At 67.5% G+C, this 55844-nt stretch carries 57 protein-coding genes (1 of these 57 running past the window's edge); 30 read left to right on the forward strand and 27 right to left on the reverse strand.

From position 1 onward, the window contains the following. Positions 1–7: 7 nt before the first annotated feature. The 5 genes from ACV229_RS22095 to ACV229_RS22115 form a co-directional block, all read right to left on the reverse strand. Positions 8–1162 (reverse strand): glycosyltransferase family 87 protein, encoded by a 1155-nt coding sequence (locus ACV229_RS22095; RefSeq protein ID WP_448085234.1) that lies wholly within the window; start codon positions 1160–1162, stop codon positions 8–10. A 236-nt stretch (positions 1163–1398) separates the two neighbouring features. After that, positions 1399–1806, reverse strand: coding sequence for a GtrA family protein (locus ACV229_RS22100; protein WP_448085235.1), 408 nt, complete (start codon positions 1804–1806; stop codon positions 1399–1401). Positions 1807–1826: 20 nt separating this feature from the next. Then, on the reverse strand, positions 1827–2891 hold the full coding sequence (locus tag ACV229_RS22105) for a glycosyltransferase family 2 protein (protein ID WP_448085236.1): 1065 nt from the start codon (positions 2889–2891) through the stop codon (positions 1827–1829). A gap of 24 nt (positions 2892–2915) precedes the next feature. Next, complete coding sequence (locus tag ACV229_RS22110) at positions 2916–4295, reverse strand: glycosyltransferase family 87 protein (protein WP_448085237.1); 1380 nt, start codon at positions 4293–4295, stop codon at positions 2916–2918. 2 nt (positions 4296–4297) lie between these two features. Further along, positions 4298–5533, reverse strand: a complete 1236-nt coding sequence (locus ACV229_RS22115) for a glycosyltransferase family 87 protein (protein ID WP_448085238.1) — start codon at positions 5531–5533, stop codon at positions 4298–4300. A gap of 1046 nt (positions 5534–6579) precedes the next feature. On the opposite strand from ACV229_RS22115, the gene ACV229_RS22120 reads away from it, so the two are divergent. The 15 genes from ACV229_RS22120 (at position 6580) to ACV229_RS22190 (ending at position 19842) form a co-directional block, all read left to right on the forward strand. Continuing rightward, entirely contained in the window at positions 6580–6753 is a 174-nt protein-coding gene (locus ACV229_RS22120; protein WP_448085239.1) for a Flp family type IVb pilin, read from the forward strand. Between the two features lie 217 nt (positions 6754–6970). Further along, positions 6971–7141, forward strand: a complete 171-nt coding sequence (locus ACV229_RS22125; RefSeq protein WP_448085240.1) for a Flp family type IVb pilin — start codon at positions 6971–6973, stop codon at positions 7139–7141. 135 nt (positions 7142–7276) lie between these two features. Then, positions 7277–7462 (forward strand): Flp family type IVb pilin, encoded by a 186-nt coding sequence (locus ACV229_RS22130; protein ID WP_448085241.1) that lies wholly within the window; start codon positions 7277–7279, stop codon positions 7460–7462. 28 nt (positions 7463–7490) lie between these two features. Beyond that, positions 7491–8030, forward strand: a complete 540-nt coding sequence (locus ACV229_RS22135; protein WP_448085242.1) for an A24 family peptidase — start codon at positions 7491–7493, stop codon at positions 8028–8030. Positions 8031–8070: 40 nt separating this feature from the next. Beyond that, positions 8071–9471 (forward strand): ATP-binding protein, encoded by a 1401-nt coding sequence (locus tag ACV229_RS22140; protein ID WP_448085243.1) that lies wholly within the window; start codon positions 8071–8073, stop codon positions 9469–9471. Positions 9472–9506: 35 nt separating this feature from the next. Then, a complete protein-coding gene (cpaB, locus tag ACV229_RS22145; protein WP_448085244.1) occupies positions 9507–10349 on the forward strand; it encodes a Flp pilus assembly protein CpaB in 843 nt (280 codons plus the stop codon). A 101-nt stretch (positions 10350–10450) separates the two neighbouring features. Then, entirely contained in the window at positions 10451–12550 is a 2100-nt protein-coding gene (locus ACV229_RS22150; RefSeq protein ID WP_448085245.1) for a type II and III secretion system protein family protein, read from the forward strand. 19 nt (positions 12551–12569) lie between these two features. Next, positions 12570–12869 (forward strand): hypothetical protein, encoded by a 300-nt coding sequence (locus ACV229_RS22155; protein WP_448085246.1) that lies wholly within the window; start codon positions 12570–12572, stop codon positions 12867–12869. Positions 12870–12901: 32 nt separating this feature from the next. Beyond that, the gene (locus tag ACV229_RS22160; protein WP_448085247.1) at positions 12902–14179 is read left to right on the forward strand and encodes a pilus assembly protein TadG-related protein; all 1278 of its coding nucleotides are present in this window, start codon (positions 12902–12904) and stop codon (positions 14177–14179) included. A gap of 13 nt (positions 14180–14192) precedes the next feature. Further along, the gene (locus tag ACV229_RS22165) at positions 14193–14726 is read left to right on the forward strand and encodes a TadE/TadG family type IV pilus assembly protein (RefSeq protein ID WP_448085248.1); all 534 of its coding nucleotides are present in this window, start codon (positions 14193–14195) and stop codon (positions 14724–14726) included. Further along, positions 14723–15184, forward strand: a complete 462-nt coding sequence (locus tag ACV229_RS22170) for a TadE/TadG family type IV pilus assembly protein (protein ID WP_448085249.1) — start codon at positions 14723–14725, stop codon at positions 15182–15184. The genes ACV229_RS22165 and ACV229_RS22170 overlap by 4 nt, the downstream gene beginning before the upstream one ends. A 22-nt stretch (positions 15185–15206) precedes the next feature. Continuing rightward, positions 15207–16415, forward strand: a complete 1209-nt coding sequence (locus ACV229_RS22175; RefSeq protein WP_448085250.1) for an AAA family ATPase — start codon at positions 15207–15209, stop codon at positions 16413–16415. Between the two features lie 20 nt (positions 16416–16435). Beyond that, on the forward strand, positions 16436–17800 hold the full coding sequence (locus ACV229_RS22180; RefSeq protein ID WP_448085251.1) for a CpaF family protein: 1365 nt from the start codon (positions 16436–16438) through the stop codon (positions 17798–17800). A gap of 48 nt (positions 17801–17848) precedes the next feature. After that, complete coding sequence (locus ACV229_RS22185; protein WP_448085252.1) at positions 17849–18826, forward strand: type II secretion system F family protein; 978 nt, start codon at positions 17849–17851, stop codon at positions 18824–18826. A gap of 44 nt (positions 18827–18870) precedes the next feature. Next, a complete protein-coding gene (locus ACV229_RS22190; protein WP_448085253.1) occupies positions 18871–19842 on the forward strand; it encodes a type II secretion system F family protein in 972 nt (323 codons plus the stop codon). A 143-nt stretch (positions 19843–19985) separates the two neighbouring features. Here the strand turns inward: ACV229_RS22190 and ACV229_RS22195 are convergent, their stop codons facing one another. Further along, complete coding sequence (locus ACV229_RS22195; RefSeq protein ID WP_448085254.1) at positions 19986–20768, reverse strand: ABC transporter substrate-binding protein; 783 nt, start codon at positions 20766–20768, stop codon at positions 19986–19988. A 243-nt stretch (positions 20769–21011) separates the two neighbouring features. Between ACV229_RS22195 and ACV229_RS22200 the strand changes: the two genes are divergently transcribed. After that, positions 21012–21431 (forward strand): MbcA/ParS/Xre antitoxin family protein, encoded by a 420-nt coding sequence (locus tag ACV229_RS22200; RefSeq protein WP_448085255.1) that lies wholly within the window; start codon positions 21012–21014, stop codon positions 21429–21431. A gap of 17 nt (positions 21432–21448) precedes the next feature. After that, complete coding sequence (locus ACV229_RS22205; RefSeq protein ID WP_448085256.1) at positions 21449–22129, forward strand: RES family NAD+ phosphorylase; 681 nt, start codon at positions 21449–21451, stop codon at positions 22127–22129. Positions 22130–22231: 102 nt separating this feature from the next. On the opposite strand, the gene ACV229_RS22210 is transcribed toward ACV229_RS22205, so the two are convergent. Then, complete coding sequence (locus ACV229_RS22210; RefSeq protein WP_448085257.1) at positions 22232–22963, reverse strand: metallophosphoesterase; 732 nt, start codon at positions 22961–22963, stop codon at positions 22232–22234. Positions 22964–23085: 122 nt separating this feature from the next. Here ACV229_RS22210 and ACV229_RS22215 point away from each other — a divergent pair, with 122 nt between their 5' ends. Beyond that, the gene (locus tag ACV229_RS22215; RefSeq protein ID WP_448085258.1) at positions 23086–23739 is read left to right on the forward strand and encodes a DUF1345 domain-containing protein; all 654 of its coding nucleotides are present in this window, start codon (positions 23086–23088) and stop codon (positions 23737–23739) included. Positions 23740–23763: 24 nt separating this feature from the next. Here the strand turns inward: ACV229_RS22215 and ACV229_RS22220 are convergent, their stop codons facing one another. Further along, complete coding sequence (locus tag ACV229_RS22220) at positions 23764–24432, reverse strand: glutathione S-transferase (protein WP_448085259.1); 669 nt, start codon at positions 24430–24432, stop codon at positions 23764–23766. A gap of 155 nt (positions 24433–24587) precedes the next feature. After that, entirely contained in the window at positions 24588–25295 is a 708-nt protein-coding gene (locus ACV229_RS22225) for a methyltransferase (RefSeq protein WP_448085260.1), read from the reverse strand. Positions 25296–25610: 315 nt separating this feature from the next. Here ACV229_RS22225 and ACV229_RS22230 point away from each other — a divergent pair, with 315 nt between their 5' ends. Then, a complete protein-coding gene (locus ACV229_RS22230; RefSeq protein ID WP_448085261.1) occupies positions 25611–27227 on the forward strand; it encodes a DUF3459 domain-containing protein in 1617 nt (538 codons plus the stop codon). Between the two features lie 42 nt (positions 27228–27269). Here the strand turns inward: ACV229_RS22230 and ACV229_RS22235 are convergent, their stop codons facing one another. The 5 genes from ACV229_RS22235 to ACV229_RS22255 all read right to left on the reverse strand — a co-directional run bounded on the left by ACV229_RS22235 (position 27270) and on the right by ACV229_RS22255 (position 32032). Continuing rightward, positions 27270–27857 (reverse strand): thiamine phosphate synthase, encoded by a 588-nt coding sequence (locus ACV229_RS22235; RefSeq protein ID WP_448085262.1) that lies wholly within the window; start codon positions 27855–27857, stop codon positions 27270–27272. 40 nt (positions 27858–27897) lie between these two features. Beyond that, entirely contained in the window at positions 27898–29241 is a 1344-nt protein-coding gene (locus tag ACV229_RS22240) for a hemolysin family protein (RefSeq protein WP_448085263.1), read from the reverse strand. Positions 29242–29317: 76 nt separating this feature from the next. Further along, complete coding sequence (locus tag ACV229_RS22245) at positions 29318–30106, reverse strand: sensor histidine kinase (RefSeq protein WP_448085264.1); 789 nt, start codon at positions 30104–30106, stop codon at positions 29318–29320. 81 nt (positions 30107–30187) lie between these two features. Then, complete coding sequence (locus ACV229_RS22250) at positions 30188–31111, reverse strand: DMT family transporter (protein WP_448085265.1); 924 nt, start codon at positions 31109–31111, stop codon at positions 30188–30190. 63 nt (positions 31112–31174) lie between these two features. Beyond that, positions 31175–32032, reverse strand: a complete 858-nt coding sequence (locus tag ACV229_RS22255; protein ID WP_448085266.1) for a LysR family transcriptional regulator — start codon at positions 32030–32032, stop codon at positions 31175–31177. A gap of 109 nt (positions 32033–32141) precedes the next feature. On the opposite strand from ACV229_RS22255, the gene ACV229_RS22260 reads away from it, so the two are divergent. From ACV229_RS22260 to ACV229_RS22270, 3 genes are all read left to right on the forward strand, one after another. Further along, the gene (locus ACV229_RS22260) at positions 32142–32525 is read left to right on the forward strand and encodes a tautomerase family protein (RefSeq protein WP_448085267.1); all 384 of its coding nucleotides are present in this window, start codon (positions 32142–32144) and stop codon (positions 32523–32525) included. Positions 32526–32652: 127 nt separating this feature from the next. Then, entirely contained in the window at positions 32653–34332 is a 1680-nt protein-coding gene (locus ACV229_RS22265) for a CHAD domain-containing protein (RefSeq protein WP_448085268.1), read from the forward strand. A gap of 65 nt (positions 34333–34397) precedes the next feature. Further along, positions 34398–35243, forward strand: coding sequence for a TOBE domain-containing protein (locus ACV229_RS22270; RefSeq protein WP_448085269.1), 846 nt, complete (start codon positions 34398–34400; stop codon positions 35241–35243). 46 nt (positions 35244–35289) lie between these two features. Here the strand turns inward: ACV229_RS22270 and ACV229_RS22275 are convergent, their stop codons facing one another. From ACV229_RS22275 to ACV229_RS22290, 4 genes are all read right to left on the reverse strand, one after another. Next, complete coding sequence (locus ACV229_RS22275) at positions 35290–35991, reverse strand: sulfate/molybdate ABC transporter ATP-binding protein (protein WP_448085270.1); 702 nt, start codon at positions 35989–35991, stop codon at positions 35290–35292. A gap of 66 nt (positions 35992–36057) precedes the next feature. Then, complete coding sequence (modB, locus tag ACV229_RS22280) at positions 36058–36732, reverse strand: molybdate ABC transporter permease subunit (protein WP_448085271.1); 675 nt, start codon at positions 36730–36732, stop codon at positions 36058–36060. A 10-nt stretch (positions 36733–36742) separates the two neighbouring features. After that, on the reverse strand, positions 36743–37543 hold the full coding sequence (gene modA / locus ACV229_RS22285) for a molybdate ABC transporter substrate-binding protein (protein ID WP_448085272.1): 801 nt from the start codon (positions 37541–37543) through the stop codon (positions 36743–36745). A 157-nt stretch (positions 37544–37700) separates the two neighbouring features. After that, positions 37701–38399, reverse strand: coding sequence for a phosphatase PAP2 family protein (locus tag ACV229_RS22290; RefSeq protein WP_448085298.1), 699 nt, complete (start codon positions 38397–38399; stop codon positions 37701–37703). Positions 38400–38646: 247 nt separating this feature from the next. Between ACV229_RS22290 and ACV229_RS22295 the strand changes: the two genes are divergently transcribed. Together ACV229_RS22295 and ACV229_RS22300 are read left to right on the forward strand one after the other, a co-directional pair. After that, positions 38647–39771, forward strand: coding sequence for an extracellular catalytic domain type 1 short-chain-length polyhydroxyalkanoate depolymerase (locus tag ACV229_RS22295; protein ID WP_448085273.1), 1125 nt, complete (start codon positions 38647–38649; stop codon positions 39769–39771). An 82-nt stretch (positions 39772–39853) separates the two neighbouring features. Beyond that, the gene (locus ACV229_RS22300; protein ID WP_448085274.1) at positions 39854–40027 is read left to right on the forward strand and encodes a DUF3563 family protein; all 174 of its coding nucleotides are present in this window, start codon (positions 39854–39856) and stop codon (positions 40025–40027) included. A gap of 120 nt (positions 40028–40147) precedes the next feature. On the opposite strand, the gene ACV229_RS22305 is transcribed toward ACV229_RS22300, so the two are convergent. The 5 genes from ACV229_RS22305 to ACV229_RS22325 all read right to left on the reverse strand — a co-directional run bounded on the left by ACV229_RS22305 (position 40148) and on the right by ACV229_RS22325 (position 43638). Continuing rightward, complete coding sequence (locus ACV229_RS22305; RefSeq protein WP_448085275.1) at positions 40148–40567, reverse strand: organic hydroperoxide resistance protein; 420 nt, start codon at positions 40565–40567, stop codon at positions 40148–40150. A gap of 143 nt (positions 40568–40710) precedes the next feature. Then, complete coding sequence (locus ACV229_RS22310; RefSeq protein WP_448085276.1) at positions 40711–41163, reverse strand: MarR family winged helix-turn-helix transcriptional regulator; 453 nt, start codon at positions 41161–41163, stop codon at positions 40711–40713. 165 nt (positions 41164–41328) lie between these two features. Then, positions 41329–42141: a BPSS1780 family membrane protein gene (locus ACV229_RS22315; RefSeq protein WP_448085277.1), complete on the reverse strand. Its 813-nt coding sequence runs from the start codon at positions 42139–42141 to the stop codon at positions 41329–41331. Beyond that, complete coding sequence (locus ACV229_RS22320; RefSeq protein ID WP_448085278.1) at positions 42132–43130, reverse strand: homoserine kinase; 999 nt, start codon at positions 43128–43130, stop codon at positions 42132–42134. Before ACV229_RS22320 ends, ACV229_RS22315 begins: the two co-directional genes overlap by 10 nt. A gap of 112 nt (positions 43131–43242) precedes the next feature. Continuing rightward, complete coding sequence (locus ACV229_RS22325) at positions 43243–43638, reverse strand: hypothetical protein (protein WP_448085279.1); 396 nt, start codon at positions 43636–43638, stop codon at positions 43243–43245. Positions 43639–43779: 141 nt separating this feature from the next. Between ACV229_RS22325 and ACV229_RS22330 the strand changes: the two genes are divergently transcribed. Beyond that, positions 43780–45306, forward strand: coding sequence for an AMP nucleosidase (locus tag ACV229_RS22330; RefSeq protein ID WP_448085280.1), 1527 nt, complete (start codon positions 43780–43782; stop codon positions 45304–45306). A gap of 110 nt (positions 45307–45416) precedes the next feature. Here ACV229_RS22330 and ACV229_RS22335 read toward each other — a convergent pair whose 3' ends face one another. Both ACV229_RS22335 and ACV229_RS22340 read right to left on the reverse strand, forming a co-directional pair. Next, the gene (locus tag ACV229_RS22335) at positions 45417–45707 is read right to left on the reverse strand and encodes a hypothetical protein (RefSeq protein ID WP_448085281.1); all 291 of its coding nucleotides are present in this window, start codon (positions 45705–45707) and stop codon (positions 45417–45419) included. 412 nt (positions 45708–46119) lie between these two features. Continuing rightward, positions 46120–46872, reverse strand: coding sequence for an LOG family protein (locus ACV229_RS22340; RefSeq protein ID WP_448085282.1), 753 nt, complete (start codon positions 46870–46872; stop codon positions 46120–46122). 1 nt (position 46873) lies between these two features. Here ACV229_RS22340 and polA point away from each other — a divergent pair, with 1 nt between their 5' ends. The 3 genes from polA (at position 46874) to ACV229_RS22355 (ending at position 52644) form a co-directional block, all read left to right on the forward strand. Next, positions 46874–49627: a DNA polymerase I gene (polA, locus tag ACV229_RS22345; protein ID WP_448085283.1), complete on the forward strand. Its 2754-nt coding sequence runs from the start codon at positions 46874–46876 to the stop codon at positions 49625–49627. A gap of 293 nt (positions 49628–49920) precedes the next feature. Next, positions 49921–51279, forward strand: a complete 1359-nt coding sequence (locus tag ACV229_RS22350; protein ID WP_448085284.1) for an NAD(P)/FAD-dependent oxidoreductase — start codon at positions 49921–49923, stop codon at positions 51277–51279. 489 nt (positions 51280–51768) lie between these two features. Continuing rightward, entirely contained in the window at positions 51769–52644 is an 876-nt protein-coding gene (locus ACV229_RS22355) for a dienelactone hydrolase family protein (RefSeq protein WP_448085285.1), read from the forward strand. A gap of 61 nt (positions 52645–52705) precedes the next feature. On the opposite strand, the gene ACV229_RS22360 is transcribed toward ACV229_RS22355, so the two are convergent. Together ACV229_RS22360 and ACV229_RS22365 are read right to left on the reverse strand one after the other, a co-directional pair. Then, positions 52706–53575 (reverse strand): sulfurtransferase, encoded by an 870-nt coding sequence (locus ACV229_RS22360; protein ID WP_448085286.1) that lies wholly within the window; start codon positions 53573–53575, stop codon positions 52706–52708. Between the two features lie 112 nt (positions 53576–53687). Then, positions 53688–54794: an aromatic ring-hydroxylating oxygenase subunit alpha gene (locus tag ACV229_RS22365; protein ID WP_448085287.1), complete on the reverse strand. Its 1107-nt coding sequence runs from the start codon at positions 54792–54794 to the stop codon at positions 53688–53690. A 270-nt stretch (positions 54795–55064) separates the two neighbouring features. Between ACV229_RS22365 and ACV229_RS22370 the strand changes: the two genes are divergently transcribed. Beyond that, complete coding sequence (locus tag ACV229_RS22370) at positions 55065–55358, forward strand: exodeoxyribonuclease VII small subunit (RefSeq protein ID WP_448078553.1); 294 nt, start codon at positions 55065–55067, stop codon at positions 55356–55358. Then, positions 55355–55844 carry the 5' portion of a polyprenyl synthetase family protein gene (locus ACV229_RS22375; protein ID WP_448085288.1) on the forward strand. The gene runs 395 nt beyond the window's last position, so the window shows 490 of its 885 coding nt (coding positions 1–490); the start codon lies at positions 55355–55357; its stop codon lies off the right edge, out of view. The genes ACV229_RS22370 and ACV229_RS22375 overlap by 4 nt, the downstream gene beginning before the upstream one ends.

The following is a 55844-nucleotide window of genomic DNA, read 5'->3' on the forward strand; positions in this document are numbered from 1 at the left end:
GCCAACGTCAACATGGCTGTGGCGAGCGCTGTGTCGATTGCAAGGCCCTTGCCAATTTCAGGTGGCGTCGCCCGATGACGGCGAGCAACGCGACGAGCACGACGGGCGCGCACTGTGGCAACGTGCCGATCAGCACGGCGGCGAATGCCTGCGCGGGAATGAGCCACGCGGCGATCAGCACGACTTTTTCGACAGTGTCGGCGCCATGCTTCGCGTAATCGACGGTCAGGAACGCGATCGGCAACGCGAGCCACGCGAGGTCGTAGTAGATCAGGTATGGCTGAACCAGGATCGTCGCGACCCCCAGCGCGGCAGCGGACAGTCCGAAGCGGGCGTTCGTGCGCCAGAGCCAGATGCAGGCCGCGACCGTGGCGCCGGCGACGGCGGCATGCGCGAGATACGACACACCCACTGATACGCCCGCGACGCGGCAGATCGCAAACACGGTCGGCGCGCCGCGAATGGTCCCGACGGAATGTTCCGCGACGACGTGATGAAACGTCGTGAGCGCATGTGCGAAGGCGAGATAGGTGTCCGTGCCGAGTGCAAGCCACACCAGTCCGCAATAGAGCAGCGAAAACACGGCCGCGGACGCCAGCGTGATCCAGTGCCGCCGGCACAGCAGAAATAGCGGGAACAGCACGCCGAGCTGCGGCTTGATGCAGAGGAGCGCGATGCAGGCGCCCGCGACGACCGGCCGCCGGTCGAGCAGCAGCAGCGCCGTTCCGCTCAGCGCCAGCGTGAACAGCGCATTCTGACCGGCGACCAGCGAGAGCCACATGCCAGGAAACGCGAGGGCGGGCAACAGCCAGCGACGGTCGTTCGGTACGACGGCCGCCCTGACGAACAGCAGATAGCACGCGACGCCGAGGACTGACCATGCGGCGATCGCAACGCCTAACGGCAGCAGGGCGATCGGGTAGATCGTGAACAGGAAAGTCGGCGGATACGCGAACGGCTCGAACAGCGGCAGGTAGACCGTCTTTTCCACTGCGTGAAGCCATTGCCAGTTGTAGGCAGCGGCCGCGCCGCGACGGAGCGCGAGACTCGATGCACTCCAGTACACGACGAAATCCCACCCGAGCATCGGCACGTCGCGCGCTTTCTGCACGACGTGCTGCCACCACCACATCGCGACCAGCGTGCATTGGGAGATGAGCAACGCGCCGGCATACAGCGAGATTCGCTGCGGCGTCAGCCATCGCGCTCCTGACGGGGGTGATGCGGATCTCGCGGGCGATGACATGGCTTGCTCCTGGCTGGAGATGGAATGCCGCCCGGTCGGCCGGGTGGCCGGAATCGACGTCGGGCCGAAGCCGCGTCGCAGGATTGCGGCGTTTGCGTGCGAGCCCGCTTGCGTTCGATTGCCGTCCCGCCATCCGACGCAGCGGCATGCGTTCAGGCACTGTCCGTGCCGGATTCCCGGTACGTCCAGAGCCGGTGCAGCACGAACGTCACCGGAGGCACGAACAGCACGACCGCGACGATGCTCCACCCGGGCGCGAGGCCGAGCGCCTCGGTGCCGCGCGCGAGCAGCATCGTCTCGACGAGGCCCGATACCGCCACGACGAGGAACCGTAGCAGATTGCTCCACTGCACGGTCGCCGAAAAACTCCACAAGGTGTTCGCGAGATACGAGAACACGGTCGCGACGACGAACGCGACCGCGTTCGCGGTGACGGGCGATGCATCGAGCAGCGCGAACATCGCCGACGCGACGAGCGTATGGATCGCGGTCGAGCAGATGCCGGAGACGCCGAAGCGGAACAGTCGGGCGCGTTCGGCGGCGTAGAGGGCGCGGATCACGGGCGGCTCCGGAGCGGAAGTCAGCGTGCGGCAACGCGGTGGCGCGCCAGCGTGCGGCGGCGCGCGAGGTCGGCCCGTGCGGCGGCCGCGGCGTGGCGAAGCGAATCGCGCGACACGGGTAGCGTCGTCACCTTGCTGCTTGTCTGGTAGCGGCGTCGCACGAGATACACCGGCCGGGCTTTCGACTCGTAGTATATCCGCCCGATGTACTCGCCGATGACACCGATCCCGACGAGTTCGATGCCGCCGATGAACAGCATTGCCGAGATCAGCGACGCATAGCCGGGCACCGGATTGCCGAACGCGAGTGTGCGGCCGATGATGAACGCGCCATACAGGAATGCGAGCGCGGCGATGCCGAGCCCGATGTAGGTCCAGCTGCGCAGCGGGACCGTGCTGAAGCTCGTGATGCCTTCGAGCGCGAAGTTCCACAGTTTCCAGCCGGAGAATTTCGAGTGGCCGGCGCTGCGCGGGTCGCGCTGATATTCGACGATCACGGTCCGGTAGCCGACCCACGCGAACAGCCCCTTCATGAAGCGGCGCCGCTCGGGTAGCGCACGCAGCGCCATGACGACCTCGCGGTCCATCAGCCGGAAATCGCCGACGTTCTCCGGCAGCTTTACTTCCGACAGCGCGTTGTGCACGCGATAGTAAAGCGCGGCCGCGGTGCGCTTCGCGAACGAATCGCAGGCGCGGTTGGTGCGCTTCGCGGCGACGACTTCCGCGCCGTTGCGCCAGTGTTCGATCATCACCGGGATCAGGCTCGGCGGATCCTGCAGGTCCGCGTCGAGCGGGATCACCGCATCGCCGGTTGCTTCGTCGATGCCTGCGGTGAGTGCGGCTTCCTTGCCGAAGTTGCGCGTGAGATCGATCACGCGCACGCGCGTATCCTTCGCGCCGATCGCGATCAGGCGGTGGAGCGTGTCGTCACGGCTCCCGTCGTTGATGCAGACGATCTCGAAGCGAATCCCGTCGATCGCGACCATGACCGGGATCACGACGTCGAAAAAGCGCTCGACCGCCTCGCCTTCGTTGTAGAAAGGCACGACCAGCGAAATGAGCGGTTTATGGACAAGTGCGCGCATGATGTTCCCCCTGTGAACGCCGCTCTAGTGGTGGCTGCCGTGCGGCAGCCGCGGGCGGTCGAGTCGATGAAGCCGCGGCGTCGCGTCGTGCGGCCGCACGGCATGTGCGAAATCGGTGTCGGTCGCGCTGTCGCGCGCGTCCGGCAGGCACGGCGCTTCATGGCGTTCGCGCGAGATGCGCGCGACGACGAGCGCGAGCGTCGCGAGCGTGACGAACGGCATGAACTGGACATGCAGGTGGTCGACGAGCTTGGCGCCCGCGAGTGGCGTCAGCCACAGCAGCACGAGCCATTCGCGGTCGAAGCGCCGCCAGCCGTGCGCGAACGCATGACGCGCGTACCACGCGATGACGATGCCGTACCACGCGAGGTCGTAGTCGAACAGGTACGGGCTCACGAGCAGGCTCGCGCAGGTGAGCGTCGCCGCGCGCAGCGCATAGGTGCAGGTGCCCCGCCACGCGTAGCACACGGCCGCAGCGGCGCCGAGCGCCGACACGGCCTCGAGGGTCATCGTCGCGACCGCGGGCCAGCCGGCCAGCGTCGACATCGCGTAAAGCGTCGGGACGCGGGCGAGGATTGCCTGGTTCGCGCCGACCGCCTGGTACGTGCCCGATACGCCATGCATGAAGCTGGTCCACGCGGCCGGTCCGAACGCAAGCGTCGCGAGCGTGGCGCTGCCCGCAACTGTCGCGGCCCACGCGGCCAGCGCGCGCCATTGCCCTGCACAGAGCAGCGCGAGCGGGAACAGGATCGCGAGCTGCGGCTTCACGGTGAGCAGGCCGAAGCAGAGGCCCGCGACGACCGGACGCCGCTGCAGCGCCAGCAAGCCGAGGCCGGCCAGTGCGGCGGTGAGCAGGCTGTTCTGGCCAATGAGCGTCGCAAAGAACGCGCCGGGGAATGCGAATGCGCACAGCATCGCGGTCCGGCGCGGCACGATCGCGCCGCACACGACGACGAACAGCGCATACGCACTGCCGAGCCACAATGCGGCCGCGACCGCATAGGGCATCCAGCCTAGCGGCAGCACCCACAGCAGCATCGTGGGCGGATAGAGCCACGGGAGCCCGCCTTGCATCATATTCATGGCCGGGATCGCCTGATGCTCCACCGCGGCGACGGCGGCGTATTGCCATGCTTCGAGCGCATGCCCGTGGGCGGCCAGCCAGGCGGCGCTCCAGATCGGCGTGAAATCGAGCGTCAGCCGGGGCAGGCTTGCGCTGTGCGGGCCGAACAGGCGCACGACGTATGCGCCGACAAACGCGAAATAGCAGAGCAGCATCGCGTGCGAATAGACGCGCATGCGCGGCTCGGTGAGCCAGTGCGGGCGCCGGCGCGGCCCGGCCGCGGGCAGCTCCGGATGGACGTCGACGTGCAGCAGGGCAGGGCTGGAGCGGTGAAAGCGCATGGTCAGCTCCTCGCGGCGACGGCGGCACGGCGTGCGACGACAAACAGCACGGCGAGCAGCACGATTGGGCCGATCTGCGGCAGCATCGGCGTGTAATTGAGGAATTCGAACAGCGGCAGCAGCCACGCGAGCACGAGGATACCCTGGTCGCCGCGCAGCCAGCCGTTGTCGAAGCCGTACGACACGAGGCAGAAGAACGCGACGCCGAGCCAGGCGAGTTCGTATCCGCGCAGGTACGGCGTCGCGAGCAGCGTGGCGACCGCCAGGACCGCGCCGCGCAGGCGCGCGTCGCGCGTGCTGCGCCAGACGGTCGCGGCCGCGAAGGCGGCGAGCAGGGCCACCGCGATCTGCACCGCGTACGACAGCGGCAGCGGCAGGCCGGCGAGCCGCATCGCGGCGAACGGCGTCGGCGAACCGATCCAGTACTGCACATTGTGCTCGAGCATCGCCTCACGCGTGGTCGACATGCCGTCGATGAAACCGGTCAGTGCGGCATGGCCGGCCAGCCACGCGCTGGCCGCGACGAGCAGTGCGGTGCCGGCGGCAGCGGCCGCGAATGCACGCCAGGCGCGGGCTGCAATCAGCACGACCGGAAACAGCACCGCGAGCTGCGGCTTGACGGCCAGCAGGCTGATGAACAGGCCGGCAACAAGAGGGCGCCGCTCGACATGACGGACCGCAAACGCCGCGATCGCCGCAGTCAGGAGCGCATTCTGGCCGCACACCGTCGTGACGAACACGCCAGGATAGGCGAGCACGGCGAGCGTTGCGAGGCGCGGCTGCGGAAGGTGCGCGCGCAGCCCGGAGAGACCGGTGACAGCACGCGCATAGCATAGAAAGCTGCCCGCGAAAAAGAGGAAGAATGCGGGCAGAAACGGCACGAAAGCGAGCGGCGCGACGAGCAGCAGCATCGTCGGCGGATAGAGCCACGGGAGGAAGGTCCGGTGGGTGTAGGGGCCGAAGTGTTCGAGTTGGGCAACGGAAAAATCGCGATAGTCGAAGACCGACGCGATCTGTCCGTGCAGGGTCATGTCGGACGCCGTCCAGAACACGGCGAAGTCGACACCGGGTCGCATCACGTTGTCGGTCGTGAAGCCGTGCGTCAACATCGCCCATGCGCCGAATATCGCGCCGCACAGGATCAGCATCGCGCAGCTGTACGGCACGATGCGATCGGCGGTGAGCCAGTGAACGCATGGCCACCTGCGATCCCGCAGTCCCCGAATTGCTTCGTACATGAATGAATCCCCGTTTGCCGAAAGAGCCCTGTGGTCCAGGTGGCCCGATCGTGTTGTTGTGTGCCCGAGTGTCGAAGCGTTTCGGCTTTCTGGTCGCATCGGGCGATTCCATTGTTGGAAAAAAATATCGGCGATGCAAATGGCTGCCCGCCGACAGCCGCGCGCGCAGCTGCCCGAAAGCGGTCAAATTGCCGTTTTCGGGCGCCGGCGCGGCGGTAGGCGGGGGGGAGCGTTTCGGACTTGAAACATTTCGTCAATTTGGCCGATGCAAACCTGCGCCGGCATCGCTTCATACGCGCGCCGGTGTCGATCCGGGAAAGTCCCGAGAAAATTTTTTGAGCCTTGTCCGACGGGGCTTTGCGCCCGTCGCGCGAGAGCGGAACCCCGCCGGGATGTATCAGAACCGAAACTTCCGTCCGTCCGTACCCGGTCCGTTTGCCGGTGTCCGCGTCGAAGGCCCTTGTCCGGAGCGGATTCGTCGCGAGCTGGCCCGCTCTTTGCGAGGGGAGACACGCGGAGGTCGACGGCGTGACGACCGGCCGGTTCAGAGAATCGATCAAACGAGAACCGATGCCGACGTCGCCCACGGGGTACAAGGCCGGAGCATGGCGCCAAGAGCGCCGTTCCAGGCCAATTGGGAAACCGTCGCCCGACCAGCGGAATGCCGGCGTCGTCCGGCAACAGAACGAACGGAATGCAGGAAGTCGGGGGTAGAAAAATGAAAGACCACAGCATATCGCGGCTCGCGTCCCGTTGCCGCGTCACCAAGGCGTCAAGCCGCGGGGTAGCTCATCGATTCGGTCGGCCGATGCCGGCCCGTTCCGACACCGTGCCGGGTGGACGGCGCGTCTGGCTCGTCGCCAGGCTCGTGCATCCGGCGAATGTCTTCCCGTCTGCCAATATCGCCCGCAAAGGCATGTGCGCACGTGCGCACGTGCGGCTGCAGCCGATTTACGCGTTCTGATTTTCTAGCAGTGCCAGCAGTAGGTCGCCCGAGCCAATGGTGGTGAAGGGTATTTTTTAGTCATCCGAAGGGAGATGAAATCATGTCGAAGATCGTCCAACAAGCACAAAAGTTTCTGCGTGATGAACAAGGCGTTACCGCCATCGAGTACGGTCTGCTCGCATCGCTGGTTGCCGTGGCGCTCATCGCCGGCGCAACGCTCCTCGGGTCGAGCCTCAACACCCTGTTCAGCAGCATCGGCACCAAGCTGGGCTGAGCGGGAGGACGGACGATTCCGAAGGGGGAATACGTCCGTCCCGGTGTCTTTTCTGGGGCGGGGCCCCGGTCGGCGACTGGAGTCGGGCCAGCAGGATGGCTGCGACTTCGGCACGACCGAACGACTCGCTCCGTATCGGAGAAAAGCGCTGCCGGGACGGACGGTTCCAGATCAACGCAGGCGTTGTGGCGGTGTTTCAACTCAAGAGGAAAGAACCATGTCGGCATTCGCTTACCAGGTCCGGCGATTCATTCGCGACGAGGACGGCGTCACGGCCATCGAATACGGACTCATCGCCGTGCTGATCGCGGTGGCGCTGATGGCAGGCGCGTCGCTTCTCGGCTCGAACCTGAATACGTTGTTCAGTAGCCTCGGTTCCATGATGTAACGAGACTGGCGCTGTACGGGAGGCGTCCCGCACACAGATGCGCCCTCCGGCGTGCCGGGCATCCGCCCGATCGCGTATCGGCGGATGAGGCGCTCGTGCCGGAGCGGGAAGGTCACGAAAAACAAGGGAGGCGTCATGCAGTCCGTTCGAGAGGCAGTAGCGAGGTGGATCGACGACGAAAGCGGCGTGACGTCGATCGAGTACGCGCTGATGGGCTCGCTGGTCGCGATAGCCATATTTGGCGGCGCCGGGACATTCGGCACTGCGGTCAACGAGCTTTATGAACATGTCGCGGCGCGTGCGCTGGCCGCGATGCAATGAATTCCGATCCGGAGAAACGAGGTTTGCCATGTTGCCAGCCATGCCGTCCCACCCGATTCCGCTGTGCGTTGCGACGCTCGTGATCGTCGCCGCGAGCAGCGACATCACGAGCCGCCGGATTCCGAATCGCCTCGTCGCGATCGGTGTCGCGGGTGCGTTGATCGCGCAATGCGTGCTTCACGGCATCGGCGCGGGCGCGATCGTCTGGCTCGCGGGGGCAGCAACCGGCTTCTTCATGCTGCTGCCGTTCTATCTGCTGCGCGGGATGGCGGCGGGCGACGTGAAGCTGATGCTCGCGGTCGGCGCCTGGGTCGGCCCGGCACTCGCAGTCAATATCGCGATCGCGACCTTCGTGGCGGGCGGTGTCGGCGCGCTCGCGGTCGTGATCTGGCGAGGTCGCGCGCGGCAGCTGTTCGCGAACATGCGCTTCATCGCGATACGCGCGGCAGTACGCGGGCAGGGCGGCGCGGCCGGCGCGCCGGTCGAAGGCGAGTCGGTCGGCGCGTTGCCTTACGGCGTCGCGATCGCGCTGGGCACGCTGAGCATGTTGTTCGCGGCGTCCGTGTGAGTCCGTGTGACACGGACCGGACACCGCATACGGAGCGATCATGAACAATGACCAACCTTCTTCGCAACACGACGCGCAGATCGCCCATCTGCCGGATCCCGCGCCGTCGCGCGAACAGCACACGAAGCGCACGCCGCGGCTGCCGCGCGCGCCGCGCACGGTGGCGGACACGGGACTGGGCGAGACGTTTCTCGCCGGACTGGTGCTGAAGTCCACGCTGATGCACGGGCGCTCGGAGTACGCGGACCTGATGGAGCGGCATTGCCTGCCGATCTCCGTGCTCGACGACGTGCTCGCGTTCCTCGTGCGCGAACATCTCGTCGAAATCACCCATCGCGGCACGACCGACATCGACGTGTCGTTCCGCCTCACCGACGCGGGCCGCGCGCTCGCCATCGAGGAAAAGTCGCACAGCAGTTACGACGGTCCGGCGCCCGTCACGCTCGACGCGTACCTCGACGTGATTGCCGCGCATTCGGTACGCAAGCTGCGCATCGCGCGCGCCGAGGTGATGGCCGCGTTCGACGGCATCGTGATCGATCCGGCGATCATCGACGCCGCGGCGGCGTCGCTGAATTCGGGCCGCCCGTTGCTGATCCACGGGCCGGCCGGCAGCGGCAAGACCTTCTTCGCGGAGCGGCTCGGCTCGCTGATGGGCGGCGAGGTGCCGATTCCGTATGCGATCAGCGTGGCCGGCGAAATCATCCAGATCTACGACCCGCTCGTGCACGTCGACGTCAACACGCAGCCGGAAGGACAGGCGGTCGATCGCCGCTGGCGTCTGTGCGAACGCCCGATCGTGATGTCGGGCGGCGAGCTGACGCTCGACGAACTCGAGCTGCGGCGCGACGCGGGCGCCGGCTATTACCAGGCGCCGCCGCACATGAAGGCCAACATGGGCATGTACATCGTCGACGACCTCGGCCGGCAGCGTGTCGAGCCGCGCGACCTGCTGAACCGCTGGCTGCGGCCGCTCGATCGCGGCATCGACCTGCTGACGCTCGGCACCGGCAACCGCTTCATCGTGCCGTTCGACGTGTGGCCGGTGTTCTCGAGCAACATCGCGCCGTCGCAGTTCGGCGACGACGCGTTCCTGCGCCGGCTCGGCTCGAAGCTCTACGTCGGCCCGATGGCGATCGAGGACTACCACGCAGTGTTCGACGCGATGTGCAAGTCGCTCGGCCTCGTGCCGGCTTCCGACGCGTTCGATTACCTCGCGCACCGGCTGCACCTGCCGACGGGCAAGGCGTTCCTTGCCTGTTTCCCCGGCGACCTGCTGCGCCTTGTTGCGGCGTCGGCGCGTTATCGCGGCGACCCCCCCGAAGTCACGCATGACGGATTGCACGAAGCGTGGACCGCGTATTTCGGCTCCGCGCCAGAACGTGAGAGCCCGCATCCGCCGTCGGCCGAACGCATCGGCCGCACGCTGGCCTCCGGTTGAGCTGTTTCATTCACGATCTGACGAGGAGCATTGCCATGAAAAACACTCGCGCAATCACGATGCTGATCATCGCCATGGTGGCGGGTCTCGCTGCCGTCGCGTTCGCATCGCGCTGGCTCGTGAGGACGTCGTCCAGCGCGGTCACGCAGGTCGCGGTCGCGACCACCGACCTGAACCTGGGCGAACCGCTCGGGCCGAACCAGATGCGCACCGTGAGCTGGCCGACCGCCAGCGTGCCGCCCGGCGCGTTCAGCGACACCAAGGAGCTCGAGGGACGGGTCGTGCGCACGAGCCTCACGCGCGGCGAGCCGGTGCTCGAGTCGAAGCTGGCGCCGCTCGGCACGAAGGGCGGGCTGTCCGCGGTGATCGGCGCGGGCAACCGCGCGATCACGGTGCGCGTGAATGACGTGATCGGCGTCGCGGGCTTCGCGCTGCCGGGCAACTACGTCGACGTCATCGTCAACACGCAGGAGCCTGGCAAGTCGTCCGACAACCAGCAGAGCATCTCGAAGATCGTGCTCGAGCACATCCTCGTGCTGGCCGTCGCGCAGCAGGTCAGCCGCGACGATACCGCGCCGAAGGTCGTCAACGCGGTGACGCTCGAAGTGTCGCCCGAGCAGGCGGAGAAGCTCGACCTCGCACGCAGCGTCGGCACGCTGTCGCTCGTGCTGCGCAACCAGATCGACAAGCAGACGATGAACACCGACGGCGCGACCAAGGTGACGTTGCTTGGCACGCCGCCGGCGCCCGCCGCCGCGCCCGCGCCGGTTCGCGTGCGGACCGTGCGGGTGCACGTGGCGTCCCACGCGGCGCCGTCGGCGGGACGCGACTGCGTCGGCGTGCTGAGCGGCGTCCGCGGCAGCGTCGAATGCTTCTGAATTCATCGAAAAAACGCGAAGTTTCCAGGCCGTACGCGACGCGCTGCGACCTTTGACAGTCAAGCCCGGCGCTTCGCCGGGCACTCGGGGGATCAGACGAAATGAAGATCAAACCGCAAAGTTCTGGAGCCGGGCCGGCGCGTACGCGCGCCCTGCGCGGCACGGTGGTCGCGGCGATGCTGTGCGCCGGATGGTTCAACGTGTACAGCGCGGTCGCGCAGGAAGGCGCGGAGGCCGGTGCGCTCGCGAAGGGCGGCACGGCGACAGCGCCGGCCGCAATGGGCAAGGGGCCGATGCAGATGACGATCAGCATGACGCCGGTGCCGGCCGCGGGGGCGGCAGGCGCGGCGGCGGCCGCCGGGCCGCTGCGTGGTCCGAACTGTGTTGGCGCCGTGCGCGAATCGACGTCCGTCAGCGTGCCGCTCGGCAAATCGCTGCTCGTGCCGATGCCCGAGGCGGTGCGCAACCGCACGATCGGCAACCCGGCCGTCGCGCAGGCGACGATGGTGTCGCCGCAGACGCTCTACATCGTCGGGCTGTCGGTCGGCACGACCAACATGATCGTCCAGGGCAAGAGCGGCGCGTGCCGGATCATCGACGTGGCCGTCGGCGCCGACGCCGGCGGTCTCCAGGCTTCGCTCGCGCAGTTGATGCCGAACGAACATGACATCCATGTCACGTCCGCGGCCGACACGATCGTGCTTGCCGGCAACGTGTCGAGCGCGCAGGCGTCGCAGCAGGCGGCGGCGATCGCGAAGGCGTATGCGAATGCCGCCAGCGGCGGCAACGGGGGCGGCGGCAACGGCAACGGAAACGGTGACAGCGGCGGTGGCGGCGGAAAGACCGGCACGGTCCTGAACATGCTGAGCGTCACGCAGCCGCAGCAGGTGATGCTCGAGGTGAAGGTCGCCGAAGTGTCGAAGACGCTGATCAACCAGCTCGGCTCGGCCTTCAACATCCAGGGCGGCTTCGGCTCGTGGAGCGGCGCGCTGGTGAGCAACCTGCTCGCGGGCGTCGCGAGCGGCATCACGGCCAGCAAGGCGAACAACAAGCCGTTCAGCCTTGCGGTCGATGCGCAGAACACCGACAACCTCGTCAAGATCCTCGCGGAGCCGAACCTCGTGACGATCAGCGGCCAGGAAGCGACGTTCCTCGCAGGCGGCAAGATCTTCATCCCGGTACCGCAGAGCAATACCGGCGGCGGCACGACGATCACGCTGCAGGAAGAGGAGTTCGGCGTCGCGCTGAAGTTCCTGCCGACGGTGCTGTCGAACGGCCGCATCAGCCTGAAGGTCGCGCCGGAAGTGTCGGAGCTGTCGCAGACGGGCGTGACGCTCACCGCGACCAACGTGGCCGGCCAGTCGATCCTGCCGCTGATCACGACACGGCGTGCGTCGACGACGGTGCAGATGGCCGACGGCGAATCGTTCGCGATCGGCGGGCTGATCAAGGACAACGCGTCGGGTGCGTTGAAGGCGGTGCCGGGCATCGGCGAGATTCCGGTGCTGGGCGCGCTGGCTCGCAGCACGTCGTTCCAGCAGGACCGCACCGAGCTGATCTTCGTCATCACGCCGCATCTCGTGAAGCCGCTGCAGACGGCCGACCTGCCGCTGCCGACCGACAGCTTCACGAAGCCGAACGAGGTTGACGTGTTTGCGACGGGCGACATGGAAGGTCGCGGTGGCCTGCGCAAGCATGGCCGGGCTCCGGCCCCGGCGAGCGACGCCGCACCGTCGCCGCAGGCGCCGCAGTCGCAGGCGCCCGCTCCGGCGCCGGCCCCGGCCCCGCAGCAGGACGAGCCGAGCGGCCCGACGGCCGCGCTGCCGGCGCCGCGCGCTGCGCAGCCAACCGACGCGATGGCGCAGCCGACCGCGTCGCCGATGCCGGTCTCGACGCAGAACGTACCGGCCGAGCCGCTCGTCACGGCGCCCGCGAAAGCCGTCAAGGCGGCGTCCGCGGCGCCGGTGCCCGCGGCCAAGGCGGCACCCGCGGTACCCGCGGCTGCGGCCGCGCCGACGGCGGAGTCCGCACCACCGGCAGCCCAGGCGGCGGATGCCGCGACGGCGGCCCGGGTTGCCCGCATCGAAGCGGCGGCCGCGCGGATCGCGGCAACCGTGCAGTCGGATTCGCAGGGCACGGCCAAGCGCCGCGTGCAGCAGGTCGCCCGTGCGAACGCGACGCCGTCGTCCAACGATCGTTAAGCCATCCAAGGGGAACGTCATGAAATCCGCCTACCTCGTTTTCGTGCGGCGCGCGGCGCTCGCCGCACCGCTCGCCGCCGCGCTCGCCGGCTGCATGTCGTCGACGCCGGTGTGGGACGGCCGGTTCGGCGAATCGGTCCGCACCGTGATGCAAGCGCAGATCATCGATCCGCATGCCGCCGAACATACGCAGTCTGCCGGCGGCATGCCGGGCTCGGCGGCCTCGGCCGCGCTGGACAACTACGACAAGTCGTTCCAGACGCCGGAGCCGAAGGGCAATGCGTTCGTCATCGGCATCAGCAAGGGCGGCGCCCAATAACCAATAACGACAGGTTGCTCAGGGAGATTGCCATGTCCAGCGTCTTTCAACCCCCGAAGGCCTTCCGCAACATCCATCGTCAGCGCGGCGTCGTATCGGTGATCGTCGCGCTGACGCTGGCGGTACTGATCGGATGCGTCGGCCTCGCGCTGGACCTTGGCAAGTTGTACGTCGCGCGGAGCGAACTACAGAACAGTGCTGACGCCTGTGCGTTGGCCGCCGCGCGCGATCTGACAGGGGCGATCCCGAACCTGTCGGTTTCAGAGGCGGCCGGTATCACCGCCGGCCACCTGAATTACGCGATGTTTCAAGGCTCGCCCGTGCAATACCAGACGAATTCGAGCGTCACCTACAGCGATTCGCTGACCGATCCGTTCCTGCCTGCCAGCTCGGTCACGTCGCCGTCCACGATCAAGTACGTCAAGTGCACGGCATCGTTGACCAACATTCCGAACTGGTTCATGCAGGTGCTGAACGTGCTGCCGGGGATGAACGTCGCGAACGCGTCGGTGGCGGTGGCCGCGGTGGCGACCCTCGGCTCCGCGCAGACGACGTGCGCGATCCCGGTGTTTCTCTGCCAGAAGAGCGGTGGCCACACGCCCGGCGAGTGGCTGACCGCGCTGGGCAGCACGACGTCGTGGGGCGCCGGGAATTTCGGCTGGGCGGCGCTCGACGGATCGAACAGCAATTCGGAGATCACCAACGAGCTGACCGGCAACTACTGCAGCTTGCCCGCAAGCGGCGCGCAGATCGGCTCGCCGGGGCAGAAGGCTGCAAGCGCCGATGCATGGAACACGCGTTTCGGGGTCTACGGACACGGCTTCAAGGCGCCGACGGCCGGTACGCCGGACAACACGCCGGACTTCACGGGCCTGACCTTCAACGCGGCGACGGGCGATGCGCAGACCTCGAACATTTATGGCTCCACCGACGCCTACACGAAGTTCGTGAATGCCCGGCTCACGAACACCGTGTACCAGGGCGACAAGGCGACCGGGATCAGCACGGGCGGCACGGCGCTCACCCAGAGCGGTTACCAGACCTACGGTGCGGACCGCCGCATCGCGCTCGCGCCCGAAGTCGACTGCTCGACATTGAACGTGAATGGCAACCACAAGACGGCCGTGCTGCAGTGGGATTGCGTGCTGATGCTCGAGCCGATGGATTCGAGCGCCGGCGGCAGCAGTGGCATCGTCGCGAACGTCGAGTATCTCGGCTCGTCGACCGCGGCCGGCAATCCGTGCGCGAGCGAAGGCGTGCCGGGTGACGGCAGTTCGGTCGGCCCGCAGGTGTCGGTGCTGGTCCAGTGACAGGGAGGCGATCATGAAATCACATCCGGCCAGGCGTTCGAAGACGCGCGGCGTCGCGGCGGTCGAGTTCGCGATCGTGCTGATCCCGATGCTTCTGCTCGTGACCGGCGTCGCCGAATTCGGCCGCGCGATCTACCAGTACGAGGCGCTGACCAAGGCGACGCGCAACGCGGCGCGCTATCTGTCGACGTTCAAGCCGAGCGACCCCGCGTATCCGCTGTCGGAGGCGCAGTGTCTCGTCGTCTACGGCTCCACGACCTGCGGCTCGTCGGGTACCGCGCTCGCGCCGGGTCTCACGACGTCGATGGTCGTCGTCTGCGATTCGTCGCATACGACTGGCTGCACCGGCCCGAACGATCCCGCGCAGTTCGCGAACGTGCCGACCTACGACAGCAACAACGCTTCGGCGAGCGGCACGCCGGCGGGCAGCATGAACCTGGTCGAAGTCAAGATCACCGGCTACCAGTACCAGCCGATCCCCGCGTTCAGCGGGCTGCAGCAGTTGATCTTCGGCGACATCATCACCGTGATGAGGCAAACGTCATGAACCCGCGCGCTCTTTCCCAGCCGCGTCGCCGCCGCCAGCGCGGCGCGACCGCCGTCGAGTTTGCGCTGATCGCCGGCGTGTTCTGCACGCTGCTGATCGGTATCTGCGAATTCGGCCGCGTACTGTTCTACTGGAATACCGCGAGCGAGGCGATGCGCCTCGGTGCGCGCACCGCAACCGTCTGCGACGCGGACGCGACGGTCATCAAGCAGCGCATCACGTCGCTTCTGCCGATCCTGTCGAACGCGAACGTGACGCTCACCTACCTGCCGTCCGGTTGCGATGCCGATGCGGCGACCGCGCGCAGCACCTGCACGTTCGTGACCGTCCAGGTATCGAACGTCACAGTTTCGACGCTGATCCCATTCGTGAGCGTGTCGGTGACGATGCCGCCGTTCACGACCACGTTGCCTCGCGAGAGCATGGCGACGTCGACGGGCGGATCGGTTTGCCAATGACAGAACAGGCGAGGCGAATAACATGATCAACATCCTCGTGGCGTCCGACGATACGGGGCGACTGACTCAAATTGCCCGGATCGTCGCCGATTCCGGCAACTATCGGGTCACGCGTGCGGCCGGCCGGCCGACGCAGATCGAGCACCGGACCGACGGGCTCGATGCATTCGACGTGCTGATGATCGACGGCGCATCGATCGATGCGGCCGAGCTCGCCGCGATCGAGCGGATGTGCCGACTGCACATGGGCCTGAGCTGCTTGCTGATCACCGCGGACGCGTCGCCGCATACGCTGCTCGACGCGATGCGTGCAGGCGTGCGCGACGTGCTCGCGTGGCCGCTCGAGACGCGCACGGTGACCGATGCGCTGCAGCGCGCCGCCGCGCAGAGCAGCCGGCGCGACACCGACGACACACGCATCGTGTCGTTTCTGTCGTGCAAGGGCGGCGCGGGCACCAGCTTCATCGCCGGCAACGTCGCGTACGAGATCGCGGAGAGCTGCAAGCGCCGCGTGCTGCTGGTCGACCTGAACCAGCAGTTCGCGGATGCAGCCTTTCTGGTGACCGACGAGACGCCGCCGTCCACGCTGCCGCAGCTGTGCACGCAGCTGGAGCGGCTCGACGGCGCGTTTCTCGAGGCGAGCGTTGCGCGCGTGACGGAGACGTTCCACGTGCTCGCCGGCGCGGGCGACCCCGTGAAGGCCGCCGAGATGCGCGAGGACGCGCTCGAATGGATTCTCGGCGTCGCGACGCCGCGCTATGACTTCGTGGTCTTCGATCTCGGCGTGAGCCTCAATCCGCTGTCGATGGTCGCGCTCGATCGCAGCGACCAGATCGAACTGGTGCTGCAGCCGGCGATGCCGCACGTGCGCGCCGGCCGCCGGCTGCAGGAAATCCTGATTTCGCTCGGCTATCCGCTCGACCGGCTGCGCCTCGTGCTGAACCGCCAGGCGCGTTCGAGCGAGCGCACGCGTGCGGCGCTCGAGGAGGTGCTCGGGATGCGTGCCGCATGCGTGATTCCGGAGGACGTCGAGGTCGCGCTCGAATCGATCAACCAGGGGCATCCGGTGTCCCGCCTTGCGCGCAACAGCGCCGTTGCGCGCGCACTGCAGGCTTGTGCGAAGCAGATCGTCGAAGGCGGTCAGAGCGCGACACACGGCGCGGCGCGCAGCGAACCACTGATCGCGCGGCTGTTCGGGCGCGGCGGCGCGCCGAAGCTTAAGTCCATGTGAAATCTTACGGGGAGTCCATCATGTCATTGCGCGAACAGATGTCGTTGCAACGGGTGCCGGCCTTCGCGTCGCGTGCCGATCAGGGCGCGGCCGGATCAATGGTGCGCGAAGCCTATCAAAAGCTGCGCCGCGAGATCCACGCCGCGGTACTCGAGCGGGTCGAGCTGGAGCGCCTGTCGCGTATGCCGCTCGAGCAGGTCCGCCAGGAAATCGCCGCGCTGATCTCGCGCATTCTCGACGAGGACAAGCTGCCCGCGAACGACATCGAGCGGCGCCAGCTCGCGATCGACGTCTACGACGAAATGTTCGGGTTCGGTCCGCTCGAAACGCTGCTGCGAGACCCGAGCGTGTCGGACATTCTTGTCAACACGTACAAGCAGGTGTACGTCGAACGCCATGGCCAGCTCGAGCTGACCGATGTGACGTTCTACGACGACGCGCACCTGATGAAAGTGATCGAGAAGATCGTGTCGCGCGTCGGCCGCCGCATCGACGAAGCGAGCCCGATGGTCGACGCGCGCCTGCCGGACGGCTCGCGCGTGAACGCGATCATCCCGCCGTCGGCGATCGACGGTCCGCTGATGTCGATCCGGCGTTTCTCGGTGAACCCGCTGAAGATGGACGACCTCGTGCGCTACCAGAGCCTCACGCCGCCGATGGCGGAACTGCTCGACGCGCTGGCGCGCGCGAAGGTGAACGTGCTGGTGTCGGGCGGCACCGGCAGCGGCAAGACGACGCTGCTCAACATCCTGTCCGGCTTCATCCCCGCCAACGAGCGGATCGTCACGATCGAGGATGCGGCGGAACTGCAGCTTCAGCAGCCGCACGTGCTGCGCCTCGAAACCCGTCCACCGAACATCGAGGGCAAGGGCGAGATCACGCAGCGCACGCTGGTGCGCAACGCGCTGCGGATGCGGCCCGATCGCATCATCCTCGGCGAAGTGCGCGGCGCCGAAGCGCTCGACATGCTGAACGCGATGAACACGGGTCACGAAGGCTCGCTCGCGACGATCCACGCGAACACGGCACGCGATGCGCTCACGCGCCTCGAGAACATGATCAGCGTTGCGGGCCTGTCGCTGCCGCCGAAGACGATGCGCCAGCAGATCGCTTCGGCGATCTCGGTCGTCGTGCAGGCCGCGCGCCTGACCGACGGCAAGCGCAAGATCGTCAGCATCTCGGAGCTGACCGGGATGGAGGGCGACATCATCAACATGCAGGATATCTTCACGTTCAAGCGCACGGGCATGGACCAGGACGGCACGGTGCGCGGGCATTTCTGCGCGACGGGCGTGCGCCCGAAATTCGCCGAGCGGCTGCAGGCGTTCGGCATCAACCTGCCCGATGCGCTGTACGACCCGGCGCGCCGCTACGAGGCGAACTGACCGCGCGGCCGGCGCGAGCCGGCCGCCGTCCGATGTCGAGGAATGGCCATGGACCCGATTTTCTATGCATTCGTGATTCTCCTGTTCGTCGCGGTGGTGCTGGCGTTCGAGGGGCTCTATCACTGGTGGAACGCACGGCACGGCGCCGAAGCGCAACGCATCGAGTCGCGCATCCGCGCGATGTCGGCGGGCGGGCAGGTGCAGCAGGAACGGCTGTCGATCCTCAAGGACCGGATGCTCAACGGCGCAAAGCCGCTCGACCGGTTGCTGATGAGCATGCCGCGCGTGCAGTCGCTCGATCTGCTGCTGCAGCAGTCCGGCATGAGCTGGTCGGTTGCGAAGCTGATCGGCATGTCGCTCGCGGTGCCGCCGCTCGTGCTGTTCGTGCTGATGTTCACGCCGCTGCCGTTCCTGACGATTCTGCCGATCGCGCTGTCGTTCGCCGTGCTGCCGTTGCTGCACGTGAAGCGGCGCCGTAACCGCCGGATGCGCAGGCTCGAACGGCAGCTGCCGGAGGTTTGCGACATGATCGCGCGCGCGCTGCGGTCCGGGCATGCGTTCACGAGCGCGATCGGCATGATCAGCGACGAGTTCAGCGAGCCGATGGGCAGCGAATTCCGCATTACGTTCGACGAGGTCAACTATGGCGTGTCGCTGCACGACGCGCTGATGAACCTCGCGACGCGCGTGCCGATCCGCGATCTGCGCTACTTCGTGATCGCGGTGCTGATCCAGCGCGAGACGGGCGGCAATCTCGCGGAGCTGCTCGACAGCATCGGCGCGTTGATCCGCGAGCGCTTCAAGCTGCTCGACAAGGTTCGCGTGCTGTCGGCCGAAGGGCGCATGTCGGCCTGGGTGCTCGGTCTGCTGCCGTTCGGCACCGGCGCGTTGATGATGATGCTGAACCGCCAGTTCCTCGCGGTGCTCTGGGAGGATCCGGCCGGGCTGAAGGTCGTCGGCTTGATGCTGGTGATGATGGCCTGCGGCGTCTTCTGGATGCGGCGCATCATCCGGATTCATGTCTGAGCGCCGCGCTGCCGGATGCCTGACGAATTGATCGGGGAACTGACATGGAAAACATGAACATTACGCAAATCGTCGTGCTGGCGGGCCTGTTCGCGATCGTGTTCGCGGGCGCACTGGTCGCGATGCTCGTATTCGTGCCGCGCAGCATGCAGCGCCGCATCGCGCAGGCAGGCGGCGGCGCGGCGGCGCTGGGCGATGCGGGTATGTCGGCCGATACGGGTCCGGGATGGGCTGCGAAACTCGCGGAGCTGTCGCAGCCGATCTCGAAGTTCTCGCTGCCGAAGGAGGGCTGGGAGCAGTCGCCGCTGCGCATCCGGATGATGAATGCCGGGTGGCGCTCGCCGAATGCGGCCAGCCTCTATTTCGCGGCGAAGACGGTGCTCGCGCTCTTGCTGCCCATGATTGCGCTGCCGTTCCTGATCGCGACGAAGCTTGGTGAAAGCCGCAACGGGCTCGCGCTGGTCCTGGTGCTGATCTGCACGATCGGCTACTACATTCCGAGCTTTGTGCTGGCGCGCAAGGTCGCGTCGCGGCAGCAGGCGATCTTCGAGGATTTCCCCGACGCGCTCGACCTGCTGACGGTGTGCGTCGAAGCGGGCCTGAGCCTCGACGCGGCGCTGATGAAGGTGTGCGAGGAACTGCGCTTCAACAGCCCGGTCGTCGCGAGCGAGCTCGACCTGATGCTGCTCGAGATGCGTTCAGGCTACACGAAGGTCGACGCGCTGCACAATCTCGCGCTGCGCACGGGTGTCGAGGACATCGATTCGTTCTGCAGCATGCTGATCCAGGCGGACCGGTTCGGCACGAGCATCGGCGATTCGCTGCGGGTGCTGTCGGACATGCTGCGCACGCGGCGTCGCATGCGCGCCGAGGAGCGTGCGGCCAAGATTGCGCTGAAGCTGCTGTTCCCGTTGATCTTCTGCGTGTTTCCCGCGCTGCTCACCGTGCTGCTCGGGCCCGCGTTCATCCACATCTACCGCGTGCTGCTGCCGACGTTTTCGGGGATACCTTACTGACGACACGGATCGGCCGCGCCGCCGGTGGGGGCGCGCGGCCGGGCGTTTTTCCACGCGGCAATGCCGGCGCGATCTGATCGCGTATGGCTGACCGGACGCCGGCGGGAATCCGCCGGCCCGGTCGGCTCCCCGCGCTTGCCGCATTACCCGCCGTAGATGTCGAAGTCGAAGTACTTCGACGCAAGCCGCTTGTAGGTGCCGTCCTTGACCATGTCGAGGATCGCGCGGTCGATCTTCGCCTTCAGGTCGGCATCCTCCTTGCGCAGGCCGATGCCCGCGCCGACGCCGAGGACCTTCTCGTCGACGAGTTCCGGCCCGACGAACTGGAAGCCGGCGCCGCGCGGGGTCTTCAGGAAGCCGAGGTCGGCCTGCACCTCGTCCTGCAGCGCGGCGTCGAGCCGGCCGGCCAGCAGGTCCGCATAGACGCCGTCCTGGTTCTGGTACGACACGACGTTCGCGCCTTGCTTCGCCCAGTACGCCTTCGCATACGCTTCCTGCGTCGTGCCCTGTTCGACGCCGACCGACTTGCCCTTCAGCGATTCGGGCGTCGGCAGCAGCGGCGAGCCCTTCTTCACGACGAGACGCGTCGGCTGGTTGTAGATCTTCGTCGTGAACCCGATCTGCTCCGCGCGCTGGGCGGTGATCGACATCGACGACAGCACCGCGTCGAACTTCTTCGCCTTCAGCGCCGGAATCATTCCGTCGAAGTCGTTCTCCGCCCACACGCACTTCGCCTTCAGGCGCGCGCAGATCTCGTTGCCGAGGTCGATGTCGAAGCCGACGAGCTTGCCGTCGGGCGCCTTCGACTCGAACGGCGCGTAGCTCGCGTCGGTGCCGAAGCGCAGCGTGGTCCAGTCCTTTGCGGCGGCGGTGCCTGCCGATGCGGCGAGCAGGGCGATCGAAACGGCGGCAATCAGTCTCTTCATGTGCGCTCCTTGGCGTGGTCTTTCCGGTTCTGTACGACACGGTGTCTGCCGGACCGGCGGTCGCGGTGTATTCGCGAGCGGGGTGTCCGCCCTGCCATTAACGCAGAAAATAAAAATTGAGTCCATAATGGACAAAAAATATCGTTCTGGCGCTGAACGCGGATCGGTGGGCGGGTGTCGACCCTTGCAAAAATACGAAAATGGACTAATCTTGTTAGTAAATTCGTTTTGAGACTAACGATCATGTCACAGCCCGCATACGTTCCGCATCCGGTTCCGCCGCAGGCTTCGGTCGCGCAGATGTCGTCGGCCGGCCTGCGCGCGTTTTTCAACATCGCACGCGACTGGGACCTGACGGTCGACGAGCAGATCGTGCTGCTCGGGTCGCCCGGCCGTTCGACGTTCTTCAAATGGAAGGCGGCGCCCGAATCGGCGCGCCTGCCGCGCGACACGCTCGAGCGCCTGTCGCTGCTGCTAGGCATCTACAAGGCGCTGCAGATCCTGCTGCCGCAGCCGGCTGCCGCGGATGCGTGGGTCAAGCGGCCGAACGACGCGGCGCCGTTCGGCGGCAAGCGCGCGCTGGATCGCATGCTGGCGGGCAACGTCGGCGATCTCGTCGCGGTTCGCCAGTATCTCGACGCAATGCGGGGCGGGTGGGCGTGAACATTCCGGACGCATTGATGAACTGGCCCACGACGGCCCTCGACTGGACGCCCGCCTATCGCGTCATCCCCACCCGGTTTCCGGCAATCAACCTGTTCGACCGCGTTGCGTCGGCGGACGATTTCGACGCGCTGTACGCGCTCGAATCGCTGACCAACGACCGCATCCGCAACGAGGTCGGCACGCTCGATCTCGTGCCGCCGGCAGAGCGCCGCTACGGGTTCGGCTGGGGGCCGATCATGGCCGCGTTCACGCACCTGAATCCGCAGGGCAGCCGCTTCTCGGACGGCAGCTACGGCGTGTTCTACTGCGCGCGCTCGCGCGATACGGCGATCGCCGAGACGCGCTACCACAGCAGCCTGTTCCTGGCCGCGACGAAGGAACCGCCGATGCGCCAGCAGATGCGGCTCTACACGGTGATCGCGCAAGGCGACGTGGCCGATGTGCGCGCGTGGGCGCAGCGCGATCCGGCGCTGCTGCATCCGCAGAACTACGGCGCGGGGCAGGCGCTCGGACGGGCGGTGCGCGATGCGGGCGGCGCGGGCGTCGCCTATCCGTCGGTGCGCGATCCGCTCGGCGAATGCCTGGCCGCGTTCAGGACAACGATCCTGCGCGACTGCCATCACGCCGCGTATCTCGAGTACAACTGGAACGGCACCGGAATCGACGCGGTGTTCGAGCTGAATCAGGTGGGGTAGCGGCGGGTCGCGCCGGTTGCCCGCGTGCGTCCTTGCGTGACGCGCAGGGTTCGGCCGGCAATGCGCGTTCGCACGCCCGTGGTTCGCGCAAGCCGTTCCGCGTTACGGCAGCGGCCAGTCGCCCGCATGCCGCTCGCGCGCTTCCGCTTGCGACACTGACCAGCTGTTCCCGGTGCGCGGCTCGACGAGCGTCAGGCGCCCGGACGGCGCGAATGCGCCGGTATCGATGAACCATTGCGCGCCGATCCGCAGCGGCTTGCGTACCGGCGTATGCCCGCTGCAGGTCAGCGACAGGCCGTGCTGCCGGTCGGGATCGGCGAGCCCCTGCACGAGATCGCGCCCCCAGATCAGCCGCTCGCGTACGTTCGGTGCATAGGTGCCCGTGTCGAGTTCGGCATCCGGGCCGAAGAATTCCGCATGCAGCACGTTGAAGCGGTCGGGCCCGTCGCCGACCACGCGCACGAGCGGCAGCGCTTCGACGCGTGCCGCATGCGCGCGCAGCCGTTCGGGCGGCAGGTCGGCGCCCCAGTCGCCGCCGATCCCGCGCCACGCGTCGGCCGGCAGCTTGCCGCGCGCGACGAGGCTCAGCACTTCCTCGTGATTGCCGCGCACGACGTGGCACCACGGGCGGTCGAGCAGGTCGAGCGCCCGTTCGGATTCGGGGCCGCGGTCGACCAGATCGCCGACCGAGAACAGCCGGTCGGTGTCCGGATCGAAGCGGACGTCGTGCAGCAGCGCGCGCAGCGTATCGAGGCAACCATGCAGGTCGCCGACGACGAAGTCGCGGCCGAGGGTGTTCGCGGGATGGCGGCAGAGGGCGGGAGCGGTAGTCATCTTATTATCTTAGGCGCTTGCGTACATCGCCACGACATGCCCGATTGGCGATAATCGGGGCGGTACCAGCCGGACCGGCCCCGAGCCGACCGGTGCCTTCCACTCGCTTTCGGAAACGCAAGATGACCCTTTATCCGCAGGTATTACGCAACCGGCCGCGCATGGTGACGGCATTCGTCGTCGGCGTGCTGTGCGCGCTGGTGGTGCCCTTCCAGTTGCGCACGACCGTGCGCGCGCTCGTCGGCTGGGATTGCGCGATCTGGCTGTATCTCGTGATGATGTGGGTGCGCATGGTGACCGCGCAACACCATCAGGTGCGCGAGATCGCGATTCGCGAGGACGAGAACGCGACGACCGTGCTGACGCTCATCTGCTTCGCGACCGTCGCGAGCGTGGCCGCGATCGCGATCGAGCTCGCGACGGCGAAGGGCGTCGGCTTTCGCGCGGGGCTCGGCCATTACGCGGTGACGGCCGCGACGCTGTTCGGCGCGTGGTTCCTGATTCCGACGATCTTCACGCTGCATTACGCGCGGCTCTACTATGCGTCGCCGGCCGACGCGCGTGCGCTCCGTTTCCCTGACAGCAAGCCCGAGCCCGACTACTGGGATTTCCTGTACTTCTCGTTCACGATCGCGGTCGCGTCGCAGACCGCCGACGTGTCGCTCACGAACCGGTCGGCGCGGCGCGCGGCGCTGTCGCAGTCGATTCTGTCGTTCTACTTCAACATGGCGGTGCTCGGCCTGTCGATCAACGTCGCGGCGGGGCTGTTGAGCTGAAGTCCCCACGGCCGGCCGTCCGGTTCACTTGAGCAATCCGTACGGCCCGCCGCGTTCGAGCGCGCGCCGGTACGCGGGCCGCGCGTGGATCGTGTCGAGAAAGCGCGCGATCGCCGGATACGTGCCGCCGTCGCCGCGCGCGGTCGCCGCTTCGAGCGGAAAGCTCATCTGGATGTCCGCGGCGCTGAAGCTGTCGCCGACGAACCACCCCGTGCGGCGCAGCGTGTCGTCGATGTAGCCGAGATGCAGCGAGATCTGCGGATCGACGAAGCTCGATTGCAGCGACGCCGCGATCTTGCGCGCGATCGGCCGCGCGAAGAACGGCATCGGCGCGTTGGCGATCCGCAGCGCGACAAGCTTGAGCAGCAGCGGCGGCATTGCCGAGCCTTCCGCATAGTGCAGCCAGTATGTGTAGTCGAGCCGCTCGGGCGTGCCCGACGGCGGTGCGAAGCGACCCTGGCCGTAGCGCTCGATCAGGTACTCGACGATCGCGCCGGATTCCGCGAGGGTGCGCCCGTCATCGGTGACGACCGGCGACTTGCCGAGCGGATGGATCGCGCGCAGCGCGGGCGGTGCGAGCATCGTCTTCGGATCGCGCTCGTAGCGTGCGATGTCGTACGGCACGCCGAGCTCCTCGAGCAGCCAGAGCACGCGTTGCGAACGCGAGTTGTTCAGGTGGTGGACGGTGAGCATGGCGATGCCGGAGCAGGGGCGGGAACGACATCATAGAGCGCCATGCGCTGATGCGGGCCTCTATTCGTGTCCGGAAACCGGGCCCCGGGCGACGGCGCCCGTCGCCGTGCGTCGCGCTTGCGGCGCCACCCGCCATCGCCCGTCACCGCCGCGCGTCACGCACGCCGCACCGCGATCCACGCGCCCCAGAACAGGCTCGCGAAGAAACGCAGCGGCGCGTCGAAGCCGGCGTCGTGCAGCAGCCGGTGCACGTCATCCTCGGTCGCGGGCGGATCGGCGCCCTGCAGGATCTTCGCAAGCTTCTCGCGGACCGCGTCGGGCGTCGCCCCTTTCATGCGCCAGCGCTGCTGCCATGCATCGAGCAGGCGCGGATGATCCGAATAGCGGCGGTAGTTGCCGGCGACGACGAGCGGCGCGCCGGGTTTCAGGCGCTGCGCGATCGCGCGCAGCAACGCGGCTTTCGCCGCGTCGCCGGGCAGGTGATGCAGCACGCCGATCAGCGTCGCGCCATCGAACGCTGCGGTGTCGGGCAGCGCGTCGATACCGTCTTCGACGAAACGCGTGCGCGCGCCGAATCCTGCGGCTTCGATGCCGGCGCGCGCGAGCGCGAGCATCGGCGCCGACGGATCGACGGCCGTGAAGCGCCACCCCGGTTCGAGCGCGGCGGACACGACGATTTCCTGCCCGGTGCCGCCTGCGCCCGCGACGAGGAGCTGCGCGTCGCGCGCGCCGATCGTCGACGCGAGCATGCATGCGGTGAGCTCATGGCAGGCGTCGTAGCCGGCGAGCGCGATGCGGGATTGCTCGGCGTATTCGTTGGCGCGCGCCGGATCGAATTTCGCGGCGCTGGTGGGAAGCGACATGGCGGGTTCCTCGGGTTGGTGGCGGACGGCGTGTCCGCGTGCGATGGGGCAGAGCGTAAGCGTGCGGATGGTCGGCAACAAGGCGAGTGGTCATCCCGGTATGCGGACTACCATGCGTGCCGTTCTGCCGTTCTGCCGTTCTGCCGGGCCCCACCGGGGTCGGTATGCATTTAAAAATCGCCACCCGCGCGCGTCGTCGCCATCGAACCGGCGCATACTGTTTCACTCACTCCCGCTTGGCAACCCGCATGCCAGGTCCTCCCGCGCCGTGTCGACGGCGCTGCCGTGCAGCCCGGCACGCACGAGGAGCGCACAATGTCCGATTGTCCGCACGATCCGTATGCGCATCACTATATCCACTGTCTGCCGTTCGGCGCGCAGCCGTGCGGCGCGAGTTGCGCGTCGCCGCGCACGCATTTCCGCGTATGGGCGCCCGGCTGCACACAGGTCCAGCTCGAACTCGACGCCGGCAGCGGCATGACGGTCATGCCGATGATGGCGGCCGGCCCGAACTGGTTCGAGGTGTTCGCCGAATGCGGCACGGGCGCGCGCTACCGCTATCGCCTCGACGACACGGTGTCGATTCCCGATCCGGCCTCCCGTTCGCAGCCCGAAGGGCTCAACGGCCCGAGCGAGGTCGTCGATCCGCGCGCGTTCACCTGGCGTCACACATTCTGGCGCGGGCGTCCGTGGGAAGACATCGCGCTCTATGCGATCCAGCCGCTTGCGGCCGGCGGCTTCGAAGGCGTGCGGCGCCGCCTGCCGCAGCTTGCGCACCTCGGTGTGACCGCGCTCGAACTGCTCGCGTCGCCGCACGACAGCCTGCCGTTCGCGCCGCTCGCGATCGATGGCGGCCCCGACGCGCTGAAGGCGCTGATCGACGACGCGCACGGCTATGGTTTCGCGGTCATGCTCGAGCTCGACTACGCGCGCTTCGGCAGCGGCACGGATGCGCTGCGCCATTACGCGGCGCCGTTCTTCCACACCCGCGACGATCCGCTGCAGGCGCCGCCGCTCGCGCTCGACCATCCGGAAGTATGCGATTTCTTCTGCGACAACGCGCTCTACTGGATCGAGGAATACCGCTGCGACGGCCTGCGCCTGCGCGAAGCGGATCGCATCGACACGACGTGGCTGCGCGAGATCGCGGACCGGGTACGGGCCGCGACGCCGTCCGACCGGCTGATTCACCTCGTGCTCGGCAGCGAGCGGCATCCCGCGCATCTCGCCGATACGCACTTCGACGCGCAATGGAACGGCTGCGGCGAGCGGGCCCTGCACCGGCTGACGGGCGGCGCGTCGACGCATGACGGGATTTCGGCGCATCAGTCGATCCATACGCTTGCACGCGCGCTGACGGCGGCGGGCACCGCGTTCCAGCCGGCGTCGCCGACGGAGGGCGGCGCGACGGATGCTGCGTTGCCGCTGACGTCGCTCGTGCTGTCCGACGGCGCGTGGCAGGATCGCGAGGCGGGCCTCGCCGCGCTCGCGCTGTCGTTGCTGACGCCGCAGATTCCGTTGATCTTCGACGAAACGGCGCGCGATGTCGAACGTGCGCATTTCGTGCAATCGGCGCTCGCGGTGCGCGCGAAGCTGATCGCGCCGCGGCTTGCCGACTGCCGGCCGCAGGACGCGCACACGCTGCGCATGAGCGGTGCGGGCGAGGCCGATGCGTTGCTCGCGTCATGGCGGCTTGCCGACGGCGAGACGCTCAGCATCGCGCTGAACTTGTCGCCGGAAGCGGTGCCGTTCGACGCCCCTGAAGGGATGGTGGTGTTCGAGACGCCGGGACGCGCGCGCGACCGGGTCGATGAAGGCGAGCTGCCGCCGTATTCGCTCGTTGCGTGGCTGACGGGCGACGTCAACCAGTATGCGCTGACGCACGACGTGCGCCGGATCGACGACGGCACGTGGCGCGGGATGCGCGCCTGAGCGCGTGCCCGGCGTCTGCCGGTTGCGCCGGGTGCGGCGGCGTCACCAGAAGCCGCGAATGCCCGCGATGCCGTGCGCGCCGTGGCGGCGCGCGTCGTCGAGGTGCGCACGCGTCATGCCGCCGAGCGCGTAGACGGGCAGCGCGGCGACCTGCGCAACCCATGCGTCGAACTGCGCCCAGCCGAGCGTCGGCGCGCCCGGGTGGCTGAGCGTCGGCAGCACCGGCGACAGCGTGACGAAATCCACGCCGATGCGTTCGGCCTGCTTCAGGTCGTCTAGCGTATGGCAGGCGGCGGACACGAGCCGCGCGGCCGGCAGCGGCCGGCGCGCGGCCGCACGCAGTGCCGCGCCGTCGAGGTGCCAGCCGGCGCCGTCGAGCGCCATTACCGCATCCGCGTCGATCCGCCCGTTGACGATCAGCCGCGCGCCGGCTGCGCGACAGCGTGCGAGCGCGTCGGCCGCGAGCCGGGCGAATGCCGCGTCGTCGAACGATTTCACCCGCAGTTGAACGAGCGTCTCGCCGCGCGCAAGCACGGCCGACAGATGGTCGAGGAACGCTCGGCAGTCCGCATCCGACGCGGACGCGGGCTCCGGCGTGATCACGCAGCAGGGCGGCAGCGATGCGTTCATCGCGCGATGCCGCGACGCGCGGCCGGGTGGCGGCGCGCCGTCATTCGTCGGCTTCCTTCGCGACCTTCGGATACACGCGCACCAGCACGATGCGCGGGCCGTTCATCTTCTTCACGACGACGTCGAAGCGGTCGAACGACACGCGCTGCCCTTCGGTCGGCAGGTCGCTCAGCGCGTGGATCACGAGGCCGCCGACGGATTCCGCACGCCCTTCGTCGATGTCGATGCCGAGCGCCTGCTCGAGCGACACGACGGGCAGGCTGCCCTTGCCCATCAGCGTGCCGTCGTCGAGACGGGCCCAGTCCGAGTCGCCCTGGCGGAACTCGTCGTGGATCTGGCCGACGAGCGCGCCGAGCAGGTTGTCGAGCGTCAGGAAGCCGATCGGCTTCTGGCCCTTCTTGCCGACCAGCGCGAAGTGCGGCGCGCCCTTGCGGAAGCGGCGGAACAGGTCGAGTGCAGGGGTATCGGGCTTCACGTACTGCACGGGGCGCACGTAGTCGGACAGGTCGTCGAGCGCCGCACCCGCGTGGCGCGCGAGCAGCAGGTCCTTCAGGTGGATCAGCCCGCTCACCTGTTCGCGCGCCGCGTCCTCGAACAGCGGGTAGCGGCTGAAGCGGTGCCGCGCGACGATCTCCATGTTGTCCGGCAGCGGCAGGTCGCGGCGCAGGCCGATCATCTCGTGGGCCGGCCGCATCAGGTCGGACACGGTCATCGACGAGAAATCGAGCGAATGCGCGAGCGTGTTCCACTCATCGTTGCTGTACGTGCCGCGGGCCGGCTGCGCGGTGTTGCCGGCGGTGCTGCGGCGGCCGCGCAGGATCAGCTTCAGCTCGTCGGTCGAGTAATGCGCGTCGCCGCCATGGTCGGCCGACAGGCCCGCGAGCTTCAGCACTGCGTTCGCGCTGTTGTTGAGCAGCCAGATCGCCGGGTACATCGCCCAGTAGAACGCATACAGCGGCAGCGCGACCCACAGGCCGACCTTCTCGGCCTGGCGGATCGCCATCGATTTCGGCGCGAGTTCGCCGACGACGATGTGCAGGAACGAGATCAGCGAGAACGCGAACACCAGCGAGATCAGGTGCACGAGCTTTTCGGACTGCACGCCGATCAGGTCGAGCAGCGGGCCGATCAGCTGCGCGAACGCGGGCTCGCCGATCCAGCCGAGGCCGAGCGACGCGAGCGTGATGCCGAGCTGGCACGCGGACAGGTACGCATCGAGGCGCCCGTGCACGATGCCGAGGATGCGGCCGCGCAAGCCGTGCTTGCGGGCGAGGGTCTTGACGCGCGTCGCGCGCAGTTTGACGAGGCCGAATTCGGCCGCGACGAAAAAGCCGTTGAGGGCCACCAGGAACAACGCGCCGATCAGCGCGAAGATCTGAACCAAGGAATCGCTCCGGTAATGACAGGCCCATCAGTATAGGGCCGAAAGGCAAACGTAATGTGTCGGGGCGCCAGAATGCTTACACCGGCGCCTCGCACGGGAGCGTGAGCGTGAGCGTGAGCGCGACCGCGGCGCCATCGGCGAACGGGTCGTGTGCGAACGTGCCGCCGTGTGCGAGCGCGACACGCTGGACCAGCGCGAGCGTCCACGCGACGCGTTTCGCATCGCGCTCGCGCAGCATTTCGCGGCGCGCGAACGGCTCGAGCACGTGGGGGAGGGCCGGGTCGGCGAGCGACGCGGCGTGCACGTGGCAGGCGGCGCGAGCGACGAGCTGTGCACCGTTGCGTTCACAGGAGAACGATACGCGGCTGCCGGCGGCGCTGGCCTCGACGGCCGCGCTCAGCAGGGTCCACAGCGCTTGCGCGACGCGTTCGCGGTCGGCGGCCAGCGACGGCTCGCCGTCGGGCAGTGCCGCGTCGAGCGTCACCTGACGCGCGTCGGCGAGCGCGAAGCGGACGAGCGCGAGCGTGTCGTCGACGAGCGGGCGCAGCGCGAACCGCTGCGGCGTGACGGCGAGCGTGCGGGTTTCGGCGCGCGGCGCGTCGAGCGCTTCGTCGATCAGCTTCACCTGCTGGTCGATGCCGGTGCGGATACCGGCGAGCGCGCGCTGCAGGTTCGGGTCGGCGGCGGCGAGCTGGCGCTCGAGCACATAGGCCCAGCTATGCATCGCATTGAGCGGGCTGCGCAGGTCGTGCGACGCGGTCGACAGCGCCTGGTCGCGCAGGAACAGCGCCGCCTGCGCGGCATAGTGGGCTGCGCGTTCGCGCAGCAGGTCGGCGGCGGCGGGGTCGACGGGAGTGGGCGTCACGGAGCGGGCCTGTCGGAAGCGGTTGAAAGATTGAACGCGGGTGAAACGCGAACCGCCATTATAGGGATGGGACCGTGCGCGTCACGCCGCCAGTGCGTCCTCGTCCTGTTTCCGTGTGTCGCCGTTCGGCAGCAGCTGGCACGCGAGCAGGCCCGCGAGCATCAGCGCGCAGCCGAGCAGTGCGCGCGTCGTCAGCGTCTCGCCGAGCGCCGCCCAGCCCGCGATCGCGGCGAACACCCCTTCCATGCTGAAGATCACCGCCGCGTGCGCGGGCGCCGCGTCGCGCTGCGCGACGACCTGCAGCGTGTAGCCGACGCCGACCGACAGCAGCCCGCCGTACAGCAGCGTCGGCAGCGCGCCGCGCAGCATCGTGGCGCTGAACGGTTCGACGGCGACGCCGACCGCGAGGCACAGCGTGCCGCAGACCGTGAACTGCAGGAACGCGAGCACGAGCGGGTCGTGACGCCGCGCGAGGTGGCCGACCGCCATCACGTGCGCGGCGATGATCACCGCGCCGGCGAGCTGGAACCAGTCGCCATAGAGGATCGAGAAATGCTCGTCGATGCTCAGGAAATACAGCCCGATCGCCGCGAGCAGCGCACCGAACCACGTGCCGGCGCCAATCCGATGCCGCGCGAACACGCCCATCAGTGGCACGATCACGACGTACAGCGAGCTGATGAAGCCCGCGTTCGCGATCCGCGTGTACTGCAGGCCGATCTGCTGCAGCGAGATCGACACCGCGAGCAGCGCGCCGAGCGCGAGGCCCGGCAGCAGCAGCGAGGGCGTCCGGCGGATCGCCGCGACCTGCGCGCGCGACGCCGGATTCAGGCGCAGCAACGGGATCAGCACGAGCGCGCCGAGCAGGAACCGCAGCCCGGTGAACAGGAACGGCCCGATCACGTCGAGACTCAGCCGCTGCGCGACGAACGCGGATCCCCAGATCGCGGCGGCGGCGAGCATCAGCAGGTTGGCGCGGAGGTGCTTGCGGGCGGTTGGCTTCATGACGGTTCGTAAGGCGGAGGACTGACGAAACCCGCTAGTTTACGCCGACATTGCAACGCCGTCTTACGCCGATATTGCAAGGCTGTCGGCAAACCTTCGAAGCGACGCCGCCGAACGCGCGTCGCGCACCCGCGAGTACAGCACCACCTGCGAGCGCGGCAGCGGCGGCAGGCCGAACTTCGCGCCGACGTCGACGAGCGTGCGCGGCGCGACGCGGCGGGCGAGCGGACACACGGCGAGCCCCGCGGCGGCGGCGGCTGTGACTGCGGCGACGCCGCCGCCCGTGAAGCGCTCGCACCATGGCAGCCCCGCGTGGTCGAGCGCGCGCAGCGCGGCCGCGCGCACGCCGCACGGGCCGGCCAGCACCGCGAGCGGCAGTGCTTCGCCCGCGCGCGGCGCCCAGTCGGGCGCGGCGAGCCACGCGAGCGGCTCGGTGAACAGCAGCGTGCCGTCGTCGCGCGGCGGGTCTTCGCCGGGCTCGTGGCGCACGATCGCCGCGTCGAGCCGGCGTTCGTCGAAGCGCGCGAGCAGGTTCGCGGACATCCCGAGATGCATCTCGAGCGACAGGCCCGGGTCCTGCCGGTGCAGGCTCGTGAGCACGGCGGGGAGGTCCGGCACCGCGACGTGCTCGCTGACGCCGAGCGACAGGCGCCGCGCGCCGGCCGCGATCGCGCCGAGCGCCTGGTCATGCGCGTCCAGCAGCGCGCGGGCGGCTGGCAGGAAGGTTTCGCCGTCGGGCGCGAGTTTCACGACGCGCGGCGTGCGCGCGAGCAGCGGTTTGCCGAGATGCGCTTCGAGCCGCTTCAGCTTCAGGCTGACGGCCGATTGGGTGGTGCCAAGCGCGTCGGCGGCGCGCGTGAAGCTCGCGAGATCGGCCACCAGCACGAACGCGCGTACCGCGTCGAGGTCGAGGACTTTCATTTTCAATGTAAATGAATGAAATATGCATCGATGACTGTTCATTATAGTTCGATGCCCTTAACCTGACTTCGCGTTTCGATCCTTCAACGTCACCGTCAGGAGAACCACCATGCCATTCACCCGTATCGCAGTGCGCGAAGGCAAGCCGGCCGAATATCGCGCGGCGCTCGTCGACGGCGTGCATCGCGCGCTGATGCGCACGTTCAACGTGCCCGAGGACGACATCTTCATGGTCGTGACCGAGCACGCGAAAGAGAACTTCGTGTTCGGCCGCCATTACCTCGACATCGAACGCAGCGACGATCTCGTGATGATCCAGATCACCGCGAACAACACGCGCACGCTGGAGCAGAAACAGGCGCTGTACCGGACCATCGCCGACAACCTCGCCGAGCAGCCCGGCGTGCGGCGGCAGGACGTGTTCATCAGCCTTGTCGAGGTGCTGAAGGAGGACTGGTCGTTCGGCAACGGCATCGCGCAGTACGTCCTCTGATCGGCGGCAACACCACGATTGCACGCTCGTCGCCGGGAGGTCCTTGTGCCGTGTACTATGGCACTAGTATTACAGGCAGGGCCGGCGACGAGGAGACGCCGGCGATTCTTCATACGCAGGAGCCTCCATGTCGCGTGTGCTGGAAATCGTGCTGTACATGTCGTTGGAAGGTTGGCCGGCCTCGGGCCGGGCGCGGGGCGCGCAACGCGACTTCGGCGCCGAACTGGGCCGCGCGTGGCGCATCTGCCCGCAGGTCCGGATGCGCCGCGGCCACGAACGCGTGACGATCGAACCGTGCGAGATCGTCGAGGCCGAGCCGAGTCCCGGCGCGAACTGGTGGACGTGGGTCGAATCGACCGCGACCGGGCGACGCGTCGTCGCGTCGCGCACGCGGACGTTCGCGCCCGGCGTCATGCTTCGCGAGATCTTCGACGCGGAGCATGCGGGGATCGTCATCGCCGCGCGTGAGACGGAGCCGGCGGCGCCGGCTGAATTGCCTGTCGAGGCCGAGGCGTCCGCGACAGCCGGTGCGCCCGGGGCGGCAGAAGCGGCCACGGCGCAGGACGCCGACGTTGCACTGGAATCCTCTGTTGCGGAGCCGCCGCCCAGCGAGGCCGATTCCGCGGCGCCGGCCGGCGCCGGGCATCTGCGGCTCGTCAGCGAGCGCCGGCGCGGACGCTGGGCCGACGACAGCGGCATCGTGGTCGAGATGACGCTCGACGACGTGTCGATTCATGATGGCGACGGCCCGCCGCGCCGTTACTGCGAATTGCGCCTCGCGGCGCCGGACTGGGAGACGCTCGACGCACGCACGGCCGCGCTGCACGCGCTGTTTGCCGCTGCGCGCGAACTGAGCGGCGCATGGCCCGCGTTCGTGCAACTGGCGAGCGTGATCGACCGCGCGTGCGCGGGCGCGCTGGCAGCCGACGCGCCGGTGAAGGCCCAGCTCGTCGATCTGACCGGCGTTCGCACGCAGCGCGCCGCGCTGTTCGCGCTGTCCGCCGACATCGCCGCTCAATGGCTCGGCAACGAAGGCGGCGTGCTCGACCGCGACGATCCCGAATTCGTCCACCAGATGCGTGTCGCGCTGCGCCGCCTGCGAACGCTGATGCGCTTCTTCCCGCACTACGCGAACGGCCGCTGGAAGGACACCTTTGCGACCGACCTGCGCTGGCTCGCGTCGGTACTCGGCACCGTGCGCGACTGGGACGTGTTTTCGACGGAGAGCCTGCCCGCGCTGATTTCCGCCGACGGCGGCAACGCGGAGTGGGCGGGCACGCTCGACGCCGCGCGCGCGCAGAGCGCGGCCGCGCGCGTCGAGCTGCGGCAGGCGCTGCACTCGGCGCGCTACGCGCGGCTCACGCTCGGCTGGCTCGAGTGGCTGAGCGCGTTCGCGCTGCCGCCCGTCGGCGACGACGCCACGCTGTCGCTGAAGCGGCACGTCGCGAAGCGCGTGCGCCGCCTGTTCGGCCATCTGTACGGTTCGCCGTCGCTTGAGACGCTCGACACGGCCGCGCGCCATCAGGTCCGGATCGATGCGAAGCGGCTGCGCTACGCGCTCGAGTTTTTCGCGTCGCTGGCGTCGCGCCGCACGCGCACCGACACGGTCAAGACGCTCGCGCGCGTGCAGGGCGTGCTCGGCGAAGCGAACGACACGGTGGTTGCGCTGCATCATCTCGAGCAACTGGCGGCGCCGCCGTACCAGCTCGGCTTCGTGCGCGGCTACGGCGCGGCGCTCGAGCAGCGCGCGGTGCGCGATGCCGAGGCGCTGCTCGCGAGCCTGCGTCCCCCGAAGCTTGCCGGCTGATCTGGCTGACCGAGTGCACTGACTACGCTGACCATGATGGCATCCCGCTTGTTGCCTGCAGAAAGATGAGCACCGATCCGAACTCGCCCGTGTCGCCCGTATCCTCCGAGCCGCTCGAACTGGGCGGCGAACTGTGGTTGCGCGCCGGCGCGCAGACGCTCGGCGGCGCGGCGCGCATCGCGCTGCTGGCGGCGATCGGCGAGACCGGCTCGATCACGCGCGCCGCGAAGGCGGTCGGCATCAGCTACAAGGCCGCGTGGGAAGCGATCGACACGATGAACAACCTCGCCGGCGAGCCGCTGGTGCTGCGCTCAATCGGCGGCAAGGGCGGCGGCGGCACCGTGCTGACGCCGCGCGCGACGTCGCTGATTGCCGCCTTCCGCACGATCGAGCGAGAGCATCGCCGTTTCATCGAGGCGGCAAGCGCGGCCGTGTCCGGCTTCGACGTCGACTGGGCGCTGATCGGGAGAATCGGCATGAAAACCAGTGCGCGCAACCAGCTGTTCGGCAAGGTTGCATCGATCCGGCGCGGCGCGGTCAACGACGAGGTTTCGCTGGCACTGCCGGGCGGCCAGACGATCGTCGCCGTGCTGACGCATGAAAGCGCCGACGCGCTCGGGCTGCAGGTGGGCGCGGACACGTGCGCGCTCGTGAAGGCGTCGTGGGTGGTGCTTGCGGTCGACGACGGCGGGCCGGCGCTGAAGCTGTCCGCGCGCAACCAGCTGCACGGCACGGTCGAAGCCGTAAAGGGCGGTGCGGTGAACAGCGAAGTGGCGCTTGCGCTCGATGGCGGCGGGACGCTGGCCGCGATCGTCACGAACGACAGCGTCGACGCATTGGGGCTCGCCGCCGGTCAGCGGGCGATCGCACTGTTCAAGGCTTCGAGCGTGATTCTCGCGGTGACGGGGTGACGCCGGCGGCCGCGTGATCCGCGTACCTCGCGTTCCGCGCGCACCGTCAGGCGGCGCGGCTCGGCCACACGGCGTGCGGTGCGTCCATCTGCACGCGTCCTTCGCTCACATGGACGACCTGGTCGCCGAACGCGGCGACGTCGTCCGGGTCGTGCGTGATCAGCACCATCGGGATGTCGAGCCGCGCCTGCAGCTCGGCGAGCTCGTGGCGCATCCGCTGGCGCATCGCGCCGTCGAGCGCCGCGAACGGCTCGTCGAGCAGCAGGATGCGCGGCTGCGCGATGAGCGCGCGGGCAAGCGCGACGCGCTGCCTCTGCCCGCCGGACAACTGCGCCGGGTAGTGGCCGGCGAGCGCCTCCAGCTCGAACGCGCGCAGCCAGTACGCGACTTCCGGCGGTAGTGCCTTCGCATGCGGATTGCGCCAGCCGGGCGTCAGCCCGAACGCGATGTTCTGGCGCACGTTCAGGTGCGGGAACAGCGCGTAGTCCTGGAACAGGTACGCGACGCGGCGGTCGCGGGTCGGGACGTCGATGCGGCGCGCCGCGTCGAACAGCGGTTCGCCATTCAGCAAGATCGTGCCGGCATCGGGCGCGAGCAGCCCTGCGATTGCCTGCAGCGTCAGGCTCTTGCCGGCGCCCGACGGGCCGAACAGCACGACGCGCTGCGTCGTCGCGGTGAACGATACGTCGAGCGCGAAATGGCGCTCGGCGGTCGCGTATGTCTTGCGGATGTCGACGGTGAGGCTCATGCCAGCCTCCGCAGGGCCGTCCCCTCGGGGAGCAGCGAGCAACGCGAGCGTGGGAGACGTTTCATCTCAGCGTGCCCCCGTCAGCGCGCGCGACGGCACCAGGCGGCCCGCCGCGAGCAGCACGATCACGCAGGTGACCGACGTCACCAGCACGAGGAAGTTGGCGGTGCCGTCTTCGCCGGCCTGCACGGCCGCATACACGGCGACCGACAGCGTCTGCGTGCGGCCGGGCAGGTTGCCCGCGATCATCAGCGTCGCGCCGAATTCGCCGAGCGCCCGCGCGAACGCGAGCAGCGCGCCGGCCAGGATGCCGCGCGCGGCGAGCGGCATCGTCACGCGGAAGAACACCGCGACCTCGCCGAGGCCGAGCGTGCGCGCGGCGCGCTCGAGCTGCGGATCGACGCCTTCGAACGCGGCCCGTGCGGATTTCAGGATCAGCGGGAATGCGACGACCATCGACGCGATGACCGCGCCCTGCCATGTGAACACGAGCTGGATTCCGTACCGGTCGAGCCATTCGCCGAACACGCCGCGCCGGCCGAGCAGCACGAGCAGGTAATAGCCGAGCACGGTCGGCGGCAGCACGAGCGGCAGCGTCAGCAGCGAATCGATCACGTCGCGTGCGGGCGAACGCCAGCGCGCGAGCGCGAACCCCGCGGCGACGCCGAGCACGATGTCGAGCGCGGTCGCCCAGCCGGCAACCTTCAACGACAGCAGCAGCGGAACCCAGGCGTCATGCATGTCAGGCGACTCACTTGGCGGCGGCGGGCTTGAAGCCGAATTTCGCGAGCACCGACTGGCCTTGCGGCGACGTGACGAAATCGACGAACGACTGCGCCTGCGCGGCATGCTGGCTGTCCTTGACCACCGCGATCGGATAGGTGATCGCGGTCTGCGTCGGCACGGTCAGCGCGACTTTCACGCGCCCGGGCATGATCGCCGCATCGGTACCGAACACGAAGCCGGCGTCGACTTCGCCGCGAGCGACGTAGTCGAGGCTCTGGCGCACGTTGGCGGCCAGCACGCCCTTCGCGCTGATCGCATCCCAGACGCCCGCCGCGCGCAGCGCACCCTCGGTGTAGCGGCCGACCGGCACGGAGGCCGGATCGCCGTACGCGATCCGCTTCACACCCGGCGCGGTCAGGTCGCGCAGCGACGTCAGCGCGGCCGCCTGGCTGTCCGCCGGCACGATCAGCACGAGCGAGTTCGCGGCGAAGTCGCGCCGCGTGCCGGGCACGATCACCTTCTCGTCGACCGCGCGGTCCATCGCCTTCTGGTCGGCCGACGCGAACACGTCGGCTGGCGCGCCCTTCGCGATCTGCTGCATCAGCACGTCCGATGCGCCGAAGTTGAACAGCACCTTGGTGCCCGGGTGCTGCTTCTCGTACGCGTCGCCGACGGCCTTGAACGCATTCGTCAGGCTCGCGGCGGCCGACACGACCAGCTCGTCGGCGGCGCGGGCGGGCGCGGTGAACGCGATCCCGGCCGCGAGCGTGGCGAGCGGCAGCAGGCGGAGCAGAGTGCGGCGAAGCGGACGGACGGATGAGCGCATGGTGGTTTTCGTTCGAATGAAGGAAACCGTAATCGTAATATAGGGCGGGTTATAACGGTTCGCATATTGCTCATGCGACGGCGGGCATGAGCGGCAGACGGCGTGGGGTGAGATGTGCGGGCTGGCGGCGCGGCACGCGCGACGGTGCTGGCGGTGCCTACGCGTGCAGCTGGTGAGCCTGCGAATCGGTGCGCTGCAGCGACGACGGCTGCGACGCCGGATGGTAGTTCGGGTTGGCCTTCCAGCGCGCCCGCACGAACGGCCGTTCGTGGCCGGACAGCTGCAGCGCGACCTTGGTCACCCAGCGGTGCGACGGAACGGTGATTCCGTGCAGCGCGACCGTCACGAGCGCGAGGCTCACGACGACTGCCGGCACCGACCAGCGATGCGGTACGGCGCGCCACGAGCCGTAGATGAACACCAGCGCGGCGAGGGCGCCGACGATGCAGCCGGTGATCGATTCGGACGGCGAATGCGCGGCGAGGGCAACGCGCGACACCCCGACCGCGACGCCCGCGGCGAGCCCGAACGCGATCCCGAGCAGCCGCACCGGCGTGCGTGTACGGATCAGCATCAGGAACATCACGACGGGGTAAACCGACGTGGACAGCATCGCGTGGCCGCTGAACCCGGTGAAATCCCATGCGCGGATGCCGATGCCCCAGCCGAGGAACGCAATCTTCGTCAGCGCGACGACGCCGATCGCGGCCGTCAGCACGGCGAGCCATGCTGCAGCGCGCTGCCACGAATAGCCGAGCGCGAGCCAGACGGCGATCGTGACGGCAAGCGGCAGCGTCAGGCCAGCACCACCGAACGCGGTGATCGAGATCCACAGGTGAGACGGCAGGTCGAACATCGGAGAGGAGAGCAAGCAGGGGCGGGACGGAATGCTTAATCAACGCGCGAGCCGGTCACAGCGACTACAACGGATACAAGCGGCGAAACACCAGTATAGCCGCGTGGGCGCATGAGCCCCGTTTTTTGCGCCGACGGGAACTATCCGCGAGCAGGAAAAATCCCATAAACGATGTTATTGTGCATTGCACAAACTCGAACGATACGTCATTTGAGGCGTCCCCAATTTCTGACTGCGAGCCCGATAGATGACCAAAAGTCTGACGAAAATGTGGGTGGGCGGCATGAAACGCATGCTGTCCCCTTCGGCCAAACGCGCGGCGCGCGACGTCAAGCGCATGACGCACGATGTGATCGACGCTGTCGCCGCGTCGCCTGCTGCTGCCGCAGCCGATCTGTCACCGTCACCGGTGCGCGAGTCGCGGGTGCGGCCGCGCGCGGCCGCGTGGGCGGGCGGCGAGTGGACGCGCGGCGAACATCCGATGGCGCCCGCGATCGGCCGCCTGGTCCAGCATCTGTCCTATGGCCTGTACGTGCCGCCCGGTCGCCGGCGTACGAGGATGCCGCTCGTCGTGATGCTGCATGGCTGCACACAGACCGTCGACGAATTCGTGCAGGGCACCCGGATGAACCTGCTGGCCGACCAGCATGGATTCGCGGTGCTGTACCCGGAACAGTCGATGCGTGCGCACGCGCATGGCTGCTGGCACTGGTACGAAGACACCGAGCGCGCCGGCCGTGGCGAGGCGCACGCGGTCGCGTCGCTCGTCGATGCACTGGTCGACGACCATGGTTTCGACGCGTCGCGCGTCTATGTCGCAGGATTGTCGGCCGGTGCGGGCCTCGCGTCGCTGCTCGCGCTGCATTTCCCGGACCGCTTCGCGGCGGTCGCGCTGCACTCGGGGCCAGCACTCGGCGAAGCCCATTCGGGCATCACCGCGATGGACGTGATGCGGCGCGGCTTGCGGCAGAACCCTGCCGCGGCCGTCGACGCGTTGATCGGCGCCGACGCGTATCCCGGCATGCCCACGCTGATCGTGCATGGCGACGGTGATCACGTCGTCGCGCCGAAGAATGCGGACCAGCTCGCCGTCCAGTTCCTGCGCCTGAACGGGATGGCGGACAGCCGCGGCGCGCTGCGCGGCGGCGAGCGTGTCGAGACGCGCGATGGGGGCGCGCAGATCTGCGATTACCGCCGCGATGGCGAATCGATCGTCCGCCTCTGCCACGTCAAGGGGCTCGACCACGCGTGGGCGGGCGGCGACGAAGCGATCCCTTTCCACTCGGCGCTCGGCCCGGATGCGAGCGCAATGATCTGGTCCTTTTTCGGAGCGCATCGTCGCGCTGTGGCGGCAGAGCGACGCACGGTCTGATCGGCGCTGGCAAGGTTTAAGGGTTTTCCCTATAATGAGGGAAAACACCTAGTCGAAAACCCTTAGATTTGCGAGATCGATCATGTACCTGCTGAGCCACCTCTTCCTGATGCTGACCAAGAACGCCGAACAGGCCGCGAAAGAGCGTGCCGATGCTTACCTGGCGGGCGCGACCGACCTGTACGAGCTCGAATTCCGTATGCGCAAGCTCGATCGCGAAGGCATGGGCCGTTCGTCCTGGATGAGCGCGCGCTGAGCGACGTCGGGCGGGGCGCAACCCGCCGACCGATCGGGCATTTCGCATAAGAAAGGGCGGGTGCGGCATGAAGCCGCACCCGCCCTTTTTGCATTTTGGCGCGCGGGTGCCAGTCGGTCCTCAGATGACCGTCAGCCGCACCGCAACGTTGTTGCGGGTTGCGTTCGAGTACGGACACACTTGGTGCGCCTTCTCGACGAGGGCTTGCGCGGCATCCTTGTCGAGGCCCGGCAGCGACACGCGCAGTTCGACGTCGAGCGCGAAGCCGCCCGCGTCGTTCGGACCGATGCCGACTTCGGCCGTGACCTGCGTATCGGCCGGGATCGCCTGCTTGCTCTGGCCGGCGACGAATTTCATCGCGCTCAGGAAGCACGCCGAGTAACCCGCAGCAAACAGTTGCTCCGGATTCGTGCCTTCCGCGCCGGTGCCGCCCAGTTCGCGCGGCGCTGCGAGCTTCACTTCCAGCTTGTTGTCTGCGGATACTGCGCGACCGTCGCGACCGCCCGTGCTCGTTGCGCTCGTCTTGTACAGAATGTTCATGGTGCAGCTCCTGTCGGAAAGATGGGAAGAGGTCCGGTCGGGCGGAATGCCGCCGGCCACGGACAAAATATAGAACACAAATCATTAGTGCGCAAAGTAAATTTTTAAAAAATTGCCCGGGGCCGGCCGGGCAAGTCGGACGGTCAGCGGTCGTCGTCGACCGACAGAGCGTCGCGTAGCTGCTTCAGGTCCGTGCGCAGCCGGATCAGGAACTCCGGCGTCTGGCGCATTGCGCAGAACAGGTCGGCGGGCACCGAGCGCGCCTTGTCCTTCAGCTTGCGCCCATCCGCGGTCAGGCGCACGTTCACGACGCGCTCGTCTGCTGCGCTGCGCACCCGCTCGACGTAGCCGAGCGCTTCCAGCCGCTTCATCAGCGGCGTGACCGTGGCCGGGTCGAGATCGAGCCGCGCGGCGATGTCCTTGACGGCGATGTCGTCGCGTTCCCACAGCACGAGCATCGCGAGATATTGGGGATAGGTCAGGGACAGCTTTTCGAGCAGCGGCTTGTACGCTTTCGTCATCGCGTGCGAAGTCGAGTAGAGCGCGAAGCATAATTGCTCGTCGAGCGTCTGGGGCACGGTGGGCAGGCGATCCATGATTCGAGGTGCGCGCTGTTGGCGCAAACAATTTGCATGCAAATGATTTTGCGCGCAAACGATTCGCTTGAACAGAGGCAGCCGGCCAAGAGGAGGCCGGCCCAGACAGCCGGCCAAGAGGCGGCCGGCGAGGTGCGGCCGGCGGCGTGCGCCGGCCGGTACGGATCAGCGGCCCGACGAAGGCTTCGTTGGCGCGTCCGGTTCCTGCACGCCGAAGCAGCCGCGATAAGTCGCGTAGAACGAGCAATACAGCATCGTGACGATGATGATCGTCACCGGCATCATGATCGTCAGCGCATAGGCGCCGGCGCCGAGCGCCTGCAGCAGCAGCGACAGCACGAGCGACGTGCCGAGCGCGACGCCGAACCAGAGCAGGCCGTACACGGTGAACGCGCCGCGGTTGCGCCAGCAGCTGACGATGCTGAAGAACAGCGCCTTCGCGGGCGGAATGTCGTGCCACGCGGTGAGCACCGGCGCGAACCAGAACAGCATCGAGACCGGCACGTAGAGCAGGGTCGCGAACAGCAGCGCGCCGAGCGTGCCCTGCGCGGCGAGCGTTTCCGGCGTCGGGCTCGTATCGGTCGTCGCGCCCATCATTGCGTGGAACAGCGCGCCCCCGTCGATCACCGACGACGCCGCGAACACGATCACCATCGACACCACGTAGATCACGCCGAGCACGAGCAGCCGCTGGGTCGTGACGTGGCCGTACGAGCGGAACCCGTCGACGAGAATCGTCGGCATCACCGGCTTGCCGGCGATCGTATCGCGGCACGCGGCCATGAAGCCGACCGCGATGCCCGGGATGAACAGCAGCGGCAGCGCCGCGCCGATCACCGGCACCATCGACACCAGCGTGATCGCCAGCAGGTACGTGAAGAACAGCGTGATGAACGCGAGCGGGTTCCGGCGGAACAGCCAGATGCCCTGTCGGAACCAGACATAGCCCGTCTTTGCGGGCACTTCGATCAGTTGCATGCGGTTTGGGTCTCGGGAAGCGCGGGCGTATGCGCGATACGCTCACGCAGGATGCGTTCGAAATGGCCGGGATCGTGCGGCTTCAGCATTTCGGCTGCACGGGGCAGGTAGAAGTCGTACAGGCGCGATACCCAGAACCGGTACGCGCCGGCGCGCAGCATGTCGCTCCAGTGACGCCGCTCTTCGGCGGTGAACGGACGGACGGTCTGGTAGGCGCGCAGCAGCGCATCGGCGCGCGCGGGGTCGAGCACGCCCGTCGCGAGGTCGACGCACCAGTCGTTGACGGTCACCGCGACGTCGAACAGCCACTTGTCGCAGCCCGCGAAATAGAAATCGAAGAAGCCGCCGAGCCGCACGCGGTGGCCCGTGCCGGGCGCTGCGTGCGCGAACAGCGCGTTGTCGCGGAACAGGTCGCAGTGGCAAGGCCCGCCCGGCAGCGCCGCGTAGTCGGCGGACCCGAAGAAGTGCGCCTGATGCGCGAGTTCGCCTTCGAGCAGCGCGAGCTGCTCGGCCGTCACGAACGGCGCGATGGCCGGCACGTTCTCCTGCCACCACGGCAGGCTGCGCAGGTTCGGCTGGTTACGCGGATAGTCGCGGCCGGCGAGGTGCATGCGCGCGAGCATCTGCCCGACCTCGATGCAGTGCTCGATGCCGGGGGCGAGTTCGGCCGCGCCGTCGAGCTTCGTGACGATGGCGGCCGGCTTGCCGTGCAGCTCACCGAACAGTGCGCCGTCGTCGCGCGGAATCGGGTCCGGCACGGGCACGCCGTGCGCGGCGAGGTGGCGCATCAGGTCGAGATAGAACGGCAGTTGCTCGGCCGTCAGCTTTTCGAAGATCGTGAGGACGTATTCGCCACGCGTCGTCGTCAGGAAGAAGTTGCTGTTCTCGATGCCGGACGGAATGCCGCGGAATGCGACGACGTCGCCCAGCGCGTAGTGGCGCATCCAGTGCGCGAGATCGGAGTCGGAAACAGCGGTGAAAACGGCCATGCGGGAAGCGTCAGGTCAGGTTGGCGGGCACGCGCGTCGCGTGCATCGCGAAAAAGGGATGCGGGAAGAGCCGGCGCGCCGCGGCCGTGGCCGGCGCGGCGCGGGCGATGGGTCAGTAGCGCAGGTTGACCGACGGCAGGCGCGTGATCGGGACGCCCGCGTCATGCGGCTTCGGCGACGTGTCCGGCGACGCGCTCATCTGGTAGCGGGTGCCGAAGTTCGACTTCACGTCGATCTCGACCGGCTTGCCGCGATCGCGGTACTCGGTGACTTCGGTGCCGTTCTTGCTGACCGTATGAAAACTCGGGGTGCGACGGATATCGCTGAAATCGACCTTGGACGAGACTTCGGCGCCGGGCCGGTTGATCTTCCTGAGATCCGGCAGACCGGCGGCCTCGTTGGCTTCGGCCTTGGCCTGCGCGTCGGCGCTCGGCGTGCCGCCGGCGGCATGGGCGACGCTGGCGACGGCGAATGCGGCGGCGGCGGCGACGAGAATGAGCGGCTTCATTGTGACTCTCCCAATTAACCGTTCAATTTTAGCAAATACTGCGCGTCGTCCGGCCGCTTTCCGGCCGCTTGCTTGCGGGGGGCGACAGGCAGCTTGACAAGGTTCCGTGGTAATGTCGGCTGATCAGACGAGGTGATGAAAATGAAGAACGATTTGAGCCGCAGACACCGGATGCTGACCCCGGAAAATCCGCCGGTCGAAGGATTCGACGACCCGATCGCCGCCGTCGCGCGGCTGTCCGCCATCTACGAGGCCAACGCCGGCTTCCTGCGCGACGCGTTCGCGCGCTACCGGCGCCACGAACCGATCACCGAGCACGTACGCGCGTGCTATCCGTTTGTGCGGGTCCGCACGGAAGTCAACACGCACGTCGATTCGCGCCGTTCGTACGGTTTCGTCGCCGGCCCCGGCGTGTTCGAGACGACGGTGACCCGGCCCGACCTCTTCGCGAACTACTATCGCGAGCAGCTTCGGCTGCTGGCGAAGAACCACCAGGTGAAGATCGAGGTCGGCGTGTCGTCGCAGCCGATTCCGATCCACTTCGCGTTCCCGGAAGGCATCCATCTGGAAGGCGAGCTCGACCGCGACAGCCTGCTCGCGATGCGCGACGTGTTCGATACGCCCGACCTGTCGTATCTCGACGACCGCATCGTCAACGGCACGTTCGAGCCGGCGCCGGGCGAGCCGCACCCGCTCGCGCTGTTCACGGCCGCGCGGGTCGACTTCTCGCTGCACCGGCTGCGCCACTACACCGCGACGTCGCCGACGCATTTCCAGAACTACGTGCTCTATACGAACTACCAGTTCTATATCGACGAGTTCGTGAAGCTCGGCCGCACGATGATGACGGAGAGCGACGATCCCGACGTGCGCGCGTACCGCAGCGAGTACAGCGCGTTCGTCGAGCCGGGCGACGTCGTCACGTACAACGAGAACCTCGGTGGCGAGCCGTCGGAAGGCTCGGCGCCGCCGCGCCTGCCGCAGATGCCTGCGTACCACCTGAAGCGCGCGGACGGCAGCGGGATCACGATGATCAACATCGGTGTCGGTCCGTCGAACGCGAAGACGATCACCGACCACATCGCGGTGCTGCGGCCGCATGCATGGGTGATGCTCGGCCACTGCGCGGGCCTGCGCAACACGCAGCGCCTCGGCGACTACGTGCTCGCCCATGGCTATGTGCGCGAGGATCACGTGCTCGACGCCGACCTGCCGCTGTGGGTGCCGATCCCGGCGCTCGCCGAAGTGCAGCTCGCGCTCGAGCGCGGGGTCGCGGACGTCACGCGGCTCGACGGCGCGGAGCTGAAGCGTGTGATGCGGACCGGCACGGTCGCGAGCGTCGACAACCGCAACTGGGAGCTGCGCGATCACCGCGAGCCCGTGCAGCGGCTGTCGCAAAGCCGCGCGATCGCGCTCGACATGGAAAGCGCGACGATCGCCGCAAATGGCTTCCGCTTCCGCGTGCCGTACGGCACGCTGCTGTGCGTGTCGGACAAGCCGCTGCACGGCGAGCTGAAGCTGCCCGGGATGGCCGACCAGTTCTATCGCGCGCAGGTCGATCAGCATCTGCAGATCGGCGTGAAGGCGATGGAGATCCTGCGGACCAACGGGCTCGACAAGCTGCATAGCCGGAAGCTGCGGAGCTTCGCGGAAGTGGCGTTCCAGTAACGGCAGGCACGCCGCGCTGTCCCCGCAACGACAAAGGCCGCCCGCGAACCAGCGTTCGCGGGCGGCCTTTTCATTGAGACTCCGGGCGCGATCGCCCGGACGTCAGTCGCTCAGCACTCACCCTTCTTCGCGTGTCCCGGCGGGCAGTGATAGCCGTCATGACCGTGGTGACGCTGGTGTTCGTCCCACTCGCGGCGTTCCCAGTAGCGGCGGCCGTCCCAGTAGCGGTCGCCGTGCCAGCCGACGATGACCGCGGGGGCAGGCGCGACCACGACGGGCGCCGGCGCGACGACGACCGGCGCGGGCGTGCCGATGTTCACGTCGACGTTCACGGCGTGGGCGAGGCCCGACAGCGAGAGGCCGACGCTGGCGAATGCAAGGGCGATCAGTGAGCGTTTCATGTTGTTTTCCCGTGTGGTGTGGAAGCGCGGTGCGACGAAGCGGAGCATGCGAGGCTGAGAGCCTGTTCCGTACCATGACGCGGCACCGTTGGATCGCAGTGTGCCGTCATGCAGGCGGGAAGGCGAACGGGTTTTGTTACGGCGGATTGATCGGGCCGTGGCGGCGCAGGCGCATATCGGGCGCGCCGATTTGACAGTGCCGCGCCGCGCCGCGGCATTTGCCGTGGTGCAGCATGTGCGGAACGGCGGCCGGATTTGACGTTTTCAAACCGGTCGCCAAAACGTGGCGATAACGTGTCGTTACAAAATGCCGCGCGGCCGGCGGCGTGCGGGTTGCGCGCGCGGGACGCGCGGCCCGCAACGGGCCGCCGCATGCCCGGCACCCGCGCGGGCGGAGTCCGGGCCGCGCAATTTACAGGTAGAACATCCGGTCTTCTTCCGGACGCGGCGGATGCTCTTCCTCGCCTTCTTCCTCGCCGCTGTCCTCGTAGAACGCGAGCACCGCGTCGAGCACCTGATCGGGTTCGTCGATCACCTTCATCAGGTCCATGTCTTCCGGATTGATGAGGCCCATCGGGATCAGCTGGTCGCGGAACCACTGCAGCAGTCCCTGCCAGAACGTACTGCCGACGAGGATGATCGGCACGAGGCGCGATTTCTTCGTCTGGATCAGCGTGAGCACTTCGGACAGCTCGTCAAGCGTGCCGAAGCCGCCCGGCATCACGATCACCGCGTCGGAGTTCTTCACGAACGTGACCTTGCGCGTGAAGAAGTGGCGGAAGCGCAGCGAGATGTCCTGGTAGTGGTTGCCGGCCTGCTCGTGCGGCAGCTCGATATTGAGGCCGACCGACGGCGCCTTGCCTGCATGCGCGCCCTTGTTCGCGGCTTCCATGATGCCGGGGCCGCCGCCCGAGATCACCGCGAAGCCTGCGTCCGACAGCTTGCGCGCGATCTGCACCGCGAGTTTGTAGTGCGGCGTATCGGGTTTGAGACGGGCAGAGCCGTAGATGCTGACAGCCGGGCGGATCTCCGACAGGTACTCGGTCGCCTCGATAAACTCTGCCATAATCGTGAACATCTGCCACGATGCGCGCGCCTTCTTGGCCGTCGCGCGTTCTTGATCTGCGAGCGAACGCAGACTCGGAATCACTTTTCTCTTGTTCATAATGCCTGAAGAACGAAATCTGGAAGGTAAGACCCTGCTATTGGTTGACGGTTCGAGCTATCTGTATCGGGCTTACCATGCGATGCCTGATTTGCGTGGCCCTGGCGGGGAGCCGACCGGAGCGCTCTACGGAATCATCAACATGCTGCGCCGTATGCGCAAGGAAGTCAGTGCAGAGTATAGCGCTTGCGTGTTCGATGCAAAGGGCAAGACGTTCCGCGACGACCTCTATGCCGACTATAAGGCAAACCGCCCGTCGATGCCGCCCGATCTCGCATTGCAGGTCGAGCCGATCCACGGCGCCGTGCGCGCGCTCGGCTGGCCGCTGCTGATGGTCGAGGGCGTCGAGGCCGACGACGTGATCGGCACGCTCGCGCGCGAAGCCGAGCGGCACGGGATGAACGTGGTCGTGTCGACAGGCGACAAGGATCTCGCGCAGCTCGTCACGGATCACGTCACGCTCGTCAACACGATGACCAACGAGACGCTCGATCGCGACGGCGTGATCGCGAAGTTCGGCGTGCCGCCCGAGCGGATCATCGATTACCTCGCGCTGATCGGCGATACCGTCGACAACGTGCCGGGCGTCGAGAAGTGCGGGCCGAAGACGGCCGTGAAGTGGCTGGCGCAGTACGACAGCCTCGATGGCGTGATCGAGCACGCGGGCGAGATCAAGGGCGTCGTCGGCGACAACCTGCGCCGCGCGCTCGACTTCCTGCCGCTCGGCCGCAAGCTCGTGACCGTCGAGACCGCCTGCGATCTCGCGCCGCATCTCGAATCGATCGACGCGTCGCTGAAGACCGACAGCGAAGCGCGCGACCTGCTGCGCGACATCTTCGCGCGCTACGGCTTCAAGACGTGGCTGCGCGAGGTCGACAGCGCGCCCGCCGAGGGCAATGCCGTCGACGCGCCGGACGGCGAGCCGGCGCCGGTGATCGCGGCGGACGTCACGCGCGAATACGACACGATCCAGACCTGGGCGCAGTTCGACGCGTGGTTCGCGAAGATCGACGCGGCCGCGCTGACGGCATTCGACACCGAGACGACGTCGCTCGACCCGATGGCCGCGCGCCTCGTCGGCCTGTCGTTCTCGGTCGAGCCGGGCAAGGCTGCGTACCTGCCGGTCGCGCACCGCGGCCCCGACATGCCGGAGCAGCTGCCGCTCGACGACGTGCTCGCGCGGCTGAAGCCGTGGCTCGAATCGGCCGCGCACAAGAAGGTCGGCCAGCACCTGAAGTACGACGCACAGGTGCTCGCGAACTACGGGATCGAGTTGAACGGCATCGAGCACGACACGCTGCTCGAATCGTACGTGCTCGAGTCGCATCGCACGCACGACATGGACAGCCTCGCGCTGCGTCATCTGGGCGTCAAGACGATCAAGTACGAGGACGTCGCGGGCAAGGGCGCGAAGCAGATCGGCTTCGACCAAGTGGCGCTCGCGCAGGCCGCCGAATACGCGGCCGAAGACGCGGACATCACGCTGCAGCTCCATTACGCGCTGTATCCGCAGGTCGCGCGCGAACCGGGCCTCGAACGCGTGTATCGCGAGATCGAGATGCCGGTGTCGATCGTGCTGCGGAAGATGGAGCGCACGGGCGTGCTGATCGACGACGCGCGCCTGCAGGCGCAGAGCAACGAGATCGCGACGCGCCTCGTCGACCTGGAAGCGCAGGCGTACGAACTGGCGGGCGGCGAGTTCAACCTCGGCTCGCCGAAGCAGATCGGCCAGATCTTCTTCGAGAAGCTCCAGCTGCCGGTCGTGAAGAAGACGCCGAGCGGCGCGCCGTCGACCGACGAAGAGGTGCTGCAGAAGCTGGCCGAGGACTATCCGCTGCCGAAGCTGCTGCTCGAGCACCGCGGGCTGTCGAAGCTGAAGTCGACCTACACCGACAAGCTGCCGCGGATGGTCAATCCGGAAACGGGGCGCGTGCACACGAACTATGCGCAGGCGGTCGCGGTCACGGGCCGCCTCGCGTCGAACGATCCCAATCTTCAGAACATTCCGGTGCGCACGGCCGAAGGCCGGCGCATCCGCGAGGCGTTCATCGCGCAGCCGGGCCACCGGATCGTGTCGGCCGACTATTCGCAGATCGAACTGCGCATCATGGCGCACATCTCGGGCGACGCGTCGCTGCTGCACGCGTTCTCGCAAGGCGAGGACATCCACCGTGCAACGGCGGCCGAAGTGTTCGGCGTGACGCCGCTCGAGGTCAATTCCGACCAGCGCCGGATCGCGAAGGTGATCAACTTCGGGCTGATCTACGGGATGAGCGCGTTCGGCCTCGCATCGAACCTCGGCATCACGCGCGACGCCGCGAAGCTGTACATCGACCGCTATTTCGCCCGCTACCCGGGCGTCGCGCAGTACATGGAAGACACGCGCGCGACCGCGAAGGAGAAGGGCTTCGTCGAAACCGTTTTCGGCCGCCGTCTGTGGCTGCCCGAGATCAACGGCGGCAACGGTCCGCGCCGTCAGGCGGCCGAGCGTGCGGCGATCAATGCGCCGATGCAGGGCACCGCGGCGGACCTGATCAAGCTGTCGATGATCGCGGTCGACGGCTGGCTCACGCGCGACGGGCTCGCGTCGCGGATGATCATGCAGGTGCACGACGAACTGGTGCTGGAAGTCCCCGATGGCGAGCTGTCGCTGGTCCGCGAAAAGCTGCCGGAAATGATGTGCGGCGTCGCGAAGCTCAAGGTGCCGCTGGTCGCTGAAGTGGGCGCCGGCGCGAACTGGGAAGAGGCGCACTGACCGACACCGATACACGTTCCCCGTGACCTGCGACATATTGTTGCAGCGATGTCACTTATCGAGATGGTTTGCTTGTCGTCAATACGCAAGCTCCCGGACAATGCATGTCGAACCTGTCCCGATGGCGACGTGTGCGGCACGTCGCCACTCCGGGGGCGGGCGCCTTGAGGTCGTTCGAACTGCACATCGATGATGTTCGAACTGGTTCGCCAAGGCGTGGCGCGACTGTCATTCGGCGGCTGCGATTCGTATCGTGCGGCTGCGACCGGTTTTGAATCGCAAGGGGGAATCGTATGCATCGGATCATCATCGTGGGCGGGGGCGCGGGCGGCCTGGAACTGGCGACGCGGCTCGGCGACCGTTACGGCGCGCGCGGCAGTCGTCCCGCACGTGCGCTCGTGACGCTCGTCGATCGCAACCCGACACACATCTGGAAGCCGCTGCTGCATGAAGTAGCCGCAGGCAGCATGGATCCCTTCACGCAGGAACTCGAATATGCGGCGCAGGCGCGCTGGCACGGCTTCGAATTCCAGCAGGGCGAGCTGGTCGAGCTCGACCGAACGGCGAAGCGCATCACGCTGTCGCCCGTCAACGACAGCGACGGCGCGGAGCTGCTGCCGCAACGCACGCTCGACTACGACACGCTGGTGATCGCGATCGGCAGCACCACGCACTTCTTTGGCGTGCAGGGCGCGCAGGAGAATGCGATCGCGCTCGATACGGTCGCGGAAGCCGAGCGCTTCCGCAAGCGGCTGATCGCCGCGTGCATGCGCGCCGAACATCAGAACCCCGCGCCGGTCGAGGCGTTGGCCGATCCGCCCGGTGATGCGCCTGCATCCGCGGAGCCGCGCATCCAGGTCGCGATCGTCGGCGGCGGCGCGACGGGCGTCGAACTGTCGGCGGAGTTGCGCAATACCGCGCAGGTGCTGTCCGCGTATGGCTTGCACAAGCTCGACCCGCGGCACGACGTCGGCATCGTGCTGATCGAATCGGGGCCGCGGATTCTGCCGGCACTGCAGGAGCGCGTGTCGTCCGCGACGGCCGAACTGCTCGAAAAGCTCGGCGTGCGGCTGATGCTGGGCGAGCGCGTGACCGAAGTGGCGCCGGGCGTCGTGCGCACCGCGAGCGGCAAGACGGTGCGCGCCGACCTGACGGTCTGGGCGGCCGGCATCAAGGCGCCGTCCGTGCTCGCGGGCCTCGACGGCCTCCAGGTCAACAAGCTCGGCCAGCTCGACGTGCGCCGCACGCTGCAGACCTTCACCGACGACAACGTGTTCGCGCTCGGCGATTGCGCGGCATGCGCATGGCCCGGCAACGAGCGCAATGTGCCGCCGCGCGCGCAGGCCGCGCACCAGCAGGCGAACTTCCTGTTGAAGGCGATCGGATGCCGGCTCGACGGGCGTCCGCTGCCCGAGTTCACGTATCGCGATCTGGGCTCGCTCGTGTCGCTCGGCCACTTCAGCGCGGTCGGCAACCTGATGGGCGGGCTGATCGGCGGCAACATGCTGATCGAAGGCCTGTTCGCACGTTTCATGTACATGTCGCTGTACCGGCTGCATGTCGCGGCGCTGCACGGCTATCCGCGCATGATGCTCGACACGGTCGCGCACTGGCTGCGGCGGACGACGCTGCCGCGCGTGAAGCTGCACTGACGGCGCGCGCACGGGCAACGCGGGCGGCGCGCGGGCGTTGCGCGGATTTCCTGCACGTGCGAGAGCGTCAAGCCGATTCCCGCCTGGCGGACGACGCCGGGCGGGGATATTTCATTTGGGTGACCGTCCTGGGCATCGCCCCACTGCTTCTGCAGGATACCTGACGTTCGCAAGCCGATCGCCGCGGCTCATCGCGCGTTTCGTTTCGTTTCGCTGCCGCACACGCGACCGCATGCACGTGCATGCTGGATCATCGATTTGTGCATCGTCGTGCAATGCGCATGCCGAAGGCAGCACACGCAATCGGCGCGTGCCATGGAGCGGCGTGTCGTAATCGAGTCTTACACTTCTGACAGTTGACGAGACAACGGATTGTTGGGCATCTTGTGCAAGTTTCCGTTTGCGGCGGCGTGCCGACCGCTGCAACGTCACGCGCCGTCATGTCGTATCCGTATCGGTGGCGGCGGCGTCCAATCGAGGAGTGCATTCATGTTGAAACCCGAAGTCGACAGCCTGGTTCCCCACGTTCCGTTCTCGCGCCGCAAGTTCATGCAGGCGGCGCTCGGCGGCACCTTCGCGGCGGCGGTGCTGCCCGTGTCGGCACAGACGATCACGACCGACAGTACCGGACTTGACGCGGGCACCATCGAGATCCGCTCGGGCGATGCGAGCGTGCCGGCCTATCGCGCCCAGCCGGCGGACAAGACCAACTTGCCGGTCGTGATCGTGATTCACGAGATCTTCGCCGTGCATGCGCACATCGCCGACGTGTGCCGACGCTTCGCAAAGCTCGGCTATCTGGCCATTGCGCCCGACCTGTTCGCGCGTCAGGGCGACGTGACGAAGTATCCGACGATCAAGGAGCTCGACGAGCACGTCGTCAGCAAGGTGCCTGACCGGCAGGTAACAGAAGATCTCGATGCGACCGTCGCGTGGGCGGGCAAGAACGGCGGCGACCTGGCGCGCGTCGGCGTGGCGGGGTTCTGCTGGGGCGGCCGTCAGGCGTGGCTGTACGCGGAACACAATCCGCACGTGCGTGCGGCGGTCGCGTGGTACGGGTTCGTCGACGGCAAGACCGACGAGATGAAGCCGTTCAACCCGGTCGATCGCGCGTCGACGCTGAAGGTGCCGGTGCTCGGCTTGTACGGTGCGAAGGACACGAACATTTCGCAGGCGTCGCTCGCGACCATGCGCGAGAAGATCCAGGCGAGCGATTCGAAGCTCGCGCGCGAGTCGGAGTTCGTCGTGTATCCGGATGCCGGCCATGCGTTCTTCGCCGACTACCGGCCGAGCTACGTGAAGGCCGACGCCGAGGATAGCTGGAAGCGCGCGCTCGCGTGGTTCCACAAGTACGGCGTGATGTAAACGGAACGCGGCGGCCTTGGCCGCCCGTCGTTTTGTTTCCGTCGGCGCGACGCTCGCCGAATTACGGATTCGGGCCGGTCGCGACCGGCCGCGACGGATCAGCGCACCATTCGCTCCATGAGCCGGGGTAGAGCGATGCCCCGTGCAGGCCCGCGATTTCCATCGCGAGCGCGTTGTGGCAGGCGGTTACGCCCGAGCCGCATTGCAGGATCGCGAGATTCGGCTCGACGCCGGCCAGTACCGTGGAAAACGCCTCGCGCAGTTCGTGGCCACTCTTGAAGCGGCCGTCCGCAGCGAGGTTGTCCTTGAAGAAGCGGTTGCGCGCGCCCGGAATGTGGCCGCCGACCGGATCGATCGTTTCGTTCTCGCCGCGATAGCGGTCCGCCGCGCGTGCGTCGATCACGACGCGCGCATGCGACGTCACGTTCGCAAGCACGGCCTGCGCGTCGACGGTCGATTCGAGCGGCGCCTGTGCGCGGAAATCGCCGCGCGACACGCGCAGCACTTCGGGCGTCAACGTCTGGCCCGCGGCTTCCCATGCCTGCAGCCCGCCATCGAGTATCGCGACCGAATCGTGCCCGAGCCAGCGCAGCAGCCACCACAGCCGCGCTGCATACGCGCCGCCTTGCGCGTCGTACGCGACGACCTGCTGTCCCTGCTTGAGCCCGCGATCGGCGAGCGTCGACACGAGCGCGTCGCGCGACGGTAGCGGATGGCGGCCGTTGGTGCCGGTCTTGCGGCCCGACAGGTCGCGGTCGAGGTGCAGGTATTGCGCGCCGGGAATGTGGCCGGCCGCATAGGCGGCTTCGCCCGCGCCCGTGTCTGCGAGATCGAAGCGGCAGTCGAACACGGCGACGCTGCCGGGGGCGGCCGCGAGCCGCTCGGCCAGATTGGCCGCGGAGATGAGCGTGGTGTAATGGGTATGTGGCATGACGGCTCCCGATTGTGCAAACGGCCTGATGTTCTAAGTCTAAACAAAAAAAGACGGGCCGCAGCCCGTCTTTTCGTCATGCATCGTGATGCGCAAACTGCATGCCCCGGCGTCAGAGGTCGCCGAGGTGGCGGCGCAGGAACTCGTGGAAATGCTGCATGCCGTCTTCCATCGGGCTCTGGTACGGGCCGACCTGCGACTCGCCGCGATCCATCAGCGCGCGGCGCCCCGCGTCCATGCGCATCGCGATCTCGTCGTCCTCGACGGCCGTCTCCATGTATGCAGCACGTTCCGCCTCGACGAACTCACGCTCGAACAGCGAAATTTCTTCGGGATAATAGAACTCGACGATGTTGGTCGTCTTCTGCGGTCCGCGCGGAATCAGCCACGACACGACGAGCACGTGCGGATACCACTCGATCATCAGGCCCGGGTAGTAGACCATCCAGATCGCGCCGAACTCCGGCGGCACGCCATTGCGGAACTTCAGCACCTGCTCGTGCCACTTCTTGTACGTCGCGCTGCCCGGCTTCGCGAGCGCGTTGTGCACGCCGACCGTCTGCACGCTATACCAGTCGCCGAACTCCCACTTGAGATCGTCGCACGACACGAAGTTGCCGAGGCCCGGGTGGAACGGGACGACGTGGTAATCCTCGAGGTAGACCTCGATGAACGTCTTCCAGTTGTAGTCGCACTCGTGGACTTCGACGTGATCGAACAGGTACTCTGAGAAATCGAAGTGGTGCTTCGTGCCGAGGTGCGCGAGATCGCGCGCGACGTCACGGCCCTCCGCCTCGAACAGCAACCCCTGCCAGTTCTGCAGCGGCGACTTGCCGAGGTTCAGGCAAGGCTTGTCCGGGAAGTGCGGTGCGCCAAGCAACTGGCCTTCCAGGTCATACGTCCAGCGGTGCAGCGGGCACACGATGTTCTGCGTGTGGCCGCGCCCGTTGAGCATGATCGCCTGCCGGTGACGGCAGACGTTCGACAGCAGTTCGACCTGGTTCGCCGGATTGCGGACCAGCACGCGGCCTTCCTTCTCGGACGGCAGCGCAAAATAATCCCCCGCCTCGGGCACCATCAATTCGTGCCCGACGTAGCGAGGTCCTTTCTTGAAGAGAGCTTCGATTTCGCGCGCAAGGAGCGCCTCATCGAAGTAAGCAGTGACTGGAAGCTGGCTGTGTGCCGACTTCAACTGAAGCGCATCGCTCAGATTGGACATTCCCACTCCCGGTGATAGCGTGAAAGCAGTGAACAACCCAACCATCGAAAAATCGATTTAGGGAAACGGGGAATTATACCCGGATCCCTGAGCAAGGCTAGGATTAAGTGCCTGATTTGTGTCAATTTTTTGTCGGGCGAGCCCCCGAAGGTGGATAATTTGTATCAAAGTTGGGGCCGGAGTGCGTACCGGGCGTACCACGTCAGCAGGTCGGACATTTCTCTTTTGCCGTAGAATGTCCGACTTGTTTTGAAATTTGATACCTCGTCCATGGCGAAAACCGCATCCCCAGGCGCCACGCCGCCCGGCAACGGCACCGAACCGTTGCCGGACAATTATGAGATGGCGCTCGCGGAGCTCGAGGCGCTGGTTGCCCGGATGGAAGGCGGCGCGTTGAGTCTCGAGGATTCGCTCGCGGCGTACCGCCGCGGCGCGGCACTCGTTGCGTTTTGCCAACAGCAGCTCGAGAAGGTGGAGCAGCAGGTGCGCGTGCTCGATGGCGCGACCCTGAAGCCGCTTTCGGCCGGAACGGCCGCCACGGACGGCGAAGACGACGATCTATGACATTCGAACAATGGATGCGGTCCGTGCTTGACCGTGTCGAGGACGCACTCGGCCACTATCTGCCGGCTGAAACTGTGGTGCCCGCGCAACTGCACGAGGCGATGCGCTACGCGGTCCTCGGGGGCGGCAAACGCGTGCGTCCGCTGCTGTGCCATGCAGCGGGCGAACTGACGGGTGCGACGGAGGCGGCGCGCAATGCCGCGGCGGCGGCGCTGGAGATGATCCACGTCTATTCGCTCGTGCATGACGACATGCCGTGCATGGACGACGACGCGCTGCGGCGCGGCAAGCCGACCGTGCACGTGAAGTACGACGAACCGACCGCGCTGCTGGTCGGCGACGCGCTGCAGTCGCAGGCGTTCGTCGCGCTGACGGATGCCGACGCGCTCGCACCGGCGCAGCAGGCTGCGCTCGTGCGCGAGCTGGCGCTCGCGAGCGGCTCGCTCGGCATGGCCGGCGGTCAGGCGATCGATCTGGCGAGCGTCG

It is taken from the genome of Burkholderia sp. MR1-5-21 (assembly GCF_053427715.1).

Bases quoted from the DNA above. Each gene is read 5' to 3' on its own strand.
- ACV229_RS22105 (WP_448085236.1), bottom strand. From the start codon at position 2,891: ATGCGCGCACTTGTCCATAAACCGCTCATTTCGCTGGTCGTGCCTTTC.
- ACV229_RS22110 (WP_448085237.1), bottom strand. From the start codon at position 4,295: ATGCGCTTTCACCGCTCCAGCCCTGCCCTGCTGCACGTCGACGTCCAT.
- ACV229_RS22115 (WP_448085238.1), bottom strand. From the start codon at position 5,533: ATGTACGAAGCAATTCGGGGACTGCGGGATCGCAGGTGGCCATGCGTT.
- ACV229_RS22120 (WP_448085239.1), top strand. From the start codon at position 6,580: ATGTCGAAGATCGTCCAACAAGCACAAAAGTTTCTGCGTGATGAACAA.
- ACV229_RS22125 (WP_448085240.1), top strand. From the start codon at position 6,971: ATGTCGGCATTCGCTTACCAGGTCCGGCGATTCATTCGCGACGAGGAC.
- ACV229_RS22130 (WP_448085241.1), top strand. From the start codon at position 7,277: ATGCAGTCCGTTCGAGAGGCAGTAGCGAGGTGGATCGACGACGAAAGC.
- ACV229_RS22135 (WP_448085242.1), top strand. From the start codon at position 7,491: ATGTTGCCAGCCATGCCGTCCCACCCGATTCCGCTGTGCGTTGCGACG.
- ACV229_RS22140 (WP_448085243.1), top strand. From the start codon at position 8,071: ATGAACAATGACCAACCTTCTTCGCAACACGACGCGCAGATCGCCCAT.
- cpaB (WP_448085244.1), top strand. From the start codon at position 9,507: ATGAAAAACACTCGCGCAATCACGATGCTGATCATCGCCATGGTGGCG.
- ACV229_RS22150 (WP_448085245.1), top strand. From the start codon at position 10,451: ATGAAGATCAAACCGCAAAGTTCTGGAGCCGGGCCGGCGCGTACGCGC.
- ACV229_RS22155 (WP_448085246.1), top strand. From the start codon at position 12,570: ATGAAATCCGCCTACCTCGTTTTCGTGCGGCGCGCGGCGCTCGCCGCA.
- ACV229_RS22160 (WP_448085247.1), top strand. From the start codon at position 12,902: ATGTCCAGCGTCTTTCAACCCCCGAAGGCCTTCCGCAACATCCATCGT.
- ACV229_RS22165 (WP_448085248.1), top strand. From the start codon at position 14,193: ATGAAATCACATCCGGCCAGGCGTTCGAAGACGCGCGGCGTCGCGGCG.
- ACV229_RS22170 (WP_448085249.1), top strand. From the start codon at position 14,723: ATGAACCCGCGCGCTCTTTCCCAGCCGCGTCGCCGCCGCCAGCGCGGC.
- ACV229_RS22175 (WP_448085250.1), top strand. From the start codon at position 15,207: ATGATCAACATCCTCGTGGCGTCCGACGATACGGGGCGACTGACTCAA.
- ACV229_RS22180 (WP_448085251.1), top strand. From the start codon at position 16,436: ATGTCATTGCGCGAACAGATGTCGTTGCAACGGGTGCCGGCCTTCGCG.
- ACV229_RS22185 (WP_448085252.1), top strand. From the start codon at position 17,849: ATGGACCCGATTTTCTATGCATTCGTGATTCTCCTGTTCGTCGCGGTG.
- ACV229_RS22190 (WP_448085253.1), top strand. From the start codon at position 18,871: ATGGAAAACATGAACATTACGCAAATCGTCGTGCTGGCGGGCCTGTTC.
- ACV229_RS22195 (WP_448085254.1), bottom strand. From the start codon at position 20,768: ATGAAGAGACTGATTGCCGCCGTTTCGATCGCCCTGCTCGCCGCATCG.
- ACV229_RS22200 (WP_448085255.1), top strand. From the start codon at position 21,012: ATGTCACAGCCCGCATACGTTCCGCATCCGGTTCCGCCGCAGGCTTCG.
- ACV229_RS22205 (WP_448085256.1), top strand. From the start codon at position 21,449: ATGAACTGGCCCACGACGGCCCTCGACTGGACGCCCGCCTATCGCGTC.
- ACV229_RS22210 (WP_448085257.1), bottom strand. From the start codon at position 22,963: ATGACTACCGCTCCCGCCCTCTGCCGCCATCCCGCGAACACCCTCGGC.
- ACV229_RS22215 (WP_448085258.1), top strand. From the start codon at position 23,086: ATGACCCTTTATCCGCAGGTATTACGCAACCGGCCGCGCATGGTGACG.
- ACV229_RS22220 (WP_448085259.1), bottom strand. From the start codon at position 24,432: ATGCTCACCGTCCACCACCTGAACAACTCGCGTTCGCAACGCGTGCTC.
- ACV229_RS22225 (WP_448085260.1), bottom strand. From the start codon at position 25,295: ATGTCGCTTCCCACCAGCGCCGCGAAATTCGATCCGGCGCGCGCCAAC.
- ACV229_RS22230 (WP_448085261.1), top strand. From the start codon at position 25,611: ATGTCCGATTGTCCGCACGATCCGTATGCGCATCACTATATCCACTGT.
- ACV229_RS22235 (WP_448085262.1), bottom strand. From the start codon at position 27,857: ATGAACGCATCGCTGCCGCCCTGCTGCGTGATCACGCCGGAGCCCGCG.
- ACV229_RS22250 (WP_448085265.1), bottom strand. From the start codon at position 31,111: ATGAAGCCAACCGCCCGCAAGCACCTCCGCGCCAACCTGCTGATGCTC.
- ACV229_RS22255 (WP_448085266.1), bottom strand. From the start codon at position 32,032: ATGAAAGTCCTCGACCTCGACGCGGTACGCGCGTTCGTGCTGGTGGCC.
- ACV229_RS22260 (WP_448085267.1), top strand. From the start codon at position 32,142: ATGCCATTCACCCGTATCGCAGTGCGCGAAGGCAAGCCGGCCGAATAT.
- ACV229_RS22265 (WP_448085268.1), top strand. From the start codon at position 32,653: ATGTCGCGTGTGCTGGAAATCGTGCTGTACATGTCGTTGGAAGGTTGG.
- ACV229_RS22270 (WP_448085269.1), top strand. From the start codon at position 34,398: ATGAGCACCGATCCGAACTCGCCCGTGTCGCCCGTATCCTCCGAGCCG.
- ACV229_RS22275 (WP_448085270.1), bottom strand. From the start codon at position 35,991: ATGAGCCTCACCGTCGACATCCGCAAGACATACGCGACCGCCGAGCGC.
- modB (WP_448085271.1), bottom strand. From the start codon at position 36,732: ATGCATGACGCCTGGGTTCCGCTGCTGCTGTCGTTGAAGGTTGCCGGC.
- modA (WP_448085272.1), bottom strand. From the start codon at position 37,543: ATGCGCTCATCCGTCCGTCCGCTTCGCCGCACTCTGCTCCGCCTGCTG.
- ACV229_RS22290 (WP_448085298.1), bottom strand. From the start codon at position 38,399: ATGTTCGACCTGCCGTCTCACCTGTGGATCTCGATCACCGCGTTCGGT.
- ACV229_RS22295 (WP_448085273.1), top strand. From the start codon at position 38,647: ATGACCAAAAGTCTGACGAAAATGTGGGTGGGCGGCATGAAACGCATG.
- ACV229_RS22300 (WP_448085274.1), top strand. From the start codon at position 39,854: ATGTACCTGCTGAGCCACCTCTTCCTGATGCTGACCAAGAACGCCGAA.
- ACV229_RS22305 (WP_448085275.1), bottom strand. From the start codon at position 40,567: ATGAACATTCTGTACAAGACGAGCGCAACGAGCACGGGCGGTCGCGAC.
- ACV229_RS22310 (WP_448085276.1), bottom strand. From the start codon at position 41,163: ATGGATCGCCTGCCCACCGTGCCCCAGACGCTCGACGAGCAATTATGC.
- ACV229_RS22315 (WP_448085277.1), bottom strand. From the start codon at position 42,141: ATGCAACTGATCGAAGTGCCCGCAAAGACGGGCTATGTCTGGTTCCGA.
- ACV229_RS22320 (WP_448085278.1), bottom strand. From the start codon at position 43,130: ATGGCCGTTTTCACCGCTGTTTCCGACTCCGATCTCGCGCACTGGATG.
- ACV229_RS22325 (WP_448085279.1), bottom strand. From the start codon at position 43,638: ATGAAGCCGCTCATTCTCGTCGCCGCCGCCGCCGCATTCGCCGTCGCC.
- ACV229_RS22330 (WP_448085280.1), top strand. From the start codon at position 43,780: ATGAAGAACGATTTGAGCCGCAGACACCGGATGCTGACCCCGGAAAAT.
- ACV229_RS22335 (WP_448085281.1), bottom strand. From the start codon at position 45,707: ATGAAACGCTCACTGATCGCCCTTGCATTCGCCAGCGTCGGCCTCTCG.
- ACV229_RS22340 (WP_448085282.1), bottom strand. From the start codon at position 46,872: ATGAACAAGAGAAAAGTGATTCCGAGTCTGCGTTCGCTCGCAGATCAA.
- polA (WP_448085283.1), top strand. From the start codon at position 46,874: ATGCCTGAAGAACGAAATCTGGAAGGTAAGACCCTGCTATTGGTTGAC.
- ACV229_RS22350 (WP_448085284.1), top strand. From the start codon at position 49,921: ATGCATCGGATCATCATCGTGGGCGGGGGCGCGGGCGGCCTGGAACTG.
- ACV229_RS22355 (WP_448085285.1), top strand. From the start codon at position 51,769: ATGTTGAAACCCGAAGTCGACAGCCTGGTTCCCCACGTTCCGTTCTCG.
- ACV229_RS22360 (WP_448085286.1), bottom strand. From the start codon at position 53,575: ATGCCACATACCCATTACACCACGCTCATCTCCGCGGCCAATCTGGCC.
- ACV229_RS22365 (WP_448085287.1), bottom strand. From the start codon at position 54,794: ATGTCCAATCTGAGCGATGCGCTTCAGTTGAAGTCGGCACACAGCCAG.
- ACV229_RS22370 (WP_448078553.1), top strand. From the start codon at position 55,065: ATGGCGAAAACCGCATCCCCAGGCGCCACGCCGCCCGGCAACGGCACC.